At 37.6% G+C, this 56,119-nt stretch carries 62 protein-coding genes (1 of these 62 cut by a window edge); 32 read left to right on the top strand and 30 right to left on the bottom strand.

Annotation, left to right across the window (positions count from 1 at the left end; translation table 11 throughout):
- From AXA65_RS13010 to AXA65_RS13000, 3 genes are all read left to right on the top strand, one after another.
- On the top strand, positions 1–729 hold the 3' portion of the coding sequence (locus AXA65_RS13010) for an ABC transporter ATP-binding protein (RefSeq protein WP_063970526.1). It extends 90 nt beyond the left edge of the window; the window shows 729 of its 819 coding nt (coding positions 91–819); the start codon falls outside the window, past its left edge; the stop codon is at positions 727–729.
- Entirely contained in the window at positions 713–1,327 is a 615-nt protein-coding gene (locus AXA65_RS13005) for an outer membrane beta-barrel protein (RefSeq protein WP_063970525.1), read from the top strand. The genes AXA65_RS13010 and AXA65_RS13005 overlap by 17 nt, the downstream gene beginning before the upstream one ends.
- A 220-nt stretch (positions 1,328–1,547) precedes the next feature.
- On the top strand, positions 1,548–2,393 hold the full coding sequence (locus AXA65_RS13000) for an AraC family transcriptional regulator (RefSeq protein ID WP_063970524.1): 846 nt from the start codon (positions 1,548–1,550) through the stop codon (positions 2,391–2,393).
- A 3-nt stretch (positions 2,394–2,396) separates the two neighbouring features.
- Here the strand turns inward: AXA65_RS13000 and AXA65_RS12995 are convergent, their stop codons facing one another.
- From AXA65_RS12995 to AXA65_RS12980, 4 genes are all read right to left on the bottom strand, one after another.
- Positions 2,397–2,669 (bottom strand): hypothetical protein, encoded by a 273-nt coding sequence (locus AXA65_RS12995; RefSeq protein WP_063970523.1) that lies wholly within the window; start codon positions 2,667–2,669, stop codon positions 2,397–2,399.
- 29 nt (positions 2,670–2,698) lie between these two features.
- Complete coding sequence (locus AXA65_RS12990; protein ID WP_063970522.1) at positions 2,699–3,505, bottom strand: M48 family metallopeptidase; 807 nt, start codon at positions 3,503–3,505, stop codon at positions 2,699–2,701.
- A 53-nt stretch (positions 3,506–3,558) separates the two neighbouring features.
- Positions 3,559–4,614 carry a thiamine-phosphate kinase gene (thiL, locus tag AXA65_RS12985; protein WP_063970521.1) on the bottom strand — a complete coding sequence of 352 codons (1,056 nt, stop codon included), beginning with the start codon at positions 4,612–4,614 and terminating at the stop codon, positions 3,559–3,561.
- 74 nt (positions 4,615–4,688) lie between these two features.
- Complete coding sequence (locus tag AXA65_RS12980) at positions 4,689–5,183, bottom strand: acyl-CoA thioesterase (protein WP_063970538.1); 495 nt, start codon at positions 5,181–5,183, stop codon at positions 4,689–4,691.
- Between the two features lie 122 nt (positions 5,184–5,305).
- Here AXA65_RS12980 and AXA65_RS12975 point away from each other — a divergent pair, with 122 nt between their 5' ends.
- The 5 genes from AXA65_RS12975 (at position 5,306) to AXA65_RS12955 (ending at position 9,084) form a co-directional block, all read left to right on the top strand.
- Positions 5,306–6,517, top strand: coding sequence for an NAD(P)/FAD-dependent oxidoreductase (locus AXA65_RS12975; RefSeq protein ID WP_063970520.1), 1,212 nt, complete (start codon positions 5,306–5,308; stop codon positions 6,515–6,517).
- A 41-nt stretch (positions 6,518–6,558) separates the two neighbouring features.
- On the top strand, positions 6,559–6,891 hold the full coding sequence (locus AXA65_RS12970) for a bacteriophage spanin2 family protein (RefSeq protein ID WP_063970519.1): 333 nt from the start codon (positions 6,559–6,561) through the stop codon (positions 6,889–6,891).
- A gap of 12 nt (positions 6,892–6,903) precedes the next feature.
- Positions 6,904–7,632: a DUF2306 domain-containing protein gene (locus tag AXA65_RS12965; protein WP_063970518.1), complete on the top strand. Its 729-nt coding sequence runs from the start codon at positions 6,904–6,906 to the stop codon at positions 7,630–7,632.
- Positions 7,535–8,449: a YARHG domain-containing protein gene (locus tag AXA65_RS12960; RefSeq protein WP_063970517.1), complete on the top strand. Its 915-nt coding sequence runs from the start codon at positions 7,535–7,537 to the stop codon at positions 8,447–8,449. The genes AXA65_RS12965 and AXA65_RS12960 overlap by 98 nt, the downstream gene beginning before the upstream one ends.
- A 101-nt stretch (positions 8,450–8,550) precedes the next feature.
- Positions 8,551–9,084: a hypothetical protein gene (locus AXA65_RS12955; RefSeq protein WP_063970516.1), complete on the top strand. Its 534-nt coding sequence runs from the start codon at positions 8,551–8,553 to the stop codon at positions 9,082–9,084.
- A 23-nt stretch (positions 9,085–9,107) separates the two neighbouring features.
- Here AXA65_RS12955 and AXA65_RS12950 read toward each other — a convergent pair whose 3' ends face one another.
- Positions 9,108–9,482: a DUF2809 domain-containing protein gene (locus AXA65_RS12950; RefSeq protein ID WP_063970515.1), complete on the bottom strand. Its 375-nt coding sequence runs from the start codon at positions 9,480–9,482 to the stop codon at positions 9,108–9,110.
- On the bottom strand, positions 9,479–10,060 hold the full coding sequence (locus AXA65_RS12945; RefSeq protein WP_131797817.1) for a hypothetical protein: 582 nt from the start codon (positions 10,058–10,060) through the stop codon (positions 9,479–9,481). The genes AXA65_RS12950 and AXA65_RS12945 overlap by 4 nt, the downstream gene beginning before the upstream one ends.
- Before the next feature lie 108 nt (positions 10,061–10,168).
- On the opposite strand from AXA65_RS12945, the gene AXA65_RS12940 reads away from it, so the two are divergent.
- Complete coding sequence (locus tag AXA65_RS12940) at positions 10,169–10,558, top strand: energy transducer TonB (protein WP_063970513.1); 390 nt, start codon at positions 10,169–10,171, stop codon at positions 10,556–10,558.
- Between the two features lie 59 nt (positions 10,559–10,617).
- Complete coding sequence (locus AXA65_RS12935) at positions 10,618–10,812, top strand: hypothetical protein (protein ID WP_063970512.1); 195 nt, start codon at positions 10,618–10,620, stop codon at positions 10,810–10,812.
- A 3-nt stretch (positions 10,813–10,815) separates the two neighbouring features.
- Here the strand turns inward: AXA65_RS12935 and mutS are convergent, their stop codons facing one another.
- Together mutS and AXA65_RS12925 are read right to left on the bottom strand one after the other, a co-directional pair.
- Positions 10,816–13,371 (bottom strand): DNA mismatch repair protein MutS, encoded by a 2,556-nt coding sequence (gene mutS / locus AXA65_RS12930; RefSeq protein ID WP_063970511.1) that lies wholly within the window; start codon positions 13,369–13,371, stop codon positions 10,816–10,818.
- Positions 13,372–13,471: 100 nt separating this feature from the next.
- Complete coding sequence (locus AXA65_RS12925; RefSeq protein ID WP_063970510.1) at positions 13,472–14,338, bottom strand: cupin-like domain-containing protein; 867 nt, start codon at positions 14,336–14,338, stop codon at positions 13,472–13,474.
- A 196-nt stretch (positions 14,339–14,534) separates the two neighbouring features.
- On the opposite strand from AXA65_RS12925, the gene AXA65_RS12920 reads away from it, so the two are divergent.
- The 3 genes from AXA65_RS12920 to AXA65_RS12910 all read left to right on the top strand — a co-directional run bounded on the left by AXA65_RS12920 (position 14,535) and on the right by AXA65_RS12910 (position 16,971).
- Complete coding sequence (locus AXA65_RS12920; RefSeq protein WP_063970509.1) at positions 14,535–15,017, top strand: hypothetical protein; 483 nt, start codon at positions 14,535–14,537, stop codon at positions 15,015–15,017.
- 210 nt (positions 15,018–15,227) lie between these two features.
- A complete protein-coding gene (locus AXA65_RS12915; protein WP_063970508.1) occupies positions 15,228–16,637 on the top strand; it encodes an MBL fold metallo-hydrolase in 1,410 nt (469 codons plus the stop codon).
- A gap of 31 nt (positions 16,638–16,668) precedes the next feature.
- Complete coding sequence (locus AXA65_RS12910; RefSeq protein ID WP_063970507.1) at positions 16,669–16,971, top strand: thioredoxin family protein; 303 nt, start codon at positions 16,669–16,671, stop codon at positions 16,969–16,971.
- Between the two features lie 122 nt (positions 16,972–17,093).
- On the opposite strand, the gene AXA65_RS12905 is transcribed toward AXA65_RS12910, so the two are convergent.
- The gene (locus tag AXA65_RS12905) at positions 17,094–17,855 is read right to left on the bottom strand and encodes a nitrilase-related carbon-nitrogen hydrolase (RefSeq protein WP_063970506.1); all 762 of its coding nucleotides are present in this window, start codon (positions 17,853–17,855) and stop codon (positions 17,094–17,096) included.
- Positions 17,856–18,098: 243 nt separating this feature from the next.
- Here AXA65_RS12905 and AXA65_RS12900 point away from each other — a divergent pair, with 243 nt between their 5' ends.
- Entirely contained in the window at positions 18,099–18,893 is a 795-nt protein-coding gene (locus AXA65_RS12900) for a murein L,D-transpeptidase catalytic domain family protein (RefSeq protein ID WP_063970505.1), read from the top strand.
- Between the two features lie 63 nt (positions 18,894–18,956).
- On the opposite strand, the gene AXA65_RS12895 is transcribed toward AXA65_RS12900, so the two are convergent.
- Together AXA65_RS12895 and AXA65_RS12890 are read right to left on the bottom strand one after the other, a co-directional pair.
- Complete coding sequence (locus AXA65_RS12895) at positions 18,957–19,646, bottom strand: response regulator transcription factor (RefSeq protein ID WP_063970504.1); 690 nt, start codon at positions 19,644–19,646, stop codon at positions 18,957–18,959.
- A 92-nt stretch (positions 19,647–19,738) separates the two neighbouring features.
- Complete coding sequence (locus tag AXA65_RS12890) at positions 19,739–21,280, bottom strand: sensor histidine kinase (protein ID WP_063970503.1); 1,542 nt, start codon at positions 21,278–21,280, stop codon at positions 19,739–19,741.
- A 190-nt stretch (positions 21,281–21,470) separates the two neighbouring features.
- On the opposite strand from AXA65_RS12890, the gene AXA65_RS12885 reads away from it, so the two are divergent.
- A complete protein-coding gene (locus tag AXA65_RS12885; protein ID WP_063970502.1) occupies positions 21,471–21,959 on the top strand; it encodes an SRPBCC domain-containing protein in 489 nt (162 codons plus the stop codon).
- A gap of 71 nt (positions 21,960–22,030) precedes the next feature.
- Here the strand turns inward: AXA65_RS12885 and AXA65_RS12880 are convergent, their stop codons facing one another.
- The 4 genes from AXA65_RS12880 to AXA65_RS12865 form a co-directional block, all read right to left on the bottom strand.
- The gene (locus AXA65_RS12880) at positions 22,031–22,375 is read right to left on the bottom strand and encodes a hypothetical protein (protein WP_063970501.1); all 345 of its coding nucleotides are present in this window, start codon (positions 22,373–22,375) and stop codon (positions 22,031–22,033) included.
- Positions 22,376–22,377: 2 nt separating this feature from the next.
- Positions 22,378–24,423: a S9 family peptidase gene (locus AXA65_RS12875; protein WP_063970500.1), complete on the bottom strand. Its 2,046-nt coding sequence runs from the start codon at positions 24,421–24,423 to the stop codon at positions 22,378–22,380.
- A gap of 213 nt (positions 24,424–24,636) precedes the next feature.
- Positions 24,637–25,377, bottom strand: coding sequence for a uroporphyrinogen-III synthase (locus AXA65_RS12870; protein ID WP_063970499.1), 741 nt, complete (start codon positions 25,375–25,377; stop codon positions 24,637–24,639).
- Between the two features lie 21 nt (positions 25,378–25,398).
- Positions 25,399–26,040: a DUF4271 domain-containing protein gene (locus AXA65_RS12865; RefSeq protein WP_228391679.1), complete on the bottom strand. Its 642-nt coding sequence runs from the start codon at positions 26,038–26,040 to the stop codon at positions 25,399–25,401.
- Between the two features lie 146 nt (positions 26,041–26,186).
- On the opposite strand from AXA65_RS12865, the gene AXA65_RS12860 reads away from it, so the two are divergent.
- The gene (locus AXA65_RS12860; protein ID WP_063970497.1) at positions 26,187–26,696 is read left to right on the top strand and encodes a hypothetical protein; all 510 of its coding nucleotides are present in this window, start codon (positions 26,187–26,189) and stop codon (positions 26,694–26,696) included.
- A gap of 8 nt (positions 26,697–26,704) precedes the next feature.
- Here AXA65_RS12860 and AXA65_RS12855 read toward each other — a convergent pair whose 3' ends face one another.
- Entirely contained in the window at positions 26,705–27,529 is an 825-nt protein-coding gene (locus tag AXA65_RS12855; RefSeq protein ID WP_063970496.1) for an alpha/beta hydrolase, read from the bottom strand.
- Positions 27,530–27,680: 151 nt separating this feature from the next.
- Here AXA65_RS12855 and AXA65_RS12850 point away from each other — a divergent pair, with 151 nt between their 5' ends.
- The 4 genes from AXA65_RS12850 (at position 27,681) to AXA65_RS12835 (ending at position 31,077) form a co-directional block, all read left to right on the top strand.
- Positions 27,681–28,397, top strand: a complete 717-nt coding sequence (locus tag AXA65_RS12850; protein ID WP_063970495.1) for a polyprenol monophosphomannose synthase — start codon at positions 27,681–27,683, stop codon at positions 28,395–28,397.
- Between the two features lie 3 nt (positions 28,398–28,400).
- Positions 28,401–28,772, top strand: a complete 372-nt coding sequence (locus AXA65_RS12845) for a DUF4296 domain-containing protein (RefSeq protein ID WP_063970494.1) — start codon at positions 28,401–28,403, stop codon at positions 28,770–28,772.
- 3 nt (positions 28,773–28,775) lie between these two features.
- Positions 28,776–29,909, top strand: coding sequence for a tRNA guanosine(34) transglycosylase Tgt (tgt, locus tag AXA65_RS12840; RefSeq protein WP_063970493.1), 1,134 nt, complete (start codon positions 28,776–28,778; stop codon positions 29,907–29,909).
- A 73-nt stretch (positions 29,910–29,982) separates the two neighbouring features.
- Positions 29,983–31,077 carry an LptF/LptG family permease gene (locus tag AXA65_RS12835; RefSeq protein WP_063970492.1) on the top strand — a complete coding sequence of 365 codons (1,095 nt, stop codon included), beginning with the start codon at positions 29,983–29,985 and terminating at the stop codon, positions 31,075–31,077.
- 46 nt (positions 31,078–31,123) lie between these two features.
- Here AXA65_RS12835 and AXA65_RS12830 read toward each other — a convergent pair whose 3' ends face one another.
- Positions 31,124–31,831 (bottom strand): biotin--[acetyl-CoA-carboxylase] ligase, encoded by a 708-nt coding sequence (locus tag AXA65_RS12830; RefSeq protein WP_063970491.1) that lies wholly within the window; start codon positions 31,829–31,831, stop codon positions 31,124–31,126.
- 88 nt (positions 31,832–31,919) lie between these two features.
- Here AXA65_RS12830 and rsfS point away from each other — a divergent pair, with 88 nt between their 5' ends.
- The 6 genes from rsfS to AXA65_RS12800 all read left to right on the top strand — a co-directional run bounded on the left by rsfS (position 31,920) and on the right by AXA65_RS12800 (position 37,509).
- Positions 31,920–32,282 carry a ribosome silencing factor gene (gene rsfS / locus AXA65_RS12825; RefSeq protein WP_028121978.1) on the top strand — a complete coding sequence of 121 codons (363 nt, stop codon included), beginning with the start codon at positions 31,920–31,922 and terminating at the stop codon, positions 32,280–32,282.
- 39 nt (positions 32,283–32,321) lie between these two features.
- Positions 32,322–34,283, top strand: a complete 1,962-nt coding sequence (ftsH, locus tag AXA65_RS12820) for an ATP-dependent zinc metalloprotease FtsH (RefSeq protein ID WP_063970490.1) — start codon at positions 32,322–32,324, stop codon at positions 34,281–34,283.
- A gap of 127 nt (positions 34,284–34,410) precedes the next feature.
- Entirely contained in the window at positions 34,411–34,989 is a 579-nt protein-coding gene (locus AXA65_RS12815; RefSeq protein WP_034973517.1) for an LUD domain-containing protein, read from the top strand.
- Between the two features lie 9 nt (positions 34,990–34,998).
- Positions 34,999–35,886, top strand: a complete 888-nt coding sequence (locus tag AXA65_RS12810; RefSeq protein ID WP_063970489.1) for a phosphatidate cytidylyltransferase — start codon at positions 34,999–35,001, stop codon at positions 35,884–35,886.
- A 10-nt stretch (positions 35,887–35,896) separates the two neighbouring features.
- Positions 35,897–36,550: a phosphatidylserine decarboxylase family protein gene (locus AXA65_RS12805; protein WP_063970488.1), complete on the top strand. Its 654-nt coding sequence runs from the start codon at positions 35,897–35,899 to the stop codon at positions 36,548–36,550.
- A gap of 164 nt (positions 36,551–36,714) precedes the next feature.
- A complete protein-coding gene (locus tag AXA65_RS12800; RefSeq protein WP_063970487.1) occupies positions 36,715–37,509 on the top strand; it encodes an alpha/beta hydrolase in 795 nt (264 codons plus the stop codon).
- A gap of 61 nt (positions 37,510–37,570) precedes the next feature.
- Here the strand turns inward: AXA65_RS12800 and AXA65_RS12795 are convergent, their stop codons facing one another.
- From AXA65_RS12795 to lon, 7 genes are all read right to left on the bottom strand, one after another.
- Positions 37,571–38,212, bottom strand: coding sequence for a hypothetical protein (locus tag AXA65_RS12795; RefSeq protein ID WP_063970486.1), 642 nt, complete (start codon positions 38,210–38,212; stop codon positions 37,571–37,573).
- Positions 38,213–38,239: 27 nt separating this feature from the next.
- On the bottom strand, positions 38,240–38,764 hold the full coding sequence (locus tag AXA65_RS12790) for a tetratricopeptide repeat protein (RefSeq protein WP_063970485.1): 525 nt from the start codon (positions 38,762–38,764) through the stop codon (positions 38,240–38,242).
- Positions 38,751–39,449, bottom strand: coding sequence for a peptide chain release factor H (prfH, locus tag AXA65_RS12785; RefSeq protein WP_063970484.1), 699 nt, complete (start codon positions 39,447–39,449; stop codon positions 38,751–38,753). The genes AXA65_RS12790 and prfH overlap by 14 nt, the downstream gene beginning before the upstream one ends.
- 208 nt (positions 39,450–39,657) lie before the next feature.
- On the bottom strand, positions 39,658–41,049 hold the full coding sequence (locus tag AXA65_RS12780) for an RtcB family protein (RefSeq protein ID WP_063970483.1): 1,392 nt from the start codon (positions 41,047–41,049) through the stop codon (positions 39,658–39,660).
- A gap of 509 nt (positions 41,050–41,558) precedes the next feature.
- A complete protein-coding gene (locus AXA65_RS12770; protein ID WP_063970481.1) occupies positions 41,559–41,939 on the bottom strand; it encodes a DoxX family protein in 381 nt (126 codons plus the stop codon).
- Positions 41,940–41,957: 18 nt separating this feature from the next.
- Positions 41,958–42,164, bottom strand: a complete 207-nt coding sequence (locus AXA65_RS12765) for a hypothetical protein (RefSeq protein ID WP_063970480.1) — start codon at positions 42,162–42,164, stop codon at positions 41,958–41,960.
- A gap of 139 nt (positions 42,165–42,303) precedes the next feature.
- Positions 42,304–44,706: an endopeptidase La gene (gene lon / locus AXA65_RS12760; RefSeq protein WP_063970479.1), complete on the bottom strand. Its 2,403-nt coding sequence runs from the start codon at positions 44,704–44,706 to the stop codon at positions 42,304–42,306.
- A gap of 171 nt (positions 44,707–44,877) precedes the next feature.
- Here lon and AXA65_RS12755 point away from each other — a divergent pair, with 171 nt between their 5' ends.
- Complete coding sequence (locus tag AXA65_RS12755; protein ID WP_063970478.1) at positions 44,878–45,573, top strand: hypothetical protein; 696 nt, start codon at positions 44,878–44,880, stop codon at positions 45,571–45,573.
- A gap of 3 nt (positions 45,574–45,576) precedes the next feature.
- On the opposite strand, the gene AXA65_RS12750 is transcribed toward AXA65_RS12755, so the two are convergent.
- Entirely contained in the window at positions 45,577–46,797 is a 1,221-nt protein-coding gene (locus tag AXA65_RS12750) for an aminotransferase class V-fold PLP-dependent enzyme (protein WP_063970477.1), read from the bottom strand.
- 341 nt (positions 46,798–47,138) lie between these two features.
- On the opposite strand from AXA65_RS12750, the gene AXA65_RS12745 reads away from it, so the two are divergent.
- A complete protein-coding gene (locus tag AXA65_RS12745) occupies positions 47,139–47,735 on the top strand; it encodes a superoxide dismutase (protein ID WP_063970476.1) in 597 nt (198 codons plus the stop codon).
- A 75-nt stretch (positions 47,736–47,810) separates the two neighbouring features.
- On the opposite strand, the gene AXA65_RS12740 is transcribed toward AXA65_RS12745, so the two are convergent.
- The 4 genes from AXA65_RS12740 to mutL are packed head-to-tail and all read right to left on the bottom strand — an operon-like array spanning position 47,811 to position 51,660.
- A complete protein-coding gene (locus AXA65_RS12740; RefSeq protein WP_131797816.1) occupies positions 47,811–48,158 on the bottom strand; it encodes a hypothetical protein in 348 nt (115 codons plus the stop codon).
- Positions 48,159–48,171: 13 nt separating this feature from the next.
- A complete protein-coding gene (locus AXA65_RS12735) occupies positions 48,172–49,152 on the bottom strand; it encodes an endonuclease/exonuclease/phosphatase family protein (RefSeq protein ID WP_063970474.1) in 981 nt (326 codons plus the stop codon).
- Positions 49,153–49,896: a rhomboid family intramembrane serine protease gene (locus AXA65_RS12730; RefSeq protein ID WP_063970473.1), complete on the bottom strand. Its 744-nt coding sequence runs from the start codon at positions 49,894–49,896 to the stop codon at positions 49,153–49,155.
- Between the two features lie 3 nt (positions 49,897–49,899).
- Complete coding sequence (gene mutL, locus AXA65_RS12725) at positions 49,900–51,660, bottom strand: DNA mismatch repair endonuclease MutL (protein WP_063970472.1); 1,761 nt, start codon at positions 51,658–51,660, stop codon at positions 49,900–49,902.
- 115 nt (positions 51,661–51,775) lie between these two features.
- Between mutL and AXA65_RS12720 the strand changes: the two genes are divergently transcribed.
- Positions 51,776–52,873, top strand: a complete 1,098-nt coding sequence (locus tag AXA65_RS12720) for an acyltransferase family protein (RefSeq protein WP_063970471.1) — start codon at positions 51,776–51,778, stop codon at positions 52,871–52,873.
- A 33-nt stretch (positions 52,874–52,906) separates the two neighbouring features.
- On the opposite strand, the gene AXA65_RS12715 is transcribed toward AXA65_RS12720, so the two are convergent.
- Complete coding sequence (locus tag AXA65_RS12715; RefSeq protein ID WP_063970470.1) at positions 52,907–53,137, bottom strand: hypothetical protein; 231 nt, start codon at positions 53,135–53,137, stop codon at positions 52,907–52,909.
- Positions 53,138–53,300: 163 nt separating this feature from the next.
- Here AXA65_RS12715 and AXA65_RS12710 point away from each other — a divergent pair, with 163 nt between their 5' ends.
- The 3 genes from AXA65_RS12710 to AXA65_RS12700 all read left to right on the top strand — a co-directional run bounded on the left by AXA65_RS12710 (position 53,301) and on the right by AXA65_RS12700 (position 56,040).
- Complete coding sequence (locus AXA65_RS12710; RefSeq protein ID WP_063970469.1) at positions 53,301–53,882, top strand: tRNA-(ms[2]io[6]A)-hydroxylase; 582 nt, start codon at positions 53,301–53,303, stop codon at positions 53,880–53,882.
- Position 53,883: 1 nt separating this feature from the next.
- Complete coding sequence (locus tag AXA65_RS12705; protein WP_063970468.1) at positions 53,884–54,498, top strand: DUF502 domain-containing protein; 615 nt, start codon at positions 53,884–53,886, stop codon at positions 54,496–54,498.
- A 165-nt stretch (positions 54,499–54,663) separates the two neighbouring features.
- Entirely contained in the window at positions 54,664–56,040 is a 1,377-nt protein-coding gene (locus tag AXA65_RS12700; RefSeq protein WP_063970467.1) for a tryptophanase, read from the top strand.
- The last annotated feature ends 79 nt before the right edge of the window (positions 56,041–56,119 follow it).

Raw genomic sequence — 56,119 nt, 5'->3', positions numbered from 1 at the left:
AACCTGATCATCGGACAAAGTGGATCCGGAAAAACGGTTTTTCTAAAATCCCTTCTCAATGTTTATGAACCATCCAGCGGTAGTATCTTGTTTGATGGCCGAGATATCATGACGATGTCAAGAGAAGATAAACAGGTCCTGAGGTCAGAGATCGGAACGGTTTTCCAGGGAAGTGCACTTTTCGACTCGATGACCGTGGAGGAGAATATCAGTTTTCCTCTGGATATGTTTACCAACCTTACTTATCGTGAAAAGAAAAGAAAAGTTCTTGAGGTAATTGGTAGAGTCAACTTGGACAAGGCCAACAAAAAATATCCGTCAGAGATCTCCGGCGGAATGCAGAAAAGGGTAGCCATTGCAAGAGCCATCGTAAACAATCCGAAATATCTGTTCTGTGACGAACCGAATTCGGGATTGGATCCTTATACTTCTAATGTAATTGATGACCTATTATTAGAAATAACACGAGAATACAACACCACAACCATCATCAATACGCACGATATGAACTCTGTGATGACCATTGGTGAAAAGATCCTTTATCTGAGATTAGGGATCAAAGAATGGGAAGGTGATAAGAATATGCTCACGACAGCAAAGAATAAAAACCTTATAGATTTCGTTTATTCCTCAGAACTGTTCAAGCAGCTGAGAGAATTTATGTTAGAAAATGGTCAAACAAGTTTAATTAATGATAAACCAGAAGACAACAATGAAAAAACTAATTAGTACTATTGGAGTATTGGCAAGTGTATTTGCTTATTCGCAAGTAACATTTGGATTGAGAGCAAATGCTTTGTTCAGTACATCATCTGCGAGCTGGGATAATCTGAGAGGGACCTTCAATGATGCGGTTGATAGCAAAGGTGATAATACTTCAGGCTTTAATGTGGGACTAGCTGCAAAAATTGGTTCGCCAGTTGGTGGATGGTTCGTGATGCCAGAGATCTATTACACTTCTTTTAAAAACAAAAATACTGTAGACGGTGTTGAGTTAGAAGCAAAGAGTGATAGAATAGATGTTCCAGTTCTATTGGGGCACAACTTTTTGTTAGGGAAGTTAGCTGCATTCGTAGGGCCTGTAGCATCCTATAATCTAAGTACAGATAAAACTTATGCAAGTTTCAAAGAAGATGCTAGAAACGAATTTACAGTAGGTTATCAATTTGGTGCTCAGGCAACTCTTTCAAAATTTGTTGTTAATGCAAGATATGAAGGCGCATTCTCCAAGGATACAAGAATTTTTAAATCTGTAGCTGGTCAGGAGATCCGTTATGACAACCGTCCAAGTATGTTCATCTTGGGTATCGGTTACAACTTTAACTAAAATCTACCTTAATAAAATATGAGAAGGCTGGAAAAATTAATTTCCAGCCTTCTTCATATATAGACCTTAAAAATTCACAAAATCAATACTTTGTGAGAAACTTGATTTTGTTTTACAAAAGTAAAGGCTGGAATTAAATATTCGTTTAACTCAAATAATAAAAAACATAACAATATTAATATGTTTTGTTTATTTTTACAGAAAATTAGCATTAACTGGAATGAAAGTAATTCTAGAACATATTTCGCCAGACGACAACAGCTCCTTCAAAGTATTGCATATTAAGGACATTCCGATCTCGGAACTTAATTGGAAATACCACTATCATCCTGAAATAGAGATTGTTTGCGTATTGAAGGGAAAAGGGACCAGACACGTTGGCTACCACAAAAGTCATTTTGAAGACGGTGCTCTAGCGCTGATTGGTTCTAATATCCCACATTCCGGACTTGGTCTCAACGCTACCGATCCGCACGAGGAAATCGTAATTTTGTTCAAAGAAGAAATTCTTTCGTTGCCAGAAGGTGAAACAGACAGCAACTCGATCAAGAAACTTCTGGAGATGTCACGCTACGGCGTTCTTTTTTCTTCAGAGGTCAAGAAACAGATCATTCCCAAATTGGAGCTTATTACAAAAGCAGAAGGTTATACCAGATATCTGCTACTTTTGGACCTTCTCTTTGAACTTTCAAAAACAGAGGATTACGAACTATTGAATACCGAAATAATGCCTTACACCATCGTTTCCAGAAATAGGGTTAGATTGGAGGCGGTTTTCACTTATGTGGAAAATGGTTATCAGAATGAGGTTGATATTCAACAGGCTGCAGACTTGGCCAACCTGACAAAGCCGGCTTTCTGTAATTTTTTCAAAAAGGCAACTTCCATCACTTTTGTAGAATTTGTAAACCGATACAGGATCGATAAAGCTTGCGTTCTGCTTTCACAAGAAAAAAGCATAGCAGAAAGCTGCTATGCTACAGGTTTTAATAATATTACATATTTCAATAAGATTTTTAAGAAATATACCAAGACAACGCCTGGGCAATTTATAAGAAGTCTTTAGTTATTAAAGACTTCCGCTATTTAGATTATTTTCAACGCGCTGTTTTTCCAACTCCGCTTTTTCTTTTTGAAGCTGCTTGAATTCGTTTCTCAGTTGTGCCTCCTTCACAGCATTGCCTTTGCTGACATAGCCTACCAATCCGCCTATGATCAATCCAATTCCGATTCCAGAAAGTGCGCCATAGATCACTCTGAGGTCTATGGCCATATCATTCAGATAAAACAACAATGCCCCAAGTCCTAATAAAATAATACCGATTACAACTAAACTTTTCATCTTCTAAATGTTTTTACTAAGATAATGAATTAAAGTTTACCTCCAGCGGCTTTGTAATATTGTAAAGCTTTTGGCATATCTGCATTCAGGTCAGCAATTCTGTTAGCAGGGTTCGGGTGAGTGGATAAGAATTCCGGAGGTCTGTTTCCTGTGGAAGATGCTTCCATTCTTTGCCAAAATGAAGTAGCGCTTCTTGGGTCATAACCAGCCATTGCCATTAGCTGAAGTCCCATTTCGTCTGCCTCAGATTCTTGTTTTCTTCCGTAAGCTAACAATCCAACTTGCGCACCGACTGGGTATAGTTTTTCGAAGATTCCTGCCCATTGGCTATTGGACATCGATCCACCAATTAAACTTCCGCCGTACTGTGCAAGCATTGCTTGAGAAATCCTTTCGTTACCATGTCCTGCCAAGGCGTGAGAAATCTCGTGTCCCATTACGACAGCAACGCCATTATCATCTTTACAGATTGGCATGATTCCAGTGTAGAAAGCAACCTTTCCACCAGGCATACACCAAGCATTCAATTGTTTGTCTTGGATAAGATTGAATTCCCAATTATAGCCGGACAATGCAGACTCTCTTCCGATACTTTTATAATAAGCGTAAGCTGCATTCTTGATCTTTGCGCCCACGTTTTTCACTCTATTGGCATCTGCCGTTCCATTGACCACTTTCGCACTGGAAAGCGTCGTTCTATATTCTGTGGCTGCAGCAGTGGCGATCTCACTGTTATTGGCGATCTGGATAGATGATCTTCCGGTCACAGGATTGGTAACACAAGCAGTAATGCCAAGACCAGCCAATATTAAAGTCGAAATTTTTACAATTTTCATCGTTTTTGATATTTTAAATATTATTTGTGCTTTACAAGTTCTGTTCCAAAAAATTATTCTCTATTAAGGAATGCATCCCAGCCTTGGGCTGTCAATGGAATCAATTGGTTGGAACCTCTTGCGATCAAGAAATTACCTTCATTGTTTTCTGTGGCGTGACCAATGATCGTAAAGTCAGGATGATTTTTGATCTTATCAAAATCATTTGGAGAGATTGTGAAAAGTAATTCATAATCTTCACCACCATTTAACGCTGCCATTGCTGGATTCAGGTTTAATTCATCTGCTGTGTGAATAGTTGTTTCGTCCATCGGGATCTTTTCTTCGTAAAGATTGAATCCAACTTTCGACTGGTCAGAAAGATGTAGGATCTCAGAAGCTAAGCCATCAGAAACGTCGATCATCGAGGTTGGAAGAACATCCAATTCTGCTAATTTCGTTTTAACATCCGTTCTTGCTTCTGGTTTCAATTGTCTTTCGAGGATGTAATCGTAGCCTTCCATTTCGGGTTGCATATTCGGATTTGCCAAATAAACAGAATGTTCTCTTTCCAAAATCTGTAGACCTAAATAAGCGCCTCCCAGATCTCCTGTAACTACCAAAAGGTCATTTGGTTTTGCACCACTTCTTTTGACTATATTTTCTTCTTTTTCAAGTCCGATGGCTGTGATGCTTATCACCAAACCAGTGTTGGAACTTGTTGTATCTCCGCCAACTAGGTCAACTTTGTATCTGTTGCAAGCTAGGGCGATACCGTCGTAAATTTCTTCCAAAGCTTCCACAGGAAAACGACTGGAAACGGCAACAGAAACCAAGATTTGAGTTGGTGTTGCATTCATCGCAGCAATATCGCTGAGGTTGACAACAACGGCTTTATAACCCAAATGTTTCAATGGAACATATCCTAAATTAAAATGGATTCCTTCTGCCAACATATCGGTAGAGACGACCACTTTTTGACCTTCCGAATCAATGATCGCCGCGTCATCGCCGATAGAAAGTTTTGTGGAATTCTGAACAATCGGGAAACTTTCCGTCAAATGTTTGATCAAACCAAATTCTCCAAGTTTGGAAATGGGCGTCAGTTCTTGTGATTTATCTTCGAGCATTTTTTTATAATTGATTAATGATGATTGATCAATGACAAACGAAAAAAAATTTTTAATCGATTATCAATGATCATTTATTTGAATATTTCAGGACCAATGTTCTCCGGTCGGAAAGGCAATGTTTTCAGGAATTCTCTTGTGATCACATTCACATTCTCAGATTTGAATTCGTTCATGACCAAGGTGATGTCTTCCGGCGGTGTTGTGATTTTTCTCAACATGATATCGATCCAAACACCTGTTGCTTCAGCTGTTGCACAATGTGTTCCATCAGGCAAATAAAATTTGTGAACAAACTGATAGATAGAACCATCTTCTGAGATTGCAGCAACCTCCAAGCCTACATAAACTGTCTGGTCAGCATAGATCTCTCTGAAGAAAGAATATTTCTCATGCATCATCACCGGACCCACGCCCCAACGGTTGAGTTGTGTCAAGCCGATCTTGTTTTTGTTGAGAAAGGCCATTCGGGTTTGTGAACAGTAATCTACATAAGTGGAGTTTCCAAGATGACGGTTCGCGTCGATATCGCTCCAGCGTACTTCAAATTTATGGTAATAAACAGACATGTTTTCGATTTTAATATTCTTCAAAATTAACCATTTGAGATGGATCTTAAAAATGTAATTTTGTGCATCGAATACAAAGTGACGAAGGCGAGACATATTTGTTACTGAAGAAAATTAGATTAATGTCAAAAAAGAAAAGAATCATCATCATTGGAGGCGGCGCAGCTGGATTTTTTACGGCTGCAAATCTTGATGAGAACCAATATTATGTGACAATCCTCGAGCAAAATTCGGATGTTTTACAGAAAGTGAAAATCTCCGGAGGTGGCCGGTGCAACGTGACGCACGCTTGTTTCGACCCAAGAGAATTGGTGAATTTCTACCCAAGGGGAAACCGCGAATTGCTGAGTGTTTTCACAAAGTTTCAACCTGGCGACACGATGGATTGGTTTGAAACCAGAGGTGTGCCTTTGAAGATCGAAAAGGATAACCGTGTCTTCCCGACCACAGATTCTTCGCAAAGTATCATCAATGCGATGGTCAATGAAGTTAAAAATAAAAACTTCGAAGTCAAAACTCAGGTTTCCGTTTCTGAGATCATTAAACAAGATGAAGCTTATCTGATCAGGACGAAACAAGGCGATTTCACTGCAGACATCGTTATTTATACGACTGGAAGTTCTCCGAAGTCGGTCAAATTAATCCAAAATCTTGGACACAAAATTGTGGAGGCGGTTCCTTCGCTTTTTACTTTCAATATCAAAGATGATTTGTTGAAAGACCTTCCGGGAACGAGTTTCGAAAATGCAGAAGTCAGCATTCCAAGTTTGAAGACGGAAGAGTCCTGTCCACTTCTCATCACACATTGGGGACTTTCTGGTCCTGCGATTTTGAAGATTTCGGCATGGGAAGCTAGAAATCTGGCGAAGTTGAAATATACTTTTGATATCGAGGTCAATTTCATCTCCAAACCAATCTCAGAAGCTGAAGACGAATTGAAAGAATTCAAAAACAGCAATCCGAAACGGTCCATCGGGCAATCCAAAATATTTGAAGTGACCAACCGTTTTTGGAACAAGATTTTGGAAGTCAATCACATTGATCCGGATAAACAGATCGCTAATCTTTCCGGAAAAGAAATGTCATTGATCCTGGAAAACCTTTGTGCTAAAAAATTGAAAGTCACGGGAAAATCGACTTTTAAAGACGAATTCGTAACAGCCGGAGGTGTTGATCTGAAAGAAATCAACTTCAAAAATATGGCGTCAAAAATTCTTCCTGATTTTTATATTTCTGGCGAAGTTCTTGATATAGATGCGGTTACAGGTGGGTTTAATTTCCAAGCTTGTTGGAGTGAGGGTTGGCTGATTTCGCAACATCTTAATTCTATTTGAATCAAATCTTTTATTAACTTTGAAAACATATTTAATTTAAAATGAAATATTCAAAAAATATACTTAGAATTCTAGTTTTATCGGTGTTTTTCATCCTTGCTTCTTGCCAGACAAGAGTGGTTTCTCCCAACAAGCCGATGTACGACAACTCGATAGAACTTTATAAAAAATATACGATCCAGACCAAGGATGCAAAATCTCAAAAAATCGAAGTTCTGAAGGTGGATGCTACCAAGATCTACGGTAAAAACAAAGCCGGAGAGATGGTTGAGATCGAGAAGAGCGAGGTGAGAGAGATCAAGAAACCGGACATTTTGCTTTCTGCTGCCATTGCGCTGGCTGCTATCGCTGCTCTTATTTTCATTCCGATTTAAAAAAATAGGGCAATGCTCCGTTTTATCAAGTCCAAAGTTGTCATTGTAAAAGCCATTGTCGCAATTACTTTTATTTACTTTTTTGGATTGATGCTGAAGATCACGTTGGACTATATTCCAACCAGTTCCAATGTCAGTTTTCTAATGATCAAACAAACGGAAGTCACTTCCAGACCGGAATATCTACCGATTTTTTACGTACACGTTTACAGCAGTATTTTCGCTTTGATGGCAGGATTTATTGCTGTTTTTTTTGATAAAAATTTAAAATATCTGCATCGGTTTTCAGGGCGGATCTATGTTTTTGTGACGTTGCTTTTATCATCATTATCAGGGATTTATATCGGTATTTTTGCCAATGGCGGATCAATTGCGAAAGTCTCATTTGTTGTTTTGGGAATTCTTTGGTTCTACACGACTTACAGATCTTACACAGAAATTCGGAAACGAAATATTCAGCAGCATCAATTTTGGATGTGGCGAAGTTATGCATTGGCACTTTCTGCAATTACATTGAGAATGTGGAAAGTAATTTTAGTATATTTATTCCATCCCAATCCTATGGATGTTTATCAGATCATTGCGTGGCTTGGTTGGGTTCCGAACTTATTGTTAGTAGAATATTTGATCAAAAACAAAGACGATGAAACACTTAAACTTGATTTTAACAAGCCTGATCTTATCTCTTACTGTGATTTCCTGCAAAAAAGAAAAGACAGAGATCAGCGAAACGAAACCTGAGAAAGATTCCTTAATTGCAAATCAGACTCCGGAAATTCATAAGGAAATGTACGGCGTCTATTACGGTTTTTTTTCTCCAGATTATAGTATCAATGATGGTGAATATGACGAAGAAGATATGGTGAAAAAGATTTCCTTTAAAATTAATAAGATCACCAAGGATAGCGTTTACGGACAAAGTGTTCTGAATGGCAATCAAAGACTTTTTCGCGGAATCCTGAATGAGAATACCAATTCGTTTATTTTGGATGAGCCAGGAGATGATAAAACCGATGGGAGGTTTGATGTTAAAATAAAAGGCGACAGTTTGGTTGGAATTTGGACCGCATTTGATCAAACTGCTGTGAGGATAAAAAAGAAAGGCTTAAAACTCGTGAAGAAAGAATTTGTTTACAATCCAAACTTCATGCTGGATAAAGACACAGACGTTGTGGACTGGACAAGCCATAAAATGAAAAAAATGTCCTTCGGAAAAGATGAAAATGGTAATGACCAAGGAACCTACGAGACGGACCAACAGCGATACGCGACCAATGCGATCTTCGCCATCAACGCTTCGAAGCAGAAACTCACGGAAAAGGATTTGAAAAACCTGCCAAAACTGGATATGGAGATCATCAAGAACGCCATTTTTGCAAGACACGGCTACTCGTTCAAGAAAGAGACTTTCCGTCAATTCTTCAATCAGTCGGATTGGTATGTTCCGGTTTCTAACAATGTGGACGCGGAACTTTCACCTTTAGAAAAGGAAAATGCGGCACTTCTCAATCGTTTTATCAAATACGCGGAAGACCATTACGATACTTTTGGGCGGTAATCATCAGAAATATGAGGCGTAAACATCAATTAAACAAAGGCTTCTTTTTCTGCATTTTAGTGATCTTCAATTGTTTGATAACATACTCTTGTCATAAAAATGTGGAAGATTCGATTATGTATCAATTATTCAATGCAAAATATATCCAAGATACCATCCGAACAGTTAATAAGCCTGATAATACTGATATCATAAACAATTTGACAAACGAATTAGAAAAGAACGACTTTTCCATTTCGGCACATACAGTGGAAAATGAAGAACCGGAATATCGTTTTGTCTTCGATTGTGTGAAGCATATACAATATAATATCGAAAGTACTGGCATGCGAACTTACTCGGTAAAAAGTAATTCCAAAAAAATAAAATACAATAGCCGAGCTTATTCAAAAAAGAAATTAAGAAGCTATTATTATGAATTTAAGATCTGCGTCTATGAATTTGATAATGAAGAAATTGCTACGAAGAATTACGAATTATTAGATGAGGTGTCTCACGCCGGTGATGGCAACTGCAACCGAACATTTAATACAAGATATGTTGTCAGAAAAAATGAGATTTTCGAGTTCTCTACAATGAGTGACAGATCTTTGAATTATATGAAGGAATATATGAGTTATGTTGAAGGGCATTAAATTTCATTTATAAAATATTAGAATTAAACTTTTGATAAATTCCTAAATTCAATCAAATACAAAATCACGCATCCTGCGAAATAGCAAAGAATATCGATCCAGCTAAAGGAATTTCCCAGCACAATCATCACAATCCTATTGTCTTTGAAACCTAGTAATTCTCCAAAATGAAAATACTGGAGAAATTCTATTAAACAAGAGAAAACAAAAATCCCAATGATCAGTTTTGTAGCATCGAGGTCGAAAAAAGCTTTGATGAAATAGTACATCAGCATCACCACAAAAACGTCGCCCAGATAAGCTCTAACGAAGAAAATATCTTTCAGTTTTGTAGCAATCAAAACTTCGACAACGAAAATTGCAACAGCGATCAGGAAATATTTTAGATTGAATTTCATAAAAAGAATTTACGGTTAGGATATTTGACTTTTCGATATTCCAGATAAGAGATCAAGCCGTAATAACTCACGAAGAGAAAAACCTTGCCGAATGTTGACATCACGACGCTATTTTCACCCAATCTCTCGTGATGGATGATGCCGATTTTCCCTAAGATCGATTCTGCGACTGTCACCACAAAACCGACGGGAAATGCCAACAAAAACCGTTTGAACTTGTCACCTGTTAAATTCTCTTGGTCTTCCGGACTCAGGTTGAAGAGTAAAAATCGATTTGCCAAAAATATCGCAATAAATGTATTGAAATAAACGGAATTGAAACCAAATTTGAAAAAGAAAAATGCGAAAGCACTTACTAGAATAACTAATAAGATGATCCGCCTGACCAAATCTGGAAAATAAGTCAGAATGATAATCGGAATGGCCAGGAAAATATCAAAGAACCAGAGATAGATGTAATTTTTCTCAATATCGGAATTTTGGGTATTCGGAAACATTGCGATGAAAAGATATTGCAAGGCAAGCAATCCAAACGCTATCGCCGTCTCATATTTTGAGAAGAAATTGTGCGTTTCCAAAAATTTAAAATTTCCCAGACGATTGATTCTAATATGATCAAATTTAAAAATTGTATTTGATATCACCATCAAATTAAACAAATCAATATCTTTGGGTAAAAAAGGATTATGAAAAAATTGATTTTAATTTTTGGGATTTTCTCAAGCATTTTGACTTTTTCTCAAGAAGTTGGCGTTGCGCCGAAGGAAACGGTTGTTGGACCTGTAGAGCAGCAAGCGTCTTTTCCCGGTGGGATTGCAGCTTTTAGAACAGAGTTTGTAAACAATATCAAAACAAAAGACATAAAACAAAAAGGTGTTTTTCGTACCACTGTTTCTTTTATGGTAGAGAAAGACGGAACTATTTCTGATGTCAAAGCGGAAGGAGCTAATGCAGATTTCAACACAGCAAGCGTAGCTGCGGTCAAAAAAATTAAAACAAAATGGATTCCAGCAATGTCTGATGGGAAGCCGGCTAGATCACAATTTAGATTTCCTGCTGCGTTCAATGCAGAATAATAAATTTTCGGTTTGATTTTTGACCATTTTTATATCACATAACCACAAAATTTATTCCGATGAAAAAGTTATTCATATTCAGTTCGTTCGCATTATTGGCTACCAGCTGTATCCCAGACAAAGACAAGCGTGAACAGCGTAAAGACGACCACAGCGCAGAACATATGCGAAATGAAGGCGTAGATTCTGCAGCACTTTCTACGGATTCTAAGAAAGTGGATACGGTTGCGGTTAAAAAAGATTCAGCTAAATAGGGATTATTTCCCAATCATTTTCTTAATCGAATTCAGCTTCATGAGAGCTTCAATTGGCGTCAAAGTATTGATGTCAATTTTTGTGAGTTCTTCGCGGATATTTTCCAGAACCGGATCATCCAATTGGAAAAATGAAAGTTGAAGATTTTCTTCGGTGACGCGTTTTATTTTGTCGCCAGATTCTTGGGTGGATCTGCTAGATTCCAAAGTTTTCAAGATCTCATTCGCACGGTTTACCACTTTCGAAGGCATTCCAGCCAATTTCGCCACGTGAATCCCAAAACTATGTTCGCTTCCGCCAGAAATTAATTTTCTTAAGAAGATAATTGTTCCTTTCGCTTCCTGAATGGAAACGTGGAAATTCTTAATTCGCTCGAAATTGATGGACATTTCGTTCAGCTCGTGATAATGAGTTGCAAATAAAGTTTTCGGTTGCGTTGGATGTTGATGAAGATATTCTGCGATCGCCCAAGCGATGGAAACACCGTCGTAAGTGGAAGTTCCACGCCCGATCTCATCAAGCAAGATCAAACTTCTGTCCGAGATATTATTAAGGATATTCGCCGCTTCATTCATTTCTACCATAAAAGTAGATTCGCCGGCAGAAAGATTGTCCGAAGCGCCAACTCTCGTAAATATTTTATCTAAAGTTCCAATCTCAGCGTGTTTTGCGGGAACAAAACTTCCGATTTGAGCGAGCAAAGAAATAATCGCCGTTTGTCTTAAGATTGCAGATTTACCCGCCATATTCGGTCCGGTTACCATGATGATCTGCTGAGAATCTCTGTCCAGGAAAACATCATTCGGAATGTAAGATTCACCAAGAGGTAAAGATTTTTCGATGATTGGATGACGTCCTTCCTGAATGTTGATGGAGAATGAATCGTTCAGAATCGGTTTGGTGTAATTATCCTCAACCGACAATTCTGACAAGCCAACTGCGCAGTCTAGTTGTGCAATCAATTTTGAATTTTCCTGCAATTGGTCGATGTATATCATCACATTATCGCAAACGTTTCTGTAGAGTTTGAATTCTAATGCGCTGATTTTATCAGTTGCGCCAAGGATTTGAGTTTCGTATTCTTTAAGTTCTTCCGTAATGTAACGTTCAGCGTTTACGAGAGTTTGTTTACGGATCCACTCAGCAGGAACTTTGTCTTTATGTGTATTTCGAACTTCGATGTAATAACCAAAAACACCGTTGAAATCAATTTTCAGACTTGTGATCCCCGTTCTTTCGATTTCGCGCTGGCACATTTCGTCCAGAAATCCGCGACCTTTACTTTGAATATTTCTCAGATGATCAAGTTCTTCTGAAATTTCTTCCCGGATGACATTGCCTTTGTTGATATTGACCGGAAGCTCATCATTCAAATGATTTTTAATAAAGTCGATCAGCTCATCAAGGTTGATAATGGGGTCAAGCCAAGCTAAAACGTCCGGAAATTTCAACAGTTTTGTCCTGATTTCCTGAATGTTGACAACCGATTGACGGAGGTAACCTAATTCTTTCGGTGAGATCTTTTCGGCGGCCAATTTTCCTATTAATCTATCCAGATCGGAAATGCCTTTCAATAGATCCTTTATGTCATATTTCAAAGCATCTTCTTTGTTCAGAAACTCGATGAGGTTGAGTCTTCTGTTGATGTCGCTGATATTTTTTAAAGGAAGAATGATCCGTCTTCTCAACAATCTTCCGCCCATTGGCGTGGAAGTTTTATCGATAATATCCAAAAGCGATTTCCCTTGCTGACTCGCCGAATAAACGATTTCCAGATTCCTCAAAGTAAAACCATCCATCATCAGATAATCGTCTTGCGGAATCAGATTGATTCTTGTAATATGCTGTAAAAGTGCGTGATGCGTATCTTCAACTAAATAAGCGAAAATGGCTCCTGCAGCGGTAACACCCAATTTATGTTCCTCAATCCCAAAACCTTTCAGTGATTGTGTTTTGAAATGAGCAGTCAGTTTCTCGTAAGCATAAGGATATCTGAACGCCCAATCCTCGAGCTTGAAAGCACTTTTATTTTTTAATTGAGTCGGAAGTTCTGTGGTTCTTTGATAGATAATTTCGCTCGGGTCGAACGTATGAACGATGTGAAGCAATTTTTCCAAGTTTCCTTCGCTCACAAGAAATTCTCCTGTAGAAACATCTACCAAAGCCAATCCGTATTTCTCCTTTTCTTTGTGAAGAGAAAGCAGGAAATTATTTTTCTTGGAACTCAAAACCTGGTCGTTGAAGGTAACACCCGGCGTCACCAATTCTGTCACGCCGCGTTTCACGATGCCTTTGACTGTTTTTGGGTCTTCCAATTGGTCACAAATTGCAACACGCAATCCGGCTCTTACGAGTTTTGGTAAGTAAGAATCTACGGAATGATGGGGAAATCCGGCCAACTCGATATGACCTTCACCATTGGCTCTTTTGGTCAGAACAATTCCTAGGATTTGAGAAGTCCTGATGGCGTCCTGCCCAAAGGTTTCGTAGAAATCTCCCACGCGGAACAGCAAAAGTGCATCAGGATATCTTGCCTTGATGGTGTTGTACTGCGTCATTAACGGGGTTTCTTTCTTAGCCAAAGTTCTGATTTTAGAAGCGCTAAAATACGAAATTAATTAAGAGCTAAACGGGAATTTGGAAATAGGAATTTTATTTTCAAAGCTTTTTCTGTAGTGCTTTGTGACTGTTTTTATAAGCCAGGTCTTCCTTATATTTTATCCACTTGGCTTTGAATATCTTCCGCATCAGCTTATCTGTAAATCGCATTACAAAGACGTGGTACAACATACTGACGAACTTGGAAGGTCTATTGGGCAAGGCTCTTAAAGAAAGAGAGAAGCCAGGTTCCAGATAACGGTTGAAATGCCAGACCGCACCGGGAATGAAAAGGGCATCGCCATGGTCCATGTAGATCTCGTGGCCTTTCGCATATTTCAGGGCAGGATATTTTTCATAATCTGGATTTTCGTAATCGATCTCCTCAATGGTGTGGACGGATAATGGCACTTTGTACAAGAACTCATTTTGCTTTTGGTCAAACAACAAGATCCTTTTTTTACCACCAAAATGGATGTGCATAAAATCCCCAAGATCCACATCATAGTGCATCAAAACATGTGCTTCGCTCCCTCCAAAAAAAAGAGTTGGCAGCCGCTTGAAAAACTTGATCCCAAGGTCTGGGTAAGTAAAATCCTTCAATAATTCTGGCAACCGGTCTGTAATAATGTAGAAAAAAATACGAAGGTCGGAAGGTTTGCTTTTGATGACATCTATATAATCTTTCATCTTCATTTTCATCACTGGATCATCCGAACTTTTGGCGGCATCTGCAGGTCTGTTGTCGTAGATGGGAACGATCTGGTCGCCGGCTTTTTCTCGGATATAGTCCAGATTCCATTTGTCATAAGCAGTCCATTGTTTGGCAAATCCCTTTATCAGCAATGGTTTTTGTGGTTTGAAATACTTATTTTGAAAATCGGTTTTGCTTATTTCCTGCAAGGTATCTACGGTTTCCAGAATCATATTGATGATGTTTATTGAACCAAATAAAGTTATAATAATTTTTATAAATCAAATTACTACCGGTAGAAACTTGCTAATTTCAATAAAAGCTTTTGTTAATCAATTAAACTTGAAAGTATTTTCGATGTATTTTTACTTTTATCGCAGGTCTCAAAAGAAAATTAGAAATAATCCGTTTAATTCTTAAATTTGGCTAATGAAAAATATTTATCTCCTTTTTATATCTTTTTCTCTGATAAGCTGTTACACTTATAAAGTGAAAGCAGAAGGCGAGGAAAAACCACAAGAGACTCGAAAACCACAGGTTAGAACCGATGAGGCTGCAGGCAAAATGGCTGCAGCGCGAGCCAATATGGAATCACAAACGTCACAAAAAACTAAGACTAGCAAAGGTAATACACCAAATCAACCGCTGAATGTCCAGGAAAAATTGGAAGCTAATAAATACTTCAAAATAGAAGTAGGAGGAAAACCTTATAAAATTCAAGTAGACAAATGGGAAAGCGATTCGCTGGTTGCCCACGTCATCCACAAACCAAAGAAGATCCTAAAATTTCATAAAAATCAGATCGATCAATCAACTATTGCTGAAAGACGTTTCTCCCAACCAACTGCGGATATCATTACTGTTGTGGCTTATGCAGCCATTGGTGTTGGGATTTGGGCATTGGTGAAATAATGGATTTGAGTAAAATTGATAATAAAACTCAAACTAAAACGATGACCGTATTTTCAAAAAAGCCAATCGGTTGTTTAATTTTAAATCGATATCATCCATAATATCTTTCAGAATTTATTTATAAATATTTTAAATAGTCTCATATTTGTAATCACAAAAGCCAAAAATAGATCTACTATGAAGCTTTTGAATATAATCTACTGATTTACAATGAAAATCGAGCAAATCTATACAGGATGTCTTGCGCAGGGAGCGTATTACATCGTTTCCGAAAACGAAGCGGCCATCATTGATCCGCTTAGAGAGATCAAACCTTACCTCAACCGTCTGCAAAAAGACGAGGTGACACTCAAATATATTTTTGAAACTCATTTCCATGCAGACTTTGTGTCCGGCCATTTGGATCTCTCCAAAAAAACAGGAGCGCCAATCGTTTATGGACCAACCGCAAAACCGGAATTCGAAGCAATCATTGCGGTAGATGAGCAGATCTTTGAAGTAGGAAAAATTAAAATAAAAGTTCTTCACACGCCAGGTCATACCCTTGAAAGTTCAACCTATCTTTTAATTGATGAAGATGGAAAAGAAACGGCTATTTTTTCAGGTGATACCTTGTTTCTAGGCGATGTCGGAAGACCAGATCTCGCTCAGAAATCGGGCGAAATTACAGAAAGAGATCTGGCTGGTATGCTGTACGAAAGTCTTCACACGAAGATCTTGCCATTGGAAGATTCTATCACAGTTTATCCGGCTCACGGTGCTGGTTCTGCGTGTGGAAAGAATATGCAGAAGGAAACGGTCGATACTTTAGGTAATCAGAAAAAAACCAATTATGCGCTGAATCAACCAACCAAAGAAAGTTTTATTGATGAAGTTCTCGACGGTTTGACCGCCCCTCCAAAATATTTCGGGATGAACGTTGCTTTGAACAAAGGCGGCTACGAAAGTTTCGAAAAAGTCCTCAAAAAAGGAAATAATCCCATTTCAGTTGAAGATTTTGAACTGGCAGCAGAAGAAACCGGAGCTTTGATCTTGGATACCAGAAGTGCAGCAGATTTTCATATTGGTTTTGTTCCAAACTCTGTCAATATCGGCATCAAAGGTGATTTTGCACCTTGGGTGGGTGCGATGATCGTGGATGTGCAGCAGCCTATTATTCTGGTTTCAGATCTTGGTTCGGAAGAAGAGGTTATTACGAGATTGAGTAGAGTTGGTTTTGATAATGTGATTGGATTTTTGGAAGGCGGATTCGAAAGTTGGAAAAATTCCGGAAAAGAAATCGATGAGGTCACAAGGATCTCTGCAGAACAATTTGTTTCTGAATACGCTGAAGGTCAGAAAGTTATTGATGTCAGAAAAGAATCAGAATACGAAGCCGAACACATTGATGAAGCTTATAGCAAACCATTGGCTTACATCAATGATTGGGTCAATTCCATTGATCATTCTGAACATTTTTACATCCATTGTGCTGGCGGTTACAGAAGTATGATTGCGGCAAGTATTTTGCAGTCAAGAGGTTATCGTAATTTTACAGAAGTGCAAGGCGGTTTTAATGAAATAAAAAAATTGGAAAAAGTTCCGACGAGTAATTTTATTTGTCAGACCAAAACTTTGTAATTCTAAATTCTAATCTCTAACTTCTTTCAATATGTCACAAAAATTTCAAGAACTCATCCAATCCGAACGGCCTGTTCTCATTGACTTTTTTGCAACTTGGTGTCAGCCGTGCAAAGTGCAGTCCTCTGTTTTGAATTCTGTAAAAGAACAAGTTGGCGAAAAAGCCAGAATCGTGAAAATTGATATAGACCAATTTCCGTCCATTGCTAATCAATACAATGTGCGTGGTGTTCCGACTCTAGCTGTTTTCAAAAATGGAGAGATGCTTTGGAAAGAAAGCGGTGTTCACGATGTGAATTCGTTGGTTGGGTTGTTGGAACAGTATGCGAATTAAGGATTACTCTTATTGAATTTCTTTAAAGTATTAAAATCATAAAGTTTGTCATTCTGAAAGAATCTCGACCAAAACCAATTCAGTGGTTTGGATTCCTTCGGAATGATAATATTGAGTAGAAACTACAAGCTTATTTCAAACCCATCTCTCTCAGCCAAAAACGGAAACTTAGTCCTAAATTCCTTTAATTCTTCCAAATTCCATATAGAAAAAACAACATTATTTTCACGTTCAGAAATTTCTTTTCCATCGGGGAAGTAAACCAAAGAACTTTCTTCATAATCATTTTTATAACCATCAATTCCAATCCTATTCAATCCAAAAAGAAAAGCTTGATTCTCGATGGAACGTGCTTTCAGTAAGGATCTCCAAGCTTCAACTCTGGAACTTGGCCAATTGGCAACATAAAGAATCGCGTCGTAGTCACCTTGATTTCTTGAGAACACAGGAAAACGCAAATCAAAACAAACTTGCAATAGAATCCTGAAACCTTTGTATTCAACAACTTTCCGTTCGGTTCCAGCCGTATAAACTTTATCTTCGCCAGAATAGGAAAACAAATGCCTTTTGTCGTAATATTCAAAATTGCCGTCCGGAAAAACGAAATAAAATCTGTTATAAAATTTCCCATTCTCTTCCACAGAAGCACTTCCTGCAACGGAGGCATTTTTTGATTTTGCAAACGATCTCATCCAGGTCAAAGTTTCCAGATCTCTGTCCGCCACTTCCTCAGCTTCCATACAGAATCCGGTAGAAAACATTTCCGGAAGTAGGAAAATATCAGCTTCTATTGACGAGAATTCATTTTCTATCTTGATGAAATTCTGTTCTTTATTCTTCCAAACGATATCCAAATTTAATCCTGCGATTTTGAGTGTTGACATAACTGAAAATTTTATAATGCAATTTATTAATTTAAAATTCGTTTCTATCATTTGAGTCAAGATTTCAACCTATCATTTCACAACATGATTTATCATAAAGAAATCTTAATAAAAAGCCTTTATAAATTGTCATTTTGAGTTAAAGTTTCCTAAAGAACTGTTAAAAGCACGCCTATTAACTTGTTGAAAATGATATAATTGTAATTTTGCACCACTAAAAAATAAAAGAAATATAATTAATTTATGAAGAAATTCCCATTGTTGTTAGGCTTGTTTTATTTGATCACAACCTCTTTTTTTCCAGTGAGTTCCGAGAATCTTTCTCAATCTCCAGTGACGATCAAAGAAATAAAATTAAGTCCAAAAAAGAATTTCTCACCAGTGAATGAAGCGGAAGAAGTGTACAAGAATCTACAGTTTGAAGGAGAAAAATTGAATTTTGAAGTCTTTGAAAAAGCATTTTTAGGATTCCAAAATTTGAAGAGATCCGGTAAACTGGAAACCACATCGGATTTGCTTTCGGTTTGTGATTTCAGTCTGTCTTCCAATAGAAAGCGCCTTTGGGTGATCGATACTGGAGAGAAAAAAATACTGTTCAATTCCCTGGTTGCACACGGAAAAGGAACAGGTGAAGAGTTTGCAATGAATTTTTCCAACACGGAGGATTCTCACCAGTCAAGTCTCGGATTTTACATCACAGAGCAGACTTACAACGGGGATAACGGCTATTCCTTGAGATTGTTCGGGATGGACAAAGGTTACAATGATGCGGCACTGGAAAGATGCATCGTGATGCACGGCGCCAAGTATGTGAGCGAAGATTTTATCAAAGCTGAAAAGCGATTGGGAAGAAGTTGGGGTTGCCCGGCGGTTCCCAGAGAATTGGCACAACCTATCATCAATACGATCAAAAATAGGACTTGTCTGTTCATCTACTATCCTGATCAAAATTATCTTTCGAGCTCACAATGGTTGAAGGGTAATGAACGAAAAGACCAGATCTTAGGTTCTCCGGAGCAGAAAATGGCAACGAATTAGTAGTAAAAAAGTATAGTGAAAGAAAAATCCCTTCAGAAAACTCTGAAGGGATTTTTGTTTATATTAAGGATTCTTTACCAACAAACGGAAACCTTCGCCGTGAACGTTGATGATCTCCAATCCATCATCTTCCTTCAAAAGTTTTCTCAGTTTTGCGATATAAACATCCATACTTCTCGCGGTGAAGTAATTCTCTTTTTTCCAGATCTTTCTAAGTGCCAGATCTCTCGGCATAAAGTCGTTTCTGTGGATGCAAAGCAATTTCAGAAGTTCGTTTTCTTTTGGAGACAATTTGTATTCGTTCTCCCCAACACGCAGTTGTCTCAACATAGAATCGAAGAAGATATTGCTGATCTTGAACTGTTCCTGGTCTTCATTCTCCAAAACAGCACTTCTTTGTAAGATCGCTTTTATTTTGTAAAGAAGTAGCTCTGTATCAAATGGTTTTGTGATATAATCATCCGCGCCAAGTTGATAACCCTTCAGGATATCTTCACGCATGTTTCTTGCGGTCAAGAAAATGATCGGTGTATTTTTATCGATTTTCTTCACATCTTCTGCCAAAGAGAACCCGTCTTTTTTCGGCATCATCACATCAAAGATGCAGATGTCAAATTCTTTTTCTGTAAACTCTTTCAGTCCCATTTCTCCATCAGTTGCCAAGGTAACCTCGAAATTGTTGATCGTAAGGTAATCTTTCAGAACTGCTCCAAAACTCTGGTCATCTTCTACTAATAATATTCTATTGCTCATATTTTTAATTTTATTTTGATTAATAATTGATCGGAGATAAAGGATGATTGATTTTTATAATCGCTTATCAACCATCATTTATCATTTATATTTTAAACCATTGGTAACTTAATTGTAAATGTGCTTCCTTTTCCTTTGTTAGAATCTACGGAAATTTGACCTTTATGGATTTCTATGATTTTTTTCACATAAGACAATCCAAGTCCTTGTCCTTTTACATTGTGGATATTTCCGGTTTCCTCGCGGAAGAATTTTTCAAAAATTTTGGTTTTGTTCGTTGCATCCATTCCCATGCCTTTGTCAGAGATCTCGATGACGTAGAAGTTGGCTTCGTTTCTTGTACTCACTTTTATTTCAGGTGTTTCCGGAGAATATTTGTTGGCATTGTCCAAAAGATTAATTAAGGCATTCGAAATATGAAACTCATCAACCAAAAAATTATATTTGGTCGCGTTGAAGTCTGTGATCAAAGTCCCATTTCGCTGATCTACAATTAATCGGAAAGATTCTGCCACATCTTTTATCAGTTGTCTCACGTTGGTTTCTTTGAGATGAAGCGGCATTTCGTTTCGTTCCAGTTTTGACATGTTCAGAACCGTTTCTACCTGCTTTTTCATTCTCAGGTTTTCCTGCTTTATCAAGCCAGAATAATATTTGACCTTATCAGGATTGGTCGCTATTTTGTCATTCGCCAAAGAATCTGCAGCTACGGAAATGGTTGCCAAAGGCGTCTTGAACTCGTGCGACATGTTATTGATGAAGTCCGTCTTGATCTCTGCAATTTTCTTCTGACGCATCATATAATTGATGGAAATAATATAGATCCCAAGAATCGTCAACAATGAGATGAAGGTTCCCAAAAGCATCGGCAAATTGTGCTTTACCAAAGAATAATCTTTCCGTGGGAAAACAATAGCAAGCGTGTAAAGCGTTCTGTCTTTGCTGTCTGTGAAAAGCGGATAAGTGTAATTGGTCTTATCTTTTTGATCAAGATAGATGTTATTCGTAATTGTTGTTAGTTTATTAGTTTTGTTAATAATACCGTAACCGAATTTTGTATCAATTCCTTTAAGTTTTAACTCCTTAGTTATTAGAGAATCAATTGTTTTGCTGTCTACACGTTTTTCTATCGGTAAATTTGTTGCGCTCAATCTGGCAAATTGCTTCATTTGATAAGCGTTATTGTCAAGATCTCTACTAATGTCTGTAGTTAAAGGCTCTGGCGAGCTTTTTTTAAGTTTCAGCTGGCCTTCATCTTTATAAAGTTTGGTTGTGTATAAAGTGTCACCTTTTGCGGAAACCGGAATGTTTTGCTTCTCAACAATCGTTGTCTGAAAAAGAATATTGGATCGATTTGCAGAATCGGTACTTTGCTGGATGTAAGTTTTAGTGGGTTGATTTGCAGACGCTAAAACCTCTTTGCCTAAATTATTATATTCTTTATTATAGATCTTATCAACCTCAATTTGATTTATTTTTTGAGTGGAAGTTTCTAAGGCCGAATAGACTTTATTGGAGAAATCCTGCTCAAGTGAGGTGTATAATTCTTTGATCCAATACAACTGCAGAGAGACGAAAACAATCAATGAAATCGTCATAAATACAGAAATGATCGGAATGAATTTGTTGTTCATATCAATTTTTAAGTTTGAAAAGTTAAAATTAATGATTTTAAGAATGTCTCAATAAAAAAAGACGTTTGAAATTATTAAATTTTTCTTAAAATCAACAGATTTAACATTTTATTGTGAATATCAAATATGTTGCCATAAGAAAAGTTTGGTGCGATTTTATCTAATTAAGTTTGTAAAAACATAGAACGTTATGAATTCCGAAATTATTTTTAACACCGATTTAGATTCTGCAAGCGCTTATATTTCTAAGATCTATGATGCAGACGTAACAGAGCTTTGGGATTATTTTACCCAATCCGAATTGATAGACCAATGGTGGGCACCCAAACCGTGGAAATGCGAAACCGATAAAATGGATTTTCGTGAAGGCGGAAATTGGTTATACGCAATGGTTGGTCCAAAAGGTGAAAAAGAATTTGCAATCGCAAACTTTGGCGAAATAATGCATCACAGAAGTATTTCCTGGACAGAGGCTTTCGCTGATGACAAAGGAAAAGTTAAAACAGATTTACCGCAAACCACATGGTTAATAGGCTTCACAGGAATCGATGAAGGCACGAGAATGACCTTCAATCTTCATTTTAAATCCAAAGAAGAACTGACTCAAATTATGGAAATGGGTTTTGAAGAAGGCTTCAAAATGGGATTGAATCAGTTGGAAGATTTGCTAAATCGTTAATTTGTTGAATCGCAGATTATTATCGGCCTAACGATTTTACAAATTAACGATTCAACAATTCAACAAATCATTTACTCCAAATCAATCTCCTCATCTTCAAAATACTGAATAATCGCTTTTTTCATCAAGAGCGATTGTTCATTTGGTTTCAATTCTGGCAGGTCATCCAGTTTGTCATAATGAGGCCAGCCACCTTCGTAATGCGTGAATTTATAATAACCAAACGGTTCTAGCAACCTGCAAACCGCGATGTGCAACAGATTGACCTTATCATCTTTCGTGAATTTCTGTTGTCCGCTTCCCAATTCCTGAACACCAATGATGAACAATAACGTGTCAATTGGCGGGTTTTTCTCAGTTTGAAAATTGACTTCAAAGAAGTGTTCTACTTTTTTCCAAAGTTCTGCTTCGCTCATAATTAATTTTTTAAACCTTCTATTTTAAATAAGAATGCATATTCCAAAGCAATTTCTTTAAGACTTTCAAATCTTCCACTTGCGCCGCCGTGACCAGAACTCATATCGGTTTTGAAGATAAGAATATTGTCATCCGTTTTTAATTCTCTCAATTTTGCTGTCCATTTTGCTGGCTCCCAATATTGAACTTGAGAATCGTGGAAACCTGTGGTAATTAATATGTTAGGATAATTTTTTGCTTCGATATTATCATAAGGCGAATAGGATTTCATATAATCATAATATTCTTTCTCATTCGGATTTCCCCATTCGTCATATTCTCCTGTGGTCAAAGGAATCGTATCATCCAACATTGTCGAAACCACGTCCACAAAAGGAACTTGCGCCACAATCCCGTTGAAAAGTTCAGGGTTGTAATTCATCACTGCACCCACCAAAAGTCCGCCGGCACTTCCGCCCATGGCGTAAAGGTGTTTTGGAGAGGTGTAATTTTCTGTTATTAAGTGCTTTGCAGCATCAATGAAATCAAAAAACGTGTTTTTCTTCTGAAGCATTTTTCCGTCTTCGTACCATTCTCTGCCAAGATATTCTCCGCCTCTTATGTGTGCGATGGCAAAAATATAGCCTCGGTCTAATAGTGACAATCTTGTACTAGAAAAGCTTGCGTCAACCGTATGACCGTAACTTCCGTAGCCGTAGAGTAGTAGTGGCGTATTTTCGGATTTCGGTGTGTCTTTGTGATAAACCAAGGAAATTGGAACTTGTTTTCCATCTCTTGCGGTTGCCCAAATTCTTTCTGAGATATAATTTTCTTTGTTGAATTTTCCGCCTAAAACTTCCTGTTCTTTGAGAAGTTTGGTGGTTTTTTCTTTCATATCATATTCGAAAGTCGAAGCGGGTTTTGTCAAAGATGTGTAGCCGAAACGTAATTTTTCGGTATCAAATTCCATATTCGTTCCGATGTACGCGGTGTAAGTCGGGTCGGAAAACGGCAGATAATGAGAATCTCCGGTTTTGCTCTCGATGATTTTGATTTGAAGAAGTCCGCTTTCTCTTTCTTCCAAAACGAAATAGTCATTAAAAATTTCAAAACCTTCCAACAACACATTTTCTCTGTGCGGAATAAAATCTTCCCAGTTTTCAATCGATGCATTCTCGACTTTTGTTTTTACAATTTTAAAATTGGTAGAATCATCTGCATTCGTAATGATGTAAAAATCATCTTGATAATGCTCCACAGAATATTCCAAATCCTCAGTTCTTGGCTGGATAATTTTCCAATCTGCAAAAACATCATTCGCCGGAATGAATCTGTGTTCGTCTTCATTTGTACTCGATGAAGAGATGAAAATATAGTCTAAAGTCTTGGTTTTGTAAACATTAACGTCAAAAGTCTCATCTTCCTCGTGGAAAATCAAAACGTCTTTTTCAGTTTCAGTTCCTAATTCGTGACGATGGATCTGAAACGCTCTTAGGCTTTCATCTTTTCTAATGTAAAAGACATAATTGTTATCACTTGACCAAACTGCTTTTCCAGTCGTATTGTTAATTTCGTCTCCATAGATTTCGCCGGTTTTCAGATTCTTGAAGAAAATCTTATAAATTCTTCTCCCGACAATATCAGTTGAAAAAGATAGAATGTCATTATTAACGCTGATAGAAATGCTTCCAATATCGAAATATTCGTTGCCTTCCGCTAAAACATTGGCATCCAAAAGAATCTCTTCTTGATTCTCCAAGGTTTGAAACTTTCTTGAGAAAATCGGATATTCTTTCCCATCTTCATATCTTACGATGTACCAGTATTGATTGAAAAAATAAGGTAAAGACTCGTCATCCTTTTTGTAGCGGGATTTCATTTCCTCATAAAGGTCATTCTGAAGGTCTTCTGTTTCCTTCATCACAAAATCTGTGTAGGCATTTTCTTCCTCCAGATATTTGATGACTTCGGGATTTTCACGTTCATTCATCCAGAAATAAGGGTCATTCCTTTGGTCGTTATGAATTTCTAGAAGTTTTTCTATTTTTTTTGCTTTTGGAGCATTCATTTTGTTTTGATTTTTAACGCAAAGGCGCAAGATTAGGTTAAAGTATTAATGTTGAAAGTCGCCAACTTTCAAAGCGGTTAACGATTTATTTTGCGACTTTAAACGTTATTATAGAAATTAATTTTGCGCCTTTGCGATATTTTTTCTAGCTCAAATTTAAACAAAAAACCATCCTCTCAGAAAGAAGACGGTTTTGATTTATGTAAACAATAATTACTTATTGATGCTTTTGATGTATTTTTCTATCGCCATTGTCATAGACGGCGTTTCTTTCGTTGGAGCCATTACGTTGACGGTCAATCCAGCTTCTTCTGCAGCTGCTTGGGTCGTGGTTCCAAAAACAGCGATCTTGGTTTCCTTTTGGTCAAAAGTTGGGAAATTGATCTTCAAAGATTTGATTCCTTGCGGGCTGAAGAAAACCAACATTTCGTAATCATTAATGTCGATATCTGTCAAATCACTCGCCACTGTTTTGTACATGATCGCTCTCGTCCAATCGATGTTCGAAGAGTCCAAAACCTTTGGAACTTCTGGCGTTAAGATATCTGATGATGGCAAAAGATACTTTTCTGATGGGTGTTTTTTGAACAGTGGTGCCAAATCGGAAAAAGTTTTCTCGCCAAAGCTGATCTTTCTTTTTCTGTAGACGATGTGCTTCTGCAAATAGTTGGCAATAGCCTCTGACTGGCAGATGTAGCGCATTGCATCTGGCACTGTGAATCTCATTTCCTCCGCTAATCTAAAATAATGGTCGATCGCGTTTTTGCTTGTGAAAATAATACCGGTGTACTGTGTAAGGTCAATTTTCTGCGTTCTGAGTTCTTTCGCATCCACCCCCTGAACGTGGATAAAAGGACGAAAATCAATTTTGATCTTCTCTTTCTTTGCAATCTCCAAATAAGGCGAAGATTCGTTAGGAGCGGGCTGTGAAACTAAAATAGATTTGATTTTCATCTTAAAATGTCTGTGTTACATTTAATAAAATAAGAACTTCCAAAGTACCAACACGGGTACTATTTGAAGCGTGCAAATATACAAAAATTTATAATACCATTTTTCGGGCAAAATAGCCTGCTTGTGAAAAATATAGATGAGGTTTTTCAACACGAACAAGGATATTAATACTATAATGATCGTATAAAAATATTGTACCAGATCCAAAGGATAGAAATAAAGTGCAAATCCAGCGATGATCAATCCAATAGATTCCAAGAAATAGAACTTACTGGAGATCAGGGCCAAACCTTTCAGATTCTTTCCGTCGCCAATGCTGTTGTAAAAGAAAAAAGTGAGCAAATTTTTGATAATGTCAAAAGAGATCACTGCTAAGAAGGCAAAACCAAATTTGTTGAGCTGAACGCCAAACAACTGAATATCGGAGATGAACTTCGGGACAACAGGTACGAACTGTGACAGAAGTACAGCGATCATCACGCTTCTGACAATGGAAATGATCGTCCAGGAAGGTGTTAGATTATTAGAATCCTCGATCTTCTGTGTAAGAAAATCCTTGATGTTAGCATCGCGGTTGAAAACAGAAAGCACGATAATGTAAGCGAAAATACTCCCGAGAATACAATATACCACCCAATCATTATGTTCTGCTATTCTTACCAAGCTCCAAATTTTTTGCAAAAATAAGAATTAGAAATTGTTATAGGTTTATTTGTAAGTTAAATAATTGAGATAATTTTTCTGTAGGAATCTACTTCTCATCGATATTATTCTTATTATTAATTCGATTAAAACTTTTCACAATTAAAATGAGTTTCAAAACCTTTGTCATATTACTGTCTATCGTCGGCATATTTTACATTCCCGGGAAAATTCTCATTTCGAATAGTGATTTAATAGAGGTCAAGGCAACAGTAACTGAAGTTAGGAAAAGCGGAAACCGGGTGCCATATTATAAATTCAAGACCAAAGAATATCCGGGTGTTTTTTACAATTCAGGAAATGGGATGCTTTCTTATTTCAAAAATGACGAGGCGATCTTGAAAAATTCCATTAATAAGAAACTGACTTTTTACATTAATGAAAATGAAAACTTAGAAAATGATGACGATAAGTTTTACGTTGCATTAAATTCAAAATCGAAATGGACGGATCTGTTTTACTACAACATCAGATCTTTTACAAAGTTTTTCTTTGCCATTTTTTGTCTTTTTCTTTTGATTATCAATACAATTGCGATTTATAGATATAAAATGAAGTTGTTTGAGATTTCGTTTATGGTCTATTTGGCTTTGTTCTTTTTGGTGCTTGGGCTGTAAGTTGCAATTCACTTCACTCTTTCCGTAAAACTGACCGCTTCATCAAACCTTTTGCTCCAAGGTAAAAAATATTGCAAGACCATTGGAACATGCTTTTTGTTTAAGTTAATTGGCTTCACATTTGGCTGGAAAGGTTTCAGGGCTTTCAAAAAATTATCATTGGCGACTTTTATGGAAGGATAAGTTTTCTCTCCCACGTAAATCAAAAAAGGCGGTGTTTTGTCATTAATGAAATAAATAGACGACGCTTGTTTCCATTTTTCAGGGTCTTTGCTCCAGGTGATATCGTAATTATCTGCTGAAGTTGGCGGATATTTTTCCAAATAATTTTTCATATCGATTCCCGCAGCATCAATCATGATAATTCCTGAAATTTTTTTTTCCAGGATTCCGTATTTAGGATTCATCACGGCGGAAGTTGCCAATTGTCCACCAGCAGAATGTCCAGAGATGAAAATTCGTTCAGGATTTCCGTGGTAATTTTTAGCATTTGCTTTTGTAAATTGAATGGCTGAAGCGATTTCCTTTGTCATTTGATCCACGTCAGCATTTGGACTCAAAGTGTAATCTGGAATCACGACCACCATATTTTTGCGGGCAAAATTTCTCCCGAGAAGGTTGTACTTATTCTTATTTCCTGTGTTCCAGTTTCCGCCGTAGACGAAAATAAGGACTGGATAGTTTTCGTTCTTAATGTTTCTCGGTGTGAAAATATTGAGCTTTACATCTTCACCATTATTATTTTGGGTATAGGAAATATCCTTGTAAGCCAATGTCGGTTTGCAACTGATTATCATTAAGGCAAATAAAAGGAGTGTTGTTGATTTATACATTTTATTCATTAATAAAATAATGTACGAATAATTTGAGTTTTTAGATTGTAAATGATTTTAAGATGTTATCATTTCTATTAAAAAAAGTTAATTTCCAACACGCCAAATAAACATTAGCGATTAAAGATTATCTTTGCGGATTATTTGCCGGATGAAGAAATTGGTTATTATTCCCACCTACAACGAAAAAGAGAACATCGAAAAGATCATTTCGGCTGTTTTTGCTTTGCAGCAAGATTTCCACGTTTTGGTGGTGGACGATTCTTCGCCCGACGGAACGGCTGAGATCGTAAAAGGTCTGAGAGAGAAGTTTCCGCTTCAATTGCATTTGACCGTTCGAAAGATCAAAGATGGACTTGGCAAGGCTTACATCCATGGTTTCCAATGGGCAATTCACAACGATTATAATTATATTTTCGAGATGGATGCCGATTTTTCCCACAATCCGAAAGATCTGATTAAACTTTATGAAGCTTGTAAAGCTGCAGATATGGCCGTTGGTTCCAGATATTCTCAAGGTGTGAATGTGGTCAATTGGCCGATGGGCCGGGTTTTGTTGTCTTATTTCGCTTCGAAGTATGTGCGATTTGTTCTTGGACTTCCCATTCATGATACGACGGCGGGATTTGTTTGTTTTAAGAAAGAAACATTGATCTCGATCGGGCTTGACAAGATCAAACTGAAAGGATACGGATTCCAGGTTGAGATGAAATACCGCGTTTTCAAAAAGAATATGAAAATTGTAGAAGTTCCAATCATTTTTACCGATAGGACGGAAGGTGTGAGCAAGATGAACGGCGGGATCATCCAGGAAGCAGTTTTCGGTGTTTTGAATTTGAAATGGAAAAACCTGATCGGAAAATTGTAGATCATGAAGCATTTCTTTTACATATCAATGATTTTATGCGTTTTGTCCTGTACAGAGGCGATAGAAAAACCGAAAGACATTTTGCCGGAAGACAAGATGTCCGAGATCATTGCGGATTTTGCCATCAATGAGCAGAATTATACCATCGGAAATAATATCAATTCTGAAAATGCCACAAGATTCATTCTGAAAAAATACAAGATCAAAGGTGAATTGTTCACCAAAAGCTATGAATATTACATGACCAAACCTGAAGTGATCCAAGAGATTTTGGATGACGCTCAGAAAATCATCGTAGCAAAAGACCCAAAAGCAGAAGCATTCATCAATAAAAAATTAAAAGAAAATCCGGGAATACCGCCGCAAGCGAGATAAATTATGCAAAAATTTTTTGAAATAGAAAAAACTTCAGAGTCCAAAGCAAGAGCTGGAGTTATCAATACCGACCACGGGCAGATCCAAACACCGATCTTTATGCCGGTAGGAACGGTTGCATCTGTGAAAACCGTTCACCAGAGAGAACTTAAAGAAGATATAAAAGCGCAGATCATTTTAGGTAATACCTATCATTTGATGCTTCGTCCTACGATGGACATTATGGAGAAAGCAGGCGGTCTTCACCAATTTATGAATTGGGACCTGCCGATCTTGACAGATTCTGGTGGTTACCAGGTTTTCTCATTAGCGAAAAGCAGAAAGATCACGGAAGAGGGGGTGAAATTCAAATCGCACATCGACGGTAGTCTGCGGTTTATGTCACCAGAGATCTCTATGCAGATCCAAAGACAAATTGGCGCCGATATTTTTATGGCTTTTGATGAATGTATTGCTTATCCAAGCGACTATAATGCTGTGAAGACATCGATGGAGCTCACGCACCGTTGGTTGAAAAGATGCATCACTTGGACTGAGGAAAACAAAGAGTTGTACGGTCACAAACAGAGATTATTCCCAATTGTTCAGGGTTCTTGTTATTCTGATCTGAGAAAAATTTCGGCTGAGGTCATTTCAGAAGCTGACGCAGAAGGTAATGCGATTGGTGGATTGTCAGTTGGCGAACCAGAACCGGAAATGTACAGGATCACAGACGAAGTGACAGATGTTCTCCCGAAAGATAAACCGCGATATTTGATGGGTGTTGGAACGCCTTGGAATATCCTCGAAAGCATTGGTCTTGGCGTGGATATGATGGATTGCGTAATGCCGACCAGAAATGCAAGAAACGCCATGCTCTTCACTTGGCAAGGTGTGATGAATATGAAAAACGAACGTTGGAAAGAAGATTTTTCACCGCTTGATGAGTTTGGGACGAGTTTTGTGGACAGCGCCTACAGCAAGGCTTACGTGCGTCACCTTTTCGTTTCGAAGGAATATTTGGCAAAACAAATTGCATCGATCCATAACCTGGCGTTTTACCTTGATTTAGTGAAAGTTGCGAGAGAACACATTGTTGCCGGCGATTTCTACCAGTGGAAAGATTCTATCGTTCCTCAGTTGAAACAAAGGCTTTAGAAGATTCAAGAAAAAAAGTTAAAAGAATCAAAAGAAAATCATTTATCAATCATCATTTATCAATTATAACTCGATGAAAATCATAGATCTTTACGTCATCAAAAAATATTTGGGAACCCTCATTTTTATGTTGGCGCTTTTGTCTATCATTATTATGGTTGTGGATGTGCAGGCAAAAACACCCAGGATTGAGAGCAATGGATTTACAGTTGGTTATTTCCTGCTCAATTTTTATCCGTTCTGGATCCTGAATTTGATTCTGACCTTTATGTCGATCTTGGTTTTCATTACCGTGATCTTCTTCACCTCCAGGATGGCCAATAATACCGAGATTGTAGCGGTTATCAGTAGTGGAGCCAGTTTTCACAGATTTGCTAGGCCTTATTTGATTACTTCTTTGTTGATTTTCATGGCAACTTTGGCGGTGAATCATTTCATTTTACCTTGGGCCAATATCAAGAAAAATGTTCTCGAACCTTACACTTATAACAGCGTCAACAAGGAGAAGTTGTTGGGAAATATGAGCATTGCGTCGAATATCAGTCCTACCGATTATATTTTTGTCAATAGCTACAACAAGAAAGAAAACCGCGGGAATGGCTACATGTATCAGAAGTTTGATAAGAACAAAAAGCTGATTTACCAGATCACGGCACTCGATATCCAATGGGATGCGAAGAAAAAGCACTTCATTATTAATAATTATACCGAAAGAACTGCCGGGAAAAATGACACCGAAATATTAGGGCAAGGCACGACGAAGGTTCAGGATTTCAAATTGCCACCTTCCGAGTTGTTTCCAGATAAATTGGTCGCGCAAAATAAAACCACACCTGAGCTGATAACCTTGATCAATCGGGAAAAAATGAAAGGAAACAACAACGTCACTTCCTTCTATAACGAGCTTTATCAAAGAACATCCATGCCGGTTTCGATCATTATCTTGACGTTTTTGGGACTGTCATTGTCGTCTCAGAAAAAGCGTGGTGGACTTGGGCTTAATCTCGCTGTGGGGATTGCTTTGGCGTTCCTATTCGTGTTTTCTTTTCAGGTTTTGAATGTCGTTTCCGAAAACAAAACTTTGCCACCACTATTGGCAATGTGGCTTCCGAATATCATTTTTGCACCTGTCGCTGCTTATCTTTACATTAAAAGAGCGAATCAGTAATTTGTTTGAGGTAAAATCGTAAAACTGTTTGTTTAAAAGTCCAAAGTTAATATAGGAGTTCAATCTCTTTGTGGAAAAATTTCTGCAAACCTTCATTTTCCAGTTCGATCCAAAGAAAACCATTTTTGTCAGCATTTTTGATGATGCCATTTTGGCGCAAATCGTTTTTCTGAAAAACAGAGATCTCGTCTTTTCGGAAAAGGGAACTATTATAGATATTCAGGATTTCTTCCGGATTAATGTCTTTCAGTCTTGAAATTATGTGTTGATGAAATTCATTAACGAATTGATTCAAATCGAAATTTAAACCTGTGACAGACAATACGGAACCGGCTTTCGGAAGGTTTGAAAAATCGTATTGAAGCACATTGATCCCAATTCCAATGATGTAATATTCCTCATGATCGATCTTCTTTTTCTCGATCAGGATTCCACAAACCTTTTTTCCATTTAAGATAATATCGTTCGGCCATTTGATTTTAACATTTGCGTTTGTCAGATTGGCAAGAAAATCCCGGACAATGATCGCGGTATAGTAATTGAGGAATGTATCGGAAATATTGATTTTTGAAGTTTTCAAAGCAAGCGAGTAAGCCAGGTTTTGATTCGGAATGACCTTCCAGATATTTCCGTATTGACCGCGACCTTTAGTTTGATTAAAAGTAAAAACAGCAGTTGATTCGTCTTCATTCAAAACAGAGAGTATTTCGTCATTTGTAGAAAAACAATTTTCGAAGTGGTGTAAACGGGTCATTTATGAAAACTTTAAGAGATAATAAACATGAGAAAGGAAAGATAAATAGATAAAAATCAATAAATTTGCAAATTAGACAATTTTTTGAATGAGTAAAATTACAGAAAAACAATTATTAATCGATAAGATCGTAGATTCGATTCAAGATACAAAAGGTGAAGATATTTTGGTCTTCGATTTAACAGGAATAGAAAACGCCGCAGCAGAAACTTTTATCATCTGCAGTGGAAATTCCAATACACAAGTTTCGGCAATCGCCGGCAATATCCAAAAAAACGTAAGAAACGACCTCAATGACAGACCTTGGCATGTAGAGGGTACTGAAAACTCAATGTGGGTTTTGGTAGATTACGTTTCCGTGGTCGTGCACATTTTCCAAAAAGAGATCCGTGAATATTACGACATCGAAGAACTTTGGGGTGATGCAAAGATCACAAAAATAGAAAGTTAAAAGATGCACTTTAGCATCATCAATCTTTAAAAATTAAAAATGAATAACAAAGGATTCAACTGGTTCATACCCGTTTTATTGGGACTCATTTTACTCATATTTCTTCCAGGACTTCTTGGAGACTCTATGGTAAAAAACATTGATGAAAAAGAATTTTACACACTTGTAGAAAAAGGGAAAGTTGGCGAAGTAATGGTCTACAGAGACAACTTCAAAGCTGATGTTTACCTTACAAAAGCAGCAAAAGCTGAACTAAAAAAGACGGATAAGGAGAGCGATCCACTTTCTGTGATCAATATCAAACCAAGTCCGGATTTTGTCCTGACTTATGGTGATCTTAGATATTTCCAGGAAAGATTTGAAAGCATCAATACCAAACTGCCTACTCAGGCAAGAATGGAATTTGGTAAAAGCCAAAGTGGTTTCTCCGAGTTGCTATTTACTTTAGCACTGTGGGGTGGACTTTTCGCTTTGTTGTACTTCTTCATTTTCAGAAAAATGGGTGGTGGCGCAGGCGGACCTGGCGGACAGATTTTCAGCATTGGGAAATCTAAAGCCAAATTGTTCGACGAGAAGGACAAGATGCAGATCACTTTCAAGGATGTTGCAGGATTGGAAGGTGCTAAAGAAGAAGTTCAGGAAGTTGTAGATTTCTTGAAGAATTCTGAAAAATATACAAAACTTGGAGGTAAAATCCCAAAAGGTGTTCTATTGGTAGGTCCTCCGGGAACTGGTAAAACCTTGTTGGCGAAAGCTGTAGCAGGTGAAGCTAAAGTTCCGTTCTTCTCCCTTTCAGGTTCTGATTTTGTTGAAATGTTTGTGGGTGTTGGAGCTTCCAGAGTAAGAGATCTTTTTGCTCAGGCTAAAGCGAAATCTCCTGCCATTATTTTCATCGATGAGATCGATGCGATTGGTAGAGCGAGAGGAAAAGGTGGTTTCCAAGGTGGAAATGATGAGCGTGAAAATACATTGAACCAATTACTGACAGAGATGGATGGTTTTGGAACAGATGTGAACGTAATCGTGATGGCTGCTACAAACCGTGCCGATATTTTGGATAAAGCATTAATGAGAGCTGGTCGTTTTGACCGTTCAATCTATGTGGATCTTCCGGAGTTGCACGAGAGACAACAGATCTTTGATGTTCATTTGGCTAAGATCAAAATGGATGACTCAATCGATAGAGAATTCTTGGCAAAACAAACACCAGGTTTCAGCGGTGCTGATATCGCCAATGTTTGTAATGAAGCCGCTTTGATCGCTGCAAGAAACTCTCATGAATCAGTTAATAAACAAGATTTCTTGGACGCAGTTGACAGGATCATCGGCGGCCTTGAGAAGAAAAATAAAGCCATCAAACCTTCTGAGAAAAGAAGAGTTGCTTTCCACGAAGCTGGTCACGCGACAATCTCTTGGTTGGTTGAGCATGCAGCACCACTTCTAAAAGTGACAATCGTCCCGAGAGGACGTTCACTTGGAGCCGCTTGGTACCTTCCGGAAGAAAGACAATTGACCACGACGCAACAAATGTTGGATGAGATTTGTGCAACATTGGGCGGTAGAGCTGCAGAACAAGCTGTTTTTGGTAACATTTCTACTGGAGCATTGTCAGATCTTGAAAGAGTTACGAAACAAGCTCAGGCGATGGTTACGATCTACGGTTTGAACGATAAAGTAGGAAATATTTCTTACTATGACAGTTCAGGACAGTCGGAATACAGTTTTGGAAAACCTTACTCTGAGCAAACTGCGAAACTGATTGATGAAGAAATTTCGAAATTGGTGGAAACGCAATATGAGAGAGCAGTGAATATCTTGACAGAAAATAGAGATAAACTGGATGCTCTGGCAAACAAACTTTTGGAAAAAGAAGTGATCTTCCGTGAGGATCTTGAAGAAATTTTCGGAAAACGTGCCTGGGATCCTGAGTTGACAGAGAAACCAGTGTCGAGTATTGATAATCCAGTAGATGCTGGAAACGTCTTAAATCCAGAGAGTTAAATCTTATTTAACTGCATTGTAAAAAGAAAATCCTAATTTATTTAGGATTTTCTTTTAAAATAAAGTTTTGGTTTTTAGCCGATTATAATTATTTTTTTACATTTGTACTAATTAAAGCATAGAAAAATTGAGTCTGTTTAAAAAACTCGTCAATAAAATAATGAATCAGCCCGAAGAGGAGCAGCCAGATGTTACAAAACTGGCAGACCAACTTCGTGATGCAGATCTAGATTATAAATTTGCGCAACTATTTACGCATTCAGGGGGATTTTTTAATTATTGCGCAGATGAATCTGAAGCATTGCAGACGCTCAATCAAATTATCAAGATAGAACAAGTTAAGGATGTCTTCTGTTGGGATCAGGATCTGAGAAACTTCTTGGATGTGATAAAAACACCTTACACGCCAGAATTGACAGAACAAAACGATGCCGCTTTCATCACTTGTGAATATCTAATTGCCTTTGACGGCAGAATTATGCTTTCACACAACAATATTTTACATTACCATTCTTCAAGATTGCCGAGCAAAATTATCATTATGGCCAATGTTTCTCAGATTGCCAATAATCTGAATGAGGCGATGATGAAGGTAAAACGTGCGGGAAATCTTAAAAATCTGACCTCTATCAGCGGAAGTCAGTCCAAATTAGACACACCTAATAAGGATAATACCAAACTTTTCTTACTTTTGCTCGAAGATTAAATTTCAGCTTTGGATAAAAATTTCATTCAGCGGACAATTTCCGGGATCATTTATGTTTTGGTTATTGCTATTTGCACCACGCCGCTAGGCGAAAATCTCTTTAGCAGTTTCCTGCCACAAGTAAAACAGCAATATCTTTTTTACGGATTCATCACATTCCTTCTTATTGTTGGATTATACGAATGCATTAGGCTGATGAAATTTGATAACAGCATTTACAAATGGCTCGTTTTTCCTGTTGCCGCGATTATTTACTACCGATTTACCAAACGATTTTTCAACCACGATTTTCTCAACGGCTATAGCATCAACAACTATTTCAGCGAGATACTTGCATTAGGATTAATAGTAATAGCCGTCGTTACACTTTTCAAATATTCCCGAGAACTTTACTTCGAAAACGGAAAACTGATTTTCACAGTCGTTTACGTGACTTTACCATTCGCATTTTCATTAGGCTTGCCCAAATTCAGTACGTTTGATTCGAGCAAAACTTTCACTTTAGAAATCTTTATGCTTTTTGTATTGATCTGGAGCAGTGATACTTTTGCGTATCTCACAGGAAAATTCTTCGGAAAACACAAGATGGCGCCAAAGATTTCCCCGAAGAAAACCTGGGAAGGATTTGCTGGCGGCGTGGTTCTGACATTGATTTTGGGATTCTTCGTAGAACAATATTTCCCTGAACTTCGAGGAAACTGGATGATGGTTGGATTCCTGGTTTCCGTATTCGCGCCGTTAGGAGATTTGGTAGAAAGTCAGTTAAAACGTAGTTTTGCAGTCAAAGACAGTGGGAATATCATTCCGGGTCACGGTGGCGTCTTGGACAGGTTGGATAGCTTTATCATCTGCGTTCCGGTTGTCTATCTCTATTTTATCTTAGAAAAACTAGTTTAGAATCAATTATATGAAACTACATAAAGAATCAAAAGGGACCTTGGTCGTTGCAATTTTGTTCATTGCATTTATAGCAGCCGTATCCATTTATTATTTAGAATTATGGTCTTTGGTTATTCTAATTCCACTTTTAGTAATGTTGGGATTGATTTTCTGGTTTTTCAGAGTTCCAACAAGAGCCATTCTTGATCATACAGAAAATGTGGTTGCACCGGTGGATGGGAAAGTCGTGATGATAAAAGAAGTTATTGAAGACGAATTCATCAAAGATAAATGCATTCAGGTTTCGATTTTTATGTCACCGCTTAATGTTCATATTTGCCGTTATCCGGTAAGTGGAGATGTTATCTATAAAAAATACCATCCAGGAAAATATCTGGTGGCTTGGCACGAGAAATCCTCGACTGAAAACGAAAGAACAACAGTTGCAGTAAAAAGTTTGACCAATCATCAAGTTGTTTTTCGTCAGATTGCAGGTTACGTGGCAAGAAGGATTGTTTTCTATTGTAATGTTCAGGACGAGGCAAAAGCTGGTCATGAATTTGGTTTCATCAAGTTCGGTTCCAGAATGGACGTTTTCCTTCCATTGGATACAGTGATCCTTTGCAAAATCGGAGACAAAACGAAAGGTGGAATAGACGTTATCGCAAGAATGAGAGATTAATTTCTTATCAATATAAATTTAAAAGAGGCTTAATTATTAAGTCTCTTTTTTTGTTTCATCCCGAAAATTGACAGTTTAGTCAGAGTTTTTCACCATTCGGACTCATATTTTTTTAATTAATATTTCATCAATATAATTTTGAGGCATAATTAAAAATCAAAACAATGAAAACATCAGTATTCTTTTCACTATTCCTTATCTTGTTGTCCATTTTTTCCAAAGCTCAGATGGATGATAAATTCTATCAGCCGAAAAAAGAAATGAAACCTTTGGAATTCAAAAACATCGAAAACATCAGTTTGCCTGTTGAAAGAGACACCATCACTGCAGTCGTTTTGAAGCCTGAATCAAAATCAATCAAGAAAACAATTATATTTTTTCACGGCGCAGCAGGTAATATTTCAACTTACCAATATATCACCAAGCCATTGGTAGAAAATGGATTCCAAGTTGTAATGGTCGACGTAAGAGGTTACGGAAAGTCAAGTGGAAAACCAACCCATCTGAATGTGGCAGAAGACGGTCAAAAAATGTTTGATTATCTGTTGGCCAGAAAAGATGTTCAAAGCACAAAAATCTATCTGTATGGCGCTTCTCTGGGTTCTCAGATTGCAACGCACTTGGCAAAAGAAAATCCAACAAAGATTTCTGGATTGATTGTGGATGGCGGAATGTCGTCTTTCACAGATATCGCGATCCATTTTGCGCCTCAATACAAGGAAATGATTGAGAAAGCCTTGATTTCACCTTACTCAGCAAAGGAAGATGTGAAAGCTTTGAGTAATGTTCCAAAACTTTTCATCTACAGCAAAGGCGATTCAACAGTTCCGTTTGAGCAAGGACAATTGATTTACACCAACGCGCCCGAACCAAAACAGTTCATCGAGTTTTCCGGAGAACACATCCAGGCAATGGTCGTGGACAAAAGTAGAATCGTAGCTGCTATCGAAAAGTTATAATAAAAAAGGAAACCTTAATGGGTTTCCTTCTTCTTTTTAGCTGATTTTTTTCTTTAAATTATTAGCTTACCCAATTATCAAATGACTTTATTCTTGTCCACTTCCTATTTGTTTTTTTATAAATTGCTGTATTTCCACCACCATACAAGGGACCGCAAGACATCGAATACTGAACTATACAGAACGTTTTATTTTCATTAAAAAAGGGAACAGAGAAAGTTCTAATACATTTGTCGTTATAACGTTTATGGAATTCATTCCAAAAATCCCCAGTCTTAATTTGGTGTATTTTGTAAAGTTCTTCGTCGTTAGTATATTGTAGTTTTTTCTTTATTCTGTTTTTATTAAATGTGAAATTAGATAGAGCTTTATCTTGCTGTAAGTAATAAGCAGAATCTTTTTGTAAAAAGATAGAATCATATTCTAAACTGATTCCAAAATTTGGAGGTGGAGGCGGTTCATCACTATTTTTATTTTTGTTCTCCAAATAAATATTTTTAGCAGAAATATTATAAACGTAGTTATTAGTAAAATCTTTATTAATGCCCATTAAGCTATCATCTTTGAGTTCATCAGAAATCAACTGATTCAAAACTTCATATTTTAAGCCAATAGTTTCATCTTTGATTGTAGCTTCAGGTTTCGGGGAATTCTTTTTACAAGAAACTAATAAAAGTAGAACAAGCAATACATAATTTTTCATAGTTTAAAAGTACAAAAAAAGGAAACCTCAATGGGTTTCCTTCTTCTTTTTAGCTGATTTTTTCGTCAGCTTTTTAGGCATTTTAGATTTCACAAACTGCTCTCTATCCTTAATGAATTCAAGCATTTCCTTATTATAAGAGAATTGTTTTGCTTCCTTCAAAAACTTCAAAGCATTCGCAAAACTTCCTCTAATCTCAGAAAGCAACGCTCTGTAAAACCATAAAATCGATTTATCAATTCCTTTTATCTTTAAAGAATAATTGATTAGTTTTTCCGCTTCCTGCAAATCTTCGTTATCCAAAAGACATTTGATATAATATTTTGGTGTATTCAGATTCGTGACATCACATAGCATTGCTTCTTCGAAATAGAGTTTTGCTTTTTCATAATCGTTGAGCATTTCGCTGTAGATTCTTCCCATCAGACAAAGCGAATCTGCATCTTCAGGATCGTATGAAAGCGCATAGTTCAACGCTTCCAAACAATCTGGCAAGCTGTAAGGGTAATTATCTAAAGCTTCGAAATAATATTTACTTTTAGTTAAGGTCATTTCTGTAGTTTTTTAATTCATTTTTCAGTTGATTTCTTTCTTTTTTGAAAGATTTTTCCTGATGATTCTTTTTAAAATCGGTTCCCGAGAATGTCCGAATAGGATTTCCTATCTGAACATTCAAATGATTGTTCCACGTTTCCTGCATTTGTTTTTCCAATTGTTGAATGTGAAATTCCATCACTTTTTCTTTTAATCTGATGATGGAAATCTTCTTATTCTCCAGTTGCGAACGGGAATCCTGCACGAAAACACTTTGTCCCGTTGTCAGATAAGTTGCACGAACTGCGGTTTCTACTTTATTCACGTTTTGTCCGCCACTTCCCTGACTTCTCGCCGTCTGAAACTGAATTTTCTTTTCATTAAATTCAATTTTCTCCAATCCATCCAGTTCAAAAATCCCGATAAACCAATTGCTTCGTTTATGAAATTTTCTGAAAGTGCTTTTCCCAATCCAAAGAATGCTTCCAAGCCAGTTTTTCAGAAATTCATTGACTTCTTTTCCTTTTAAAAGTAAGGTTGCTGATTTCAAAGTCAGATTTTCATCGCCATTTTCACGGTGGATGATTTCGTAACCGATTTTATTTTGTTTTGCTTCCTCAAGGAAGACCTTTAGAACTTTGGCAACGACCCATTGACATTCCAAAGGCCCTCTTCCCGAGGTGATTTGTATTATTTTGTCCATTGTTTTTTAGGAGCTTAATCCCGCTTTCCGCTGTATCTTTTTTCGCCAACGCTTTTTTCAAGCCCACGCAAAAAAAAAGGATGCCGCTTCAATCGGGGCTATGGTTTTTCTCCTTTTTATTACTATTTGTTATAAATTATTTAATGATTTTCTAAAGAATTAAAATGCTAGTATTTAACACCCAACATCCCGTATCCAACATCAATCATTATTTATCCATCTTCACAATTCGAGGTTGGAAAGTTCCGAGAATATCGACCAATTCGCTTTGTCCATTCATCACTTCATTGATGTCTTTGTACGCCATCGGTGCTTCCTCAGCATTTCCGCCCATCAAGGTTACATTTTTGAGTTTCAATTCTTTTTTAATGTCATTTTGAGTGAAACGGTTTCTGCATTCTCCTCTCGAAAAAGCTCTTCCCGCTCCGTGTGAAGCCGAGTTCAGTGAATCCGGATTTCCTTTTCCACGAACAATGAAACCTTTTGCCGTCATAGAACCGGGAATCATTCCCAATTCGTTTTCATTGGCTGGAGTTGCGCCTTTTCGGTGAACAATCACTTCTTTTCCGTTATGAATTTCTTTCCACGCAAAGTTGTGATGGTTTTCGATTCTGGCTTTCACTCTTCCGCCGACCGCTTTCACCAATCTTCTGTGAATGTCGTCGTGACAAGCCGAAGCATAATCTCCCGCGAGATTCATAGCCGTCCAGTATTCTAAACCGAGATGCGTATTCAAATCCAGCCAGGCGAAATTTTGCGCTTCTTTTGGTAGCGGACATTGTTCGGTCGCCACTCTCGAATAATACTGAGCGATTTCTGCTCCCAATCCACGCGAACCGCTGTGTGAAAGTATTCCGAGGTATTTTCCTTTTGGAAGATTGATTTGTTTGTCCTCTTCCGTAATTTCCACTTCCCCGAATTCCACAAAGTGATTTCCACCGCCGGAACTTCCCATTTGTTTGATGGCTTTTCCTTTTAACCTTCTCAAAATCGGAATTAAACCGAACGTATCTCTGTCGAAAATTTCGTGGTCGACGTGAGATTTGTGCGTTTCGTACATCCCGAATTTCGTGTGTTCGGCAAGCGCTTTTTCATATTTGTTTCTTGCACCGTCGAGATATGAAATTGGTGTATCCAAAATACTTAGGCTCATTCTGCAACCAATATCCATCCCTACTCCATAAGGAATCACTGCATTTTCTACGGCCAAAACTCCACCGATTGGAAGTCCGTAACCACTGTGTGCATCGGGCATCAAAGCGCCTTGCGTTGCAATTGGCAGTTTCAGTGCGGTGTACAATTGGTTTTTTGCTTCATCTGAAATATTGTTTCCGAAAATCTGAAATGAAGCCCGGTTGGTATTGAGCATTCTTTTTTCGGTTTTCTTTGATGAAAGCAAAGCTTCCGCGATTTGTCCGAAGGTTAAATCTTTTTCGAAGTTCTCCGGATTTTGCTGAATTTCCTTGAGAAGAGATTTCACATAATGTATATTTTTGGTTGCAAAATTTCTTTTCATCACTTCCAAAGCGATGTTGATGCTCTGGTTGTTTGGATAGCCTAATTTTAATATATCTTTTCCTTTTAGTTTTAAATTTCCCATTTTTTTATATAATTGATGAATGATGAGAGATAAATGATATTCTCACATCGATTTTTTTTCAACTAATATTTTAGTTGATTTGATTTTTGTCGGAATTTTCTATTTTCTGACAAATGTTGATTTGGAGCTGAAATACCTAGCCCCGATTGCAGTGGAAATCCTTTTTTTTTGCGTTGGCTTGATAAAAGCGAGGGCAAAAAAAGATTGCAACGGAAAGCGGGAAATAGCTCCTAAAAAATTGATTTCGGGGAAATGTTGAGTTTGAAATATGGCGCAATAAAAAACCCGAAATCTTACGACTTCGGGTTTTGATATTTCATTATACTGTTGTTCTAAGAAGGTACCAAATCACGAAGCCTCGCCTTTGCAAAAGGCAATCCTACTGATGTATGTTGATTGTATTTGAACATTGCTTCGTTGTTATTTTTGTTGGTTGAACTTGATTTTCAGGTGCAAAGATATTATTTTTTTTGAATTGGCAAATTTTATTTTTTAAATGGTTAAATATTTTAGCTGATTAAAGCTTCGTATTTTTTTCGGTTGTCAATCAAAATCCATAGATTGATAAAAAATAGAACGGCTGCAATTCCTATTCCTGGAGGAGCCGGCGCAACCGTACAATTGTGCAACAAAATTCCAATCATTACAGGGAGAATAATAATGGCACCCAGCGCTCTTGTTTTTGGAAGGATGAAAAGCAGACCTCCAACTATTTCTACAATTCCGACCAATGGTAATAGCCAAGGAAGTTTCATAATAGCTTCAAAAGCCTGTTTTGCATCGTCAGGCATATCTTCCGGCATTGGCATATAGTGGAAGAACTTGTCCAGTCCGGCGTTGATGAACATTAAACCGAAAAGGAGGCATAGGATAAATTTGACGTATTTCATAGTTTGTAAATTTTATAGTTATTTTTTTATTTCTACAGATTCATTTTCCTGAAGCGGTCTTTTACTACCAAACTGCGTTGCAAAAAGAAAAGCCAAAACAGCCAGACAAACCAGCAAAGCGGCTATTACGATGAAGATCTTTTTGCGCAAAGTAAGCTTGGGAATGTATGACACCAAAAATATTAGGATGACCAATAAAATTACAAATAGTGCGGTAATTCCCATATATTATTTTGATATTTATTTGTTATTTGAAATTATTTAACGAATTTAATAAAAATATGAATTGAATGTTAAAATAAAAATCCGTCGGAGAAAATTTCCCGGACGGATTGATAATTAGAAGATGAAGCTAATTTATATTTTACTTCAAAGCGATTTCTACCACTTCGCTCATATTGGTTACATAGTTGACTTTCAAATGTTTAAGGTAGTCTTTTTTGATTTCCTCCACATCTTTTCTATTCGCCTCGCAAAGGATGACTTCTTTGATTCCTGCTCTGGTTGCAGCGAGTAATTTTTCTTTGATTCCACCAACTGGAAGAACTTTTCCACGAAGTGTAATTTCGCCAGTCATTGCAAGATGAGGTTTCACTTTGATGTTCTTGTAACTTGAAACCATCGAGGTCAACATTGCAATTCCGGCAGATGGACCATCTTTTGGTGTTGCGCCTTCTGGAACGTGAACGTGGATGTTTTTCTTTTCGATGTCGTCTTCAGAAATGCCTAATTCTTCGTAATGTGCTTTGATGAATTCCAACGCGATTGTTGCAGATTCTTTCATTACATTTCCGAGATTTCCGGTCATTGTCAAAGCGCCTTTTCCTTTGGATAGAATACTTTCAATAAAGAGAATATCACCACCAACACTTGTCCACGCTAAACCTGTTACCACGCCGGGAACATCAGTGATTTCGGCCAAAGTTTTCGGTCTTGGAACACCAAGTATTTCATCGACTTTATCAATAGAGATTTTCGGGTCGAAGTCTTTTTCCATCGCAATCTGAAGTGCCACCCAACGGGCGATTCCTGCAATTTTTTTCTCCAAAGTTCTCACGCCACTTTCAGAAGTGTGTGCATCAATGATATGTTTCAGTTCCGGGTTTCCGAGTTTCAGATATTTCGCGTCCAAACCATTTTCTCGCAATTGTTTTTTGATCAAATGTCGTTTAGCGATTTCCACTTTTTCTTCCAAAGTGTAACCAGCAATGCTGATGATCTCCATTCTGTCCAAAAGCGGACGTTGCACGGTAGAAAATGAATTGGCCGTTGCAATGAACATCACTTTTGAAAGGTCATAACCTAATTCTAGGAAATTATCGTAGAAATTGTTATTCTGTTCTGGGTCAAGAACTTCCAACAAAGCTGAACTTGGGTCGCCGTGAGCACCTTGGCCGAGTTTATCAATTTCATCAAGCACAATTACAGGATTGGATGTTCCGGATTTTTTGATAGACTGGAGAATTCTTCCCGCCATCGCACCGATGTAGGTTTTTCTGTGTCCGCGGATCTCGCTTTCGTCGTGTAAACCACCAAGAGAAACACGCACATATTTTCTACCGAGTGCGTCGGCCACAGATTTCCCAAGTGAGGTTTTCCCAACACCTGGAGGACCTACCAAACAAAGGATTGGCGACTTCATATCGTTCTTAAGTTTTAGAACAGCAATGTGTTCCAAAATTCTTTTCTTGATATCTTCCAGCCCAAAATGTTCTTTATCCAAAAGCTTTTCCGCTTTATTCAAATCGAAGGCATCTTTGGAATAATGTTCCCAAGGAAGATCGGTGAAAAAGTCCAGATAATTACGCTGCACGTTGTAATCCGGCGAGCTGGAATGTTGTCTGGAAAGACGTTGTAATTCTTTTTCAAAATGTTTTTCTACATCGTCACTCCATTTCAGCTTTGAAGCTTTTTTACGGAATTCGTCTGCGTCAGATTCTGCGCCGCCGCCCAATTCGTCTTGGATGGTGCGGATCTGCTGATTTAGGAAATATTCGCGCTGTTGCTTATCCAGGTCTTTACTGGTTTTCTGATGGATCTGGTTTTTGAGTTCCAAGTGACGGAAATCGTCGTGCATCATTTCGTACAGATTTTTTGCACGTCCAATCAGTGTTTTTTCGTCGAGTAAACGCTGTTTTTTGTCTGATGAAAAATTACCATTAGCCGAAACAAAATTCAACAAATCCTCTTGTCCATCAATGTTTTTGATGGCGAATTGAGCTGCGTTAGGAATGTTCGGGTCAATATTGATGATTTTCTCCGCAAGGTCTTTGATATTGTCCATCAAGGCGGAGAATTCTTCTTTATCTTTTGGCTGCGTATCTTTTTGTTTTGTGATCTCAGCAAGAAAATACGGTTCATTTGAAACAAATTTCTTTACTCTGAATCTCTGAACACCTCTCGTGATCGCAGTGATATTACCTTCCGGAAGTGTAATGATCTTCAGGATTTTTGCCAAAGTTCCAACCGTATAAAGGTCTTTTTCTGACGGATTTTCTTCGTTGGGATTTTTTTGACTGATGATTCCCACAAGTTTATTTTCTCTTTGGGCATCCTCCAAAAGCTTTTTTGATTTTTCTCTTCCAGCAGTAATAGGGGTGATCACTTTCGGGAACATCACCATATTTCTTACGGGAAGAATTGGGAAAACAGTTTGGGTTTTGTCGGCTTCGTGATTGCCAAGTTCATCCAGATTGATTTCTTCTGCTACAATCCCGAAACCTTCATCAAGAATCTCTTCAAAGTTGATATTATCAAATTCTGTCATAGTATATTGAATGACATAATGTCATTAATCTTAATTGATATAAAAATCATTCCTCAATTTTAACGGAGAAACAATACTGTTTTAAACGAATCTATAATTTCGCAAGAGATGTGCCATTAGGAAAAGCAATACAATTTGTCATAGTTCGTTCATTAATTAAAATTAGTGCTAATGAAGTATTTTGCAATTATTTTGTTCATCTTGATTTCCTGTGGGAAAAGCACTGAAAAACAAACATTAGAAAATTTCGATTTAGAGAAATTAGATGTTTTTAATAACGAAGAGATTAACATCTTCATTCAAAGTTTTTTATTAAATCAAGAACCCAATCAAAAAGAAGATTTGCTAAGCGATATAAATTTTACAAAATATATTGGGAATAATTTGACAAAAGATTCTTTGATTTTAAATGAAAAAAATCTACGAATGGTTTCACAGAAGGAACTAGATTCTTTGATTTCAAAAGAAGATTGGAAGTTTATTAGAAAGCAAATTAATGACAACAGGGATTATTTGATTGATAAAAAATTTTTCAAACAAAAGGTTCTTGATTTCGATTCATTAAAAATAGAAAACGAAAAATACACGAAAAATACAGTTAAAATAACAGATTCTCTAAAGAAAATAAATATGGCTGCTGCAAAAGAATATGTTAAACAAAGCGACTTAGAATATTTAAAATTCACTAAAAAATTCACTCCAATTTTACATATAGATAAGCCATTATTTACCAAAGATAAAAAATTAGTGATTTTTTCTTATTCAACTTATTCTGGTCCACTCAGCGCATTTTCCGAAACTGCTATTTATGAATTTCGAGATAAAAAATGGAGAAAGATAAAATCAGTCAGAATGATGATTAGTTAATCTTTAAACCAACATTCTCTGCGCTTTTTTCACACCTTCTACCAGAATATCAATTTCTTCCAAAGTATTGTAAACTGCAAAACTTGCACGGACGGTTCCGGCGATGTTGAAGAAATCCATAATCGGTTGGGTGCAATGGTGTCCTGTTCTCACGGCGATTCCTAGTTTGTCGAGAATCATTCCAGTATCAGAAGCAATTCCTGCGCCTTCCAAGTTGAAGGAAACTACGCCCGTTCTGTTTGCTTTTTCACCATAGATTTTAATGCCTTCTAATTCCAGAAGTTTTTTCTGAGCGTAATTCAGAAGGTCATTTTCGTGGTTTTGAAGATTTTGATGACCAATTTCTTCAATAAAATCTACCGCTGCGCCGAGAGCGATGTTACCACCAACATTCGGCGTTCCAGCTTCGAATTTGAAAGGTAAACCTGCGTAAGTGGTTTTCTCGAAACTGCAGACTGCAATCATTTCGCCGCCGCCGTGGAAAGGATGAAGGTTTTCAAGCACGGATTCTTTCCCGTAAAGAATTCCTGTTCCCATTGGCGCGTACATTTTGTGTCCTGAGAAGACAAAGAAATCACAATCCAGTTTCTGAACATCAATTTTGAAATGTGGTGCAGATTGTGCACCGTCAATCAAAACGTAAGCGTTGGAAAGTCTTCTTGTTTTTTCAATGATTTCTTCGATGGGATTGATGATTCCCAAAGCGTTAGATACCTGGTTTACAGAGACTATTTTTGTTTTTTCGTTCAGCCATTCGTCCAAAACATCGATTTGAAGGATTCCGTTTTCGTCCATTGGGATGACGCGGAGTTTTGCGCCGGTTCTTTCGCAAAGCATCTGCCACGGAACGATGTTGGAATGATGCTCCAAATAAGAAATGATGATTTCGTCGTTTGGCTTGATTTGATTGGTTAAAGCATAAGCTACGAGATTGATTCCTTCCGTCGTTCCTTTGGTGAAAATCACTTCGTAGTCGTGTTTTGTATTGATGAAACGTTGGATCTTCTGTCTGGAAAGTTCCATCTCTTCCGTTGCTAATTGACTCAATGTGTGGATGCCACGATGCACATTGGCGTTGATGGTTTCGTAATATTGTTCCCAAGTTTTGATGACTGAAATTGGTTTTTGGGAAGTTGCCGCGTTGTCCAGATAAACTAATGGTTTGCCGTTGACTTCTTGGTTCAGGATTGGAAATTGGGCTCTTATATGATTGATGTCGAACATTTTAAATTAGATGTTAGATGTTAGATGTTAGAATTTAGACCAATGGGAAAACTCTTAAAAATATGATTAGACGTTGAATCTTTGCAGCCCGACTTGAGCGGAAATCCTTTTTTGTGGCTGGAAAAGCCTTGGCAAAAAGATTGGGAGCGGAAGGCGGAAATAGCTGCCCAAATAATTTAGCTTATAAAATGACTTGATTATTTAGAATGCGTCAAAGTTACGGCAAATTTTATTATATTTTTCGATGTTAAATATTTATAAAATAAGTCTAATTCTTGCTTCTTGGAATAATAATTGACTATTTTTGGACAATTCATTTATTAACAAATAAATACCAAACTATGTCATTCGAATTACCAAAACTTAGTTATGCGTACGATGCGTTGGAGCCAACCATCGATGCAAAAACAATGGAAATCCACCACTCAAAACACCACCAGGCGTATGTGGACAATCTTAATAACGCAATCGCAGGAACAGAACTTGAAGGGAAATCTATTGAAGAAATCCAAAAAACGGGAACTGACAAACCAGCAGTAAGAAATAATGGAGGTGGACACTTCAACCACTCACTTTTCTGGGAACTTCTGACGCCAGGCGGCAGCAAAGAGCCAGTTGGAAATGTGAAAGCTGAAATCGAGAAAATCGGTGGTTTTGATAAATTCAAAGAAGATTTTTCTACAGCTGCGAAAACTAGATTCGGTTCTGGTTGGGCTTGGTTGGTGAAAAATTCTGATGGTTCTGTAGTTGTATCTTCTACGCCAAATCAGGACAATCCACTAATGCCGGTTGCTGACGTAAAAGGAACTCCGATTCTTGGATTGGATGTTTGGGAGCACGCTTATTACCTTAATTATCAAAACAAAAGACCAGACTATGTGACTGCGTTTTTTGATGTGATAAATTGGGATAAAGTAGAAGAACTTTACAATAAATAATTTTTCATAGAATTATATTGAGAAACCCATCAGAAATTATCTGATGGGTTTTTTTTATGGATTGATGGATGACTTTTATTTGGAAACGGAATTGTCAATAATATCTTTGACAACAGGTTTTGGAAAATCGTGCTTCGTTTCTTTCGCTTTCTCAGCATCCAATTTCGCTTTTTCCTTGTCCAATTTTTCCTGCTCTGCTTTTGCGATTTTCGCCAAACTGTCTTGTTCTTTTTTAATGGCAACAGCATTTATTTTTGCCATCACAGCTTCGGAAGTTGCACCAGGCCCGAACGAGTCGATAGCTGTTGTATCATAAGTGATCTGTGGTGCTGCATCCAGATTGTCGGAATTGTTCAAAACCGGTGTTTCCTTGGAGCAGGCAGAAAGTACAATCAAAACACTTGGAAGTATCAATTTTTTCATAACAATTTTAATTTTATTCAATTAAAAATTCGGCAAGAACAGGGAAGTGGTCAGAGATCTCTACGCTTCTGTCCACCTTGTAACTGATTGGCTTTATTGATTTTGAAGAGAAAATGTGATCGATTTTCATTGGGAATTTGAAGTCGTGAAAACTGGTTCCACTTCCTTTTCCAACTTTCAGAAAATCGTCGTCCAGATCTTCGGAAACTTTGTAATATTCATAAGAGTTTGGAACCGCATTGAAATCACCTCCAACGATGATCGGATGCGGCGACTTATCAATAAAATCCTTGATCAGATCGATCTGGGTCTGGTGTTTTTTGAAGGTCGGAACCAATTTATGTATAAGCTTTTTTGCTTTTTCTTCATTCCTATCCATATCATCCGTCGGTTTCACCATTTTCTTATCAAGGAAAAAAGGCTCCATATAAACATTGACAAATCTGATGATTTTTCCATTGATCTTGATATCAGCATAAAGACACATTCCGGTGCTGACATCGGTTTTCACTTCACCACTTTCGATGATCGGAAATCTGGATTGGATCTTCACAATCGGGCGACTGTTTTCAAAATACTGGAATCCATCCAAAGGTTTTTTGTTGTCATATTCCTGAAAGAAAACAACATCGGCATTTTCTTTATTAATGAAATCGTATATATTACCATCACCAAAATGACCAAATTTCCCATTGAGCGATATCAGTTTCAAATTGGGGTTTTCCTTTTTAGTTGGCGTAAAGTTGACCCAACGTCTTGTCGGAGTGATGAAACATAAAGACAGAACCAAGAAAACGGCGGCTCTTTTTTTCCAACTGGCAATCCAAAATATCAATAACAAAATATTGATGATGATCAAAATCGGAAATCCTAGCGACAGGAGATTCAGCATTCCGAAAACACTTGGCGGAATGTAAGCGTTCATTATCGACCCAAAAAGAAGAGCGATAATGACGATATGAAAAACCGTTAAAATAAATCTGATGATTCCCATCTATTGGATCCGGTCTCGGTTCTTTTTGAAATTGAGCACAAACAAATAACCAATCAGTGCGCCACCAAGATGTGCAAAATGGGCAATATTATCGCCACTGAATTGTCTCAGTCCTAAAAATATGGAAACGGCAATGATGATCGGTGTCAGATATTTTGCCTTGATAGGAAAAGGAATGAACATAAACATCAATTTTGCGTCTGGAAATAAGGTCGAAAAAGCAGCAATGATTCCGAAAATTGCACCTGAAGCACCAACCATTGGTGTTTTCAGAATGACGAAGAGTTTTTGAGCAGCGTCTCTCACCGCTTCTGAATTAGAATTAATTGGCATCTCTCCAGAATAATTGTTGTCAGCGTATTTATAAATCTCATGAATGTCAAAAGCCTGGCTTTTCAAGAAACTCGTCAATTGGCTGACTTCGTAATAATTCCAAATATTATACAAAGCAAAACCGCCCAAACCAGCGGCAAAATAGAGAATGATAAATTTCTTCTGTCCTAAAACCTGCTCCAAAACTGGCCCAAAACTATAAAGTGTGAACATGTTGAAGACAATATGCATAATGCTTCCGTGCATGAACATATGGGTAACAATCTGCCAAGATCTGAAGTTGGGAGACAATGGAAAATACCCTGCCAGCAAAGGCTCAAGATTAATATTAGTAAGCAGAAAAGTTGCCGCAAAGAATATCACATTCAGAATGATGATATTTCGCGTCACTGGTGTTATTTGAGGAAACATAATTTAAAATTTGTTTTTAAAGTCGTCAAATGGCACTTCCATCCAACATTTTTTACTATTCACGGTATATTGCGGAAATCCAAGGTCGATAAAATCTTTGACCAATTGTTCCACTTCGGTTTTATAAATGAAATCAAATTTGGATTTTGTTTTTAGCTTGATCCATTGATATTCAAAATATTTAGAGAATTCGTCTTCGGTTCGGTATTCCAAAACTTCGAAGATCTTTTCGAGGAATTTGATGACCTGAGATTCCTTCAAAGCTTCCGGAACAGTTTCGATTCTTAGGACGTTTTCCTGAGCCAAGGTCATTTCAAAACCAAAATCCGGCAGATACTTTTTGATGGATTTGTATTTGTTTTTCTCGATCTCGTTCAAATGATACTCTAAAGAAAATAACAGACTTTGACCTGCTTTTTTAGTTGGTAGATTTTCCTGATGCGATGACATGATTACGCGGTGCATTCTACCAAGGTCCAGCATATAAGTCAATCCGTCTTTGTTCAAAAGCCAATAACCGTTTGGTAATCGGAAAAGATCCTCATCCAGATCATCATCTTCAAAAAGATTGATTTTTGATGGCGCTGCTTCTGTGGTCTGATAGAGTTCGGCCAGATTGATTCGTTCTTCGTCTGTCGTTTTTTCCACAGAAAAAGGATTGAAATCTCTACTAACATTAATAGCTGATGGTGACGGCGCACTGTAATTACTTTTACTCGGCGCAAAGAAAGCTTCCATTTTCGGATCTCTTTCGAAATCGAGACTTGGCGCCACATTGTAAATTCCCAGAGAACGTTTAATCGTCGATCTCACCAAAGCGAAAATCAAAGCTTCGTCTTCGAACTTCACTTCTGTTTTCTGAGGATGGATATTAACATCGATTTTCTCAGGATCCATTTCCAGATAAAGAAAAAACGACGGAATGTAACCAGGTTGCAAAAGTCCTTCAAACGCTTCCTGAACGGCTTTGCTGAGATAAGCGCTTCGGAAAAATCTGCCATTCACGAAGAAGAATTGTTCGCCTCGTGTTTTTTTTGCACCTTCTGGTTTTGCCACATAACCGTGAAGATGAACCCAGCCAAGATCTTCCTTGATGGGAATCAAAAGTGGTTGCAATTTCCGACCGAAAACATCCACAATCCTTTGCATTTGACCGCCTTTTCTCAGTTTGAAAACAGGTTCGTCGTTGTGGAACATTTCGAATTCGATATTTTCGTGAGCCAAAGCAACACGCTGGAATTCATCAATGATATGACGGAATTCTACATTGTCATTCTTAAGGAATTTCCGTCTCGCAGGAACATTGTAAAATAAATTCTTGACGGAAAAGTTAGAACCTTCAACGGTTTGAATCGGATCTTGAAATTGAAAAAGTCCACCTTCGATGTAAATATTAGTTCCGACAGGCGAGTCTTTCTGTTTTGTTTTCAATTCAACTTGCGCAACCGCAGCGATGGATGCTAATGCTTCGCCTCGAAAACCTTTGGTGGCAATCTTAAAAATATCTTCGGTAGAGCGGATCTTTGAAGTGGCGTGGCGTTCAAACGCTAATCTTGCGTCAGTTTCAGACATTCCGATGCCGTTGTCCACAACTTGAAGCAGATTTTTTCCGGCGTCACGAATGATGAGCTGGATTTTACTGGAACCTGCATCCACAGAATTTTCCAAAAGTTCCTTCACGATGGAAGCCGGTCTTTGCACCACTTCTCCAGCAGCGATCTGATTGGCAACGTGATCCGGTAAAAGCTGAATGATATCTGACATTTCTACGATTGAACTTGTAAAAATAAGGATAACAATCGAGGGGTAAAAGTTAAATAATTATAAAGAAGCTGGGAAAATAATGATAATTTTGACTTTCAGATAATTAATCACATCGATGAAAAGAGATCTCTATATTGATTTTGCCAAAGGACTGGCGACCATTTCCATTATTTTTATCCACACGGCTTTCTGGAGCGGACAATTTTACATTCCGACGGAAGTTCGGGTTTTCTCTTTGGTCTTTGATGTCGCGCTATTTTATGCACTGAGTGGAATCACTTCAGGGAATAATATCGAGAAAACACTTTACAGATTATTGAAGTTGCAGATCACCTATATGATTTTCGTGACGTTTCTCTTTTTCCTAGATTACTTTTTCAAGGTTTTTGGACTCACATTTTTCTCGTTTGAATGGTTGAAGGATTTCTATTCCACTTTTGGAACCAAGTATGTTCCATCAAGTATTTCATCGGAACCGCAGTGGCAGGTTTTGGGAAATTGGTACTTGCACGAGTATTCCAACTGTGATACTTTTCCTGTGGTGATGGGAAGTTTTTGGTATCTGAAAGTGTATTATATTTTGACTGTTTTAGGGGTATTAATTTTAAAATTCTTTCCGAAACACATCAATTGGTTTATTGGAGTTTGCGTTGTTTTAACTTTGATATTCAATGTTTTTCCTCATTATTATCCGAATGGACAAGGTGGTTACGTCGCATTTTATATGGCTGTTTTTCTTATTGCTAACAGAATGAAAGGTAAAACAATCTCAACCAAAATGATTCCCATTCTGTATGGACTGGTTGCAGTTGCGCTGGTTTGGATGTTCTGGAATTATGGAGGTGATATTTTCTATAAGATCAATAAACAAAAGTTCCCACCAAAAATTCCGTACATCATTTGGACCTTATTCTCATTGGTTACGCTTTTCGTTTTCTATAACCGATTGAAGATCACGAAACCAAATTTCATAACCAATGTAGGACAAAACGCGATCTTCTTTTATTTCGCCCAAGGAATGAGTTCGTCTTTAATCTATTTCCTTGTTGTTCCTTTGAAAGATTCGATGAGTTGGTGGTTGTTGGTTTTGATCATTTATCCGCTCAATATTTTATTGGCCTACCTGATTTCGATTGGTTTGAAGAAAATAGATGATCTTGGCTGGAAAGTCTTGCAGTTTTTGAGAGAGAAAACAGCTTCAAAGAATACATAAAAAAAGCGCTCCTAAAAGCGCTTTGTCAATATTTTAATCATTTCTCTTCCTTCCGCTCATAGCCACAATCGCGACGATGACGATAAGCACGACTCCACCTATGATCCAATAGGTCGGATTGGTTTGCCATTCTTCTGTAGAAGTAGTCACGTTAGTTGTTTTAACGACCGCTGAATCCTGTGCAAAAGTCAATGCTGAAGAGAAGATTGCTAAAAAGCTAAAAAGAAATAATTTAGCATGATTGGTAATAGTTGAATTTTTCATAATTTTATTATTTGATTGTTGAAGGATTTTCAATATGTGTGCCAAATGTCAATTTAGTTGATTGTTTTAGTCCTCTACGTTAATTGAATCCGAAAATTATTTTTTAATCAATAAAATATTTAATAAGAAACAATCAAATCCTTATTTTTACAAAAAATATAAAATGTTCCGTCTCAAACTTCTTACAGACCCACGTTGGGCAAATATTGCCGAAGATAATTTAGAAGAGATCCTTACCGATCACGCTTGGTGCGAGCAAAAAGCTGCAACCAACGCGATTGGCCTAATTACAATGGTTCCAGAACATACCGATATGGTAACTGAGCTTTTGGCAATTGCGCAAGAGGAGTTGGACCACTTCAACCAAGTTCATGAGATTATCAAAAAAAGAGGTGGTGTTTTGGGAAGAACTCGTAAAGACGATTACGTCAATGACTTAATCAAATTTTTAGTAAAAGGTGGACATCGTGACGAACAGATCATTGACAAAATGCTTTTCGCAGCGATGATCGAGGCAAGAAGTTGCGAGCGTTTCAAAGTTTTGACAGAAAATATCAAGGACGAGGAACTGAAACAATTTTATCACGACCTGATGGTTTCTGAAGCCAATCATTACACAACATTCATCGGGTTTGCCAGAGAATTGGGCGATCCGGAAAAAGTGAACAAACGTTGGGAAGAATGGTTGGAATATGAGGCCAACATTATGAAATCCTACGGAAACAAAGAAACCATCCACGGCTAAAATGTACAGAAGCCCTAACGATTATCTTCGACTCTTTATACGGTCCTTCATTCAAGGATTGATCATCATTGGTCCTTTTGCCATCACGGTTTGGGTCATCTGGAGCGTGGTCTTCAGCATCGATAATCTGGTGCCTTCTGTTTCGGAAAAATTTCCGGGATTGATATTTTTTATCGTCATCTTCGGAACCACTTTTATTGGATTTTTCGGGAACAAATTCATTATCGGAAGACTCATTGTTGACGGTTTGGATTATGTTTTGGAACATATTCCGGGAATCAAATTTCTGTACACTTCTTTGAAAGACGTTTTAGGATCTTTCGTTGGTGACAAGAAAAAATTCAATGTTCCGGTTTGGGTCAAAACCAATGAAACACCGGAGATCTGGCGTATCGGATTTCTGACGCAAGCCGATATGTCCGTTGTCGATCTAGAGCAGATGATCGCCGTTTATCTGCCACATTCCTACGCCGTTTCTGGCTGGGTCATTATTACAAAATATACTAACGTAAAGGAAGTTACTGGAATGAGCGCTGCTGAGGCTATGAAATTTGCTGTTAGCGGAGGTGTTGCTGGATTCCATTCAGACGACAACGTTTTCAAAGCACCGGAGTAGTTTCATGAATGATAATTGATGGATGATAATTGATTTCTTACTAGTTATTGTTTGTCATTCTAAATATCAGCAATTTACATTGGGTTTTTCCATTGTGGTTTGTTGTTAATCAATTATCAATATAAAAGATCATTTATCTATTATTAATCATCATTTATATTTATCATGAAATTACCTTACGCAGAACCATTTAGAATCAAAATGGTCGAAGAAATATACCAATCCACACAAGAACAACGCGAAGAATGGCTCAAAAAAGCCGATTATAACTTGTTCAATCTCAGAAGTTCCCATGTTTTCATCGATTTGCTGACAGACAGCGGAACGGGCGCCATGAGCGACAAACAATGGGGCGCATTGATGATAGGCGACGAAAGTTATGCTGGCTCAAGATCATTCGAAGCGTTGCAAAGCACGGTTGAAAGAATTACCGGATTTCCTTATCTATTACCAACACACCAAGGACGAGCGGCGGAAAATGTCCTTTTCTCAGTCATGGTAAAAGAAGGTGACATTTGCCCAGGAAATTCCCACTTCGACACCACAAAAGGTCACATCGAATTTAGAAAAGCACACGCCATAGATTGTACAATTGATGAAGCTTTTGATATCGAAGACCTTCATCCTTTCAAAGGCAATATCGATCTTGAAAAATTAGAAGCTGTTTACAGTTCTCATCCGAAAGAGCAGGTCCCGTTTTGTTTGATCACGATCACTTGTAATTCTTCTGGCGGACAACCTGTTTCTTTAGAAAATATCAAAGCTGTAAGAGCATTATCAGACCAATACGGAATTCCGGTTTTGTTTGACTCTGCTAGATTTGCAGAGAATGCTTATTTCATCAAAAAAAGAGAGAAAGGTCAGGAAAATAGAACGATTAAAGAAATCTGCAAAGAGATTTTCTCCTATGGCGACGGAATGACCATGAGTTCCAAAAAAGATGGTTTGGTAAACATCGGTGGATTTATCGCTTTGAAAAATAGAGAAATATTTGAACAAGCTTCCAACTTTACGATCATTTACGAAGGTTTCATCACTTATGGCGGAATGGCCGGAAGAGATATGTCAGCATTGGCAACAGGTTTGGATGAAGCGACAGAATTTCCTTATCTGGAAAGCAGGATCTCGCAAGTGGAATATCTTGGAAATAAACTAATGGAAGCAGGAATTCCGGTTCAAAAACCAATTGGCGGACATGCTGTTTTCATAGATGCGCTCAACTTCTTACCGAATATCAAACGAGAAGAATTCCCTGCCCAGACTTTGGCCATCGAGCTTTACAAAGAAGCCGGAATCCGAGGTGTAGAAATTGGAACTTTGTTGGCTGACCGTGATCCGGAAACCAGAGAGAACCGTTATCCGAAATTAGAATTGTTAAGATTGGCAATCCCGAGACGAACGTACACAAACAATCACATGGATTATGTTGCAGCTGCGGTTGTCAATGTTTTTGAAAGACGAAATGAGATTACAAAAGGTTACAAGATCACCAAGGAATTAGCCCTTCTGAGACACTTCACAGTCCAGTTGGATAAGATATAATTAAAACAAAAAAGAGAGCAATTTGCTTAGTCATGGTCGTAAGCAAATTCCGACCCTTTTTTATGTTTTAAAGACTTTA

This window comes from Chryseobacterium sp. FP211-J200, from assembly GCF_001643375.1.
Lineage (GTDB): Bacteria > Bacteroidota > Bacteroidia > Flavobacteriales > Weeksellaceae > Epilithonimonas > Epilithonimonas ginsengisoli.
Note: the sequence above shows the minus strand (reverse complement) of the source record. Positions and strands in the feature narration are given on the sequence as shown.

What these genes read in the sequence shown, in the direction of transcription:
- AXA65_RS12940 (WP_063970513.1), top strand. Translation starts at nt 10,169, where the DNA reads ATGAAAAAATTGATTTTAATTTTTGGGATTTTCTCAAGCATTTTGACT.
- AXA65_RS12795 (WP_063970486.1), bottom strand. Translation starts at nt 38,212, where the DNA reads ATGAAAAATTATGTATTGCTTGTTCTACTTTTATTAGTTTCTTGTAAA.
- AXA65_RS12830 (WP_063970491.1), bottom strand. Translation starts at nt 31,831, where the DNA reads ATGACCCGTTTACACCACTTCGAAAATTGTTTTTCTACAAATGACGAA.
- AXA65_RS12715 (WP_063970470.1), bottom strand. Translation starts at nt 53,137, where the DNA reads ATGAAAAATTCAACTATTACCAATCATGCTAAATTATTTCTTTTTAGC.
- AXA65_RS12950 (WP_063970515.1), bottom strand. Translation starts at nt 9,482, where the DNA reads ATGAAATTCAATCTAAAATATTTCCTGATCGCTGTTGCAATTTTCGTT.
- AXA65_RS12890 (WP_063970503.1), bottom strand. Translation starts at nt 21,280, where the DNA reads ATGAACAACAAATTCATTCCGATCATTTCTGTATTTATGACGATTTCA.
- AXA65_RS12765 (WP_063970480.1), bottom strand. Translation starts at nt 42,164, where the DNA reads ATGGGAATTACCGCACTATTTGTAATTTTATTGGTCATCCTAATATTT.
- AXA65_RS12870 (WP_063970499.1), bottom strand. Translation starts at nt 25,377, where the DNA reads ATGAAAATCAAATCTATTTTAGTTTCACAGCCCGCTCCTAACGAATCT.
- AXA65_RS12855 (WP_063970496.1), bottom strand. Translation starts at nt 27,529, where the DNA reads ATGTATAAATCAACAACACTCCTTTTATTTGCCTTAATGATAATCAGT.
- rsfS (WP_028121978.1), top strand. Translation starts at nt 31,920, where the DNA reads ATGAGTAAAATTACAGAAAAACAATTATTAATCGATAAGATCGTAGAT.
- AXA65_RS12800 (WP_063970487.1), top strand. Translation starts at nt 36,715, where the DNA reads ATGAAAACATCAGTATTCTTTTCACTATTCCTTATCTTGTTGTCCATT.
- AXA65_RS12915 (WP_063970508.1), top strand. Translation starts at nt 15,228, where the DNA reads ATGAAAATCGAGCAAATCTATACAGGATGTCTTGCGCAGGGAGCGTAT.
- AXA65_RS12790 (WP_063970485.1), bottom strand. Translation starts at nt 38,764, where the DNA reads ATGACCTTAACTAAAAGTAAATATTATTTCGAAGCTTTAGATAATTAC.
- AXA65_RS12835 (WP_063970492.1), top strand. Translation starts at nt 29,983, where the DNA reads ATGAAAATCATAGATCTTTACGTCATCAAAAAATATTTGGGAACCCTC.
- AXA65_RS12805 (WP_063970488.1), top strand. Translation starts at nt 35,897, where the DNA reads ATGAAACTACATAAAGAATCAAAAGGGACCTTGGTCGTTGCAATTTTG.
- AXA65_RS12910 (WP_063970507.1), top strand. Translation starts at nt 16,669, where the DNA reads ATGTCACAAAAATTTCAAGAACTCATCCAATCCGAACGGCCTGTTCTC.
- AXA65_RS12895 (WP_063970504.1), bottom strand. Translation starts at nt 19,646, where the DNA reads ATGAGCAATAGAATATTATTAGTAGAAGATGACCAGAGTTTTGGAGCA.
- AXA65_RS12990 (WP_063970522.1), bottom strand. Translation starts at nt 3,505, where the DNA reads ATGAAAATTGTAAAAATTTCGACTTTAATATTGGCTGGTCTTGGCATT.
- AXA65_RS12980 (WP_063970538.1), bottom strand. Translation starts at nt 5,183, where the DNA reads ATGTCTGTTTATTACCATAAATTTGAAGTACGCTGGAGCGATATCGAC.
- AXA65_RS12905 (WP_063970506.1), bottom strand. Translation starts at nt 17,855, where the DNA reads ATGTCAACACTCAAAATCGCAGGATTAAATTTGGATATCGTTTGGAAG.
- AXA65_RS12750 (WP_063970477.1), bottom strand. Translation starts at nt 46,797, where the DNA reads ATGTTCGACATCAATCATATAAGAGCCCAATTTCCAATCCTGAACCAA.
- AXA65_RS12960 (WP_063970517.1), top strand. Translation starts at nt 7,535, where the DNA reads ATGAAACACTTAAACTTGATTTTAACAAGCCTGATCTTATCTCTTACT.
- AXA65_RS12925 (WP_063970510.1), bottom strand. Translation starts at nt 14,338, where the DNA reads ATGATTCTGGAAACCGTAGATACCTTGCAGGAAATAAGCAAAACCGAT.
- AXA65_RS12970 (WP_063970519.1), top strand. Translation starts at nt 6,559, where the DNA reads ATGAAATATTCAAAAAATATACTTAGAATTCTAGTTTTATCGGTGTTT.
- AXA65_RS12850 (WP_063970495.1), top strand. Translation starts at nt 27,681, where the DNA reads ATGAAGAAATTGGTTATTATTCCCACCTACAACGAAAAAGAGAACATC.
- AXA65_RS12705 (WP_063970468.1), top strand. Translation starts at nt 53,884, where the DNA reads ATGTACAGAAGCCCTAACGATTATCTTCGACTCTTTATACGGTCCTTC.
- mutL (WP_063970472.1), bottom strand. Translation starts at nt 51,660, where the DNA reads ATGTCAGATATCATTCAGCTTTTACCGGATCACGTTGCCAATCAGATC.
- tgt (WP_063970493.1), top strand. Translation starts at nt 28,776, where the DNA reads ATGCAAAAATTTTTTGAAATAGAAAAAACTTCAGAGTCCAAAGCAAGA.
- AXA65_RS12995 (WP_063970523.1), bottom strand. Translation starts at nt 2,669, where the DNA reads ATGAAAAGTTTAGTTGTAATCGGTATTATTTTATTAGGACTTGGGGCA.
- AXA65_RS12920 (WP_063970509.1), top strand. Translation starts at nt 14,535, where the DNA reads ATGAAAAATATTTATCTCCTTTTTATATCTTTTTCTCTGATAAGCTGT.
- AXA65_RS12710 (WP_063970469.1), top strand. Translation starts at nt 53,301, where the DNA reads ATGTTCCGTCTCAAACTTCTTACAGACCCACGTTGGGCAAATATTGCC.
- AXA65_RS12965 (WP_063970518.1), top strand. Translation starts at nt 6,904, where the DNA reads ATGCTCCGTTTTATCAAGTCCAAAGTTGTCATTGTAAAAGCCATTGTC.
- AXA65_RS12730 (WP_063970473.1), bottom strand. Translation starts at nt 49,896, where the DNA reads ATGTTTCCTCAAATAACACCAGTGACGCGAAATATCATCATTCTGAAT.
- AXA65_RS12935 (WP_063970512.1), top strand. Translation starts at nt 10,618, where the DNA reads ATGAAAAAGTTATTCATATTCAGTTCGTTCGCATTATTGGCTACCAGC.
- AXA65_RS12740 (WP_131797816.1), bottom strand. Translation starts at nt 48,158, where the DNA reads ATGAAAAAATTGATACTTCCAAGTGTTTTGATTGTACTTTCTGCCTGC.
- prfH (WP_063970484.1), bottom strand. Translation starts at nt 39,449, where the DNA reads ATGGACAAAATAATACAAATCACCTCGGGAAGAGGGCCTTTGGAATGT.
- AXA65_RS12745 (WP_063970476.1), top strand. Translation starts at nt 47,139, where the DNA reads ATGTCATTCGAATTACCAAAACTTAGTTATGCGTACGATGCGTTGGAG.
- AXA65_RS12860 (WP_063970497.1), top strand. Translation starts at nt 26,187, where the DNA reads ATGAGTTTCAAAACCTTTGTCATATTACTGTCTATCGTCGGCATATTT.
- AXA65_RS12780 (WP_063970483.1), bottom strand. Translation starts at nt 41,049, where the DNA reads ATGGGAAATTTAAAACTAAAAGGAAAAGATATATTAAAATTAGGCTAT.
- ftsH (WP_063970490.1), top strand. Translation starts at nt 32,322, where the DNA reads ATGAATAACAAAGGATTCAACTGGTTCATACCCGTTTTATTGGGACTC.
- AXA65_RS12975 (WP_063970520.1), top strand. Translation starts at nt 5,306, where the DNA reads ATGTCAAAAAAGAAAAGAATCATCATCATTGGAGGCGGCGCAGCTGGA.
- AXA65_RS12880 (WP_063970501.1), bottom strand. Translation starts at nt 22,375, where the DNA reads ATGAGCGAAGCAGAACTTTGGAAAAAAGTAGAACACTTCTTTGAAGTC.
- AXA65_RS12900 (WP_063970505.1), top strand. Translation starts at nt 18,099, where the DNA reads ATGAAGAAATTCCCATTGTTGTTAGGCTTGTTTTATTTGATCACAACC.
- AXA65_RS12735 (WP_063970474.1), bottom strand. Translation starts at nt 49,152, where the DNA reads ATGGGAATCATCAGATTTATTTTAACGGTTTTTCATATCGTCATTATC.
- AXA65_RS12720 (WP_063970471.1), top strand. Translation starts at nt 51,776, where the DNA reads ATGAAAAGAGATCTCTATATTGATTTTGCCAAAGGACTGGCGACCATT.
- AXA65_RS13005 (WP_063970525.1), top strand. Translation starts at nt 713, where the DNA reads ATGAAAAAACTAATTAGTACTATTGGAGTATTGGCAAGTGTATTTGCT.
- AXA65_RS12875 (WP_063970500.1), bottom strand. Translation starts at nt 24,423, where the DNA reads ATGAATGCTCCAAAAGCAAAAAAAATAGAAAAACTTCTAGAAATTCAT.
- AXA65_RS12845 (WP_063970494.1), top strand. Translation starts at nt 28,401, where the DNA reads ATGAAGCATTTCTTTTACATATCAATGATTTTATGCGTTTTGTCCTGT.
- AXA65_RS12885 (WP_063970502.1), top strand. Translation starts at nt 21,471, where the DNA reads ATGAATTCCGAAATTATTTTTAACACCGATTTAGATTCTGCAAGCGCT.
- lon (WP_063970479.1), bottom strand. Translation starts at nt 44,706, where the DNA reads ATGACAGAATTTGATAATATCAACTTTGAAGAGATTCTTGATGAAGGT.
- AXA65_RS12770 (WP_063970481.1), bottom strand. Translation starts at nt 41,939, where the DNA reads ATGAAATACGTCAAATTTATCCTATGCCTCCTTTTCGGTTTAATGTTC.
- AXA65_RS12755 (WP_063970478.1), top strand. Translation starts at nt 44,878, where the DNA reads ATGAAGTATTTTGCAATTATTTTGTTCATCTTGATTTCCTGTGGGAAA.
- mutS (WP_063970511.1), bottom strand. Translation starts at nt 13,371, where the DNA reads ATGACGCAGTACAACACCATCAAGGCAAGATATCCTGATGCACTTTTG.
- AXA65_RS12700 (WP_063970467.1), top strand. Translation starts at nt 54,664, where the DNA reads ATGAAATTACCTTACGCAGAACCATTTAGAATCAAAATGGTCGAAGAA.
- thiL (WP_063970521.1), bottom strand. Translation starts at nt 4,614, where the DNA reads ATGCTCGAAGATAAATCACAAGAACTGACGCCCATTTCCAAACTTGGA.
- AXA65_RS13000 (WP_063970524.1), top strand. Translation starts at nt 1,548, where the DNA reads ATGAAAGTAATTCTAGAACATATTTCGCCAGACGACAACAGCTCCTTC.